The 56215-nt window shown below is 47.3% G+C and carries 57 protein-coding genes, 1 rRNA gene and 1 riboswitch (2 of these 59 cut by a window edge); of the genes, 34 read left to right on the top strand and 24 right to left on the bottom strand.

Features of this window, described 5'->3' with window-relative positions; all coding sequences use genetic code 11:
• The 4 genes in view from ACT6NU_RS00425 to ACT6NU_RS00410 are tightly spaced (at most 38 nt apart) and all read right to left on the bottom strand, a layout consistent with a single transcriptional unit that may run on beyond the window.
• Positions 1-184 carry the 5' portion of an ABC transporter ATP-binding protein gene (locus tag ACT6NU_RS00425; protein ID WP_445382483.1) on the bottom strand. It extends 1640 nt beyond the left edge of the window, so the window shows 184 of its 1824 coding nt (coding positions 1-184); the start codon lies at positions 182-184; its stop codon lies off the left edge, out of view.
• A complete protein-coding gene (locus ACT6NU_RS00420; protein ID WP_445382482.1) occupies positions 184-1893 on the bottom strand; it encodes a phospho-sugar mutase in 1710 nt (569 codons plus the stop codon). Before ACT6NU_RS00420 ends, ACT6NU_RS00425 begins: the two co-directional genes overlap by 1 nt.
• 33 nt (positions 1894-1926) lie before the next feature.
• On the bottom strand, positions 1927-2901 hold the full coding sequence (locus ACT6NU_RS00415; protein ID WP_445382481.1) for a glycosyltransferase family 2 protein: 975 nt from the start codon (positions 2899-2901) through the stop codon (positions 1927-1929).
• Positions 2902-2939: 38 nt separating this feature from the next.
• Positions 2940-3467 (bottom strand): DUF4199 domain-containing protein, encoded by a 528-nt coding sequence (locus ACT6NU_RS00410; protein ID WP_445382480.1) that lies wholly within the window; start codon positions 3465-3467, stop codon positions 2940-2942.
• Between the two features lie 161 nt (positions 3468-3628).
• Between ACT6NU_RS00410 and ACT6NU_RS00405 the strand changes: the two genes are divergently transcribed.
• From ACT6NU_RS00405 to mtaB, 3 genes are all read left to right on the top strand, one after another.
• Complete coding sequence (locus tag ACT6NU_RS00405; protein WP_445382479.1) at positions 3629-3886, top strand: type B 50S ribosomal protein L31; 258 nt, start codon at positions 3629-3631, stop codon at positions 3884-3886.
• A 120-nt stretch (positions 3887-4006) separates the two neighbouring features.
• Positions 4007-5182, top strand: coding sequence for a GlmU family protein (locus ACT6NU_RS00400; RefSeq protein WP_445382478.1), 1176 nt, complete (start codon positions 4007-4009; stop codon positions 5180-5182).
• Between the two features lie 88 nt (positions 5183-5270).
• Positions 5271-6599, top strand: a complete 1329-nt coding sequence (mtaB, locus tag ACT6NU_RS00395) for a tRNA (N(6)-L-threonylcarbamoyladenosine(37)-C(2))-methylthiotransferase MtaB (RefSeq protein ID WP_445382477.1) — start codon at positions 5271-5273, stop codon at positions 6597-6599.
• 51 nt (positions 6600-6650) lie between these two features.
• Here mtaB and ACT6NU_RS00390 read toward each other — a convergent pair whose 3' ends face one another.
• Positions 6651-6944, bottom strand: coding sequence for a GNAT family N-acetyltransferase (locus ACT6NU_RS00390; RefSeq protein ID WP_445382476.1), 294 nt, complete (start codon positions 6942-6944; stop codon positions 6651-6653).
• Between the two features lie 163 nt (positions 6945-7107).
• Here ACT6NU_RS00390 and ACT6NU_RS00385 point away from each other — a divergent pair, with 163 nt between their 5' ends.
• A complete protein-coding gene (locus tag ACT6NU_RS00385; RefSeq protein WP_445382475.1) occupies positions 7108-7788 on the top strand; it encodes an alpha/beta hydrolase in 681 nt (226 codons plus the stop codon).
• 32 nt (positions 7789-7820) lie between these two features.
• Positions 7821-8777, top strand: coding sequence for a lytic transglycosylase domain-containing protein (locus tag ACT6NU_RS00380; protein ID WP_445382474.1), 957 nt, complete (start codon positions 7821-7823; stop codon positions 8775-8777).
• Positions 8778-8804: 27 nt separating this feature from the next.
• Here the strand turns inward: ACT6NU_RS00380 and ACT6NU_RS00375 are convergent, their stop codons facing one another.
• Both ACT6NU_RS00375 and ACT6NU_RS00370 read right to left on the bottom strand, forming a co-directional pair.
• Positions 8805-9320, bottom strand: a complete 516-nt coding sequence (locus ACT6NU_RS00375) for a DUF2892 domain-containing protein (protein WP_445382473.1) — start codon at positions 9318-9320, stop codon at positions 8805-8807.
• Positions 9310-10209, bottom strand: a complete 900-nt coding sequence (locus ACT6NU_RS00370; RefSeq protein ID WP_445382472.1) for a DUF6263 family protein — start codon at positions 10207-10209, stop codon at positions 9310-9312. The genes ACT6NU_RS00375 and ACT6NU_RS00370 overlap by 11 nt, the downstream gene beginning before the upstream one ends.
• A 155-nt stretch (positions 10210-10364) precedes the next feature.
• Between ACT6NU_RS00370 and rpmH the strand changes: the two genes are divergently transcribed.
• Both rpmH and carB read left to right on the top strand, forming a co-directional pair.
• Positions 10365-10523, top strand: a complete 159-nt coding sequence (gene rpmH / locus ACT6NU_RS00365; RefSeq protein ID WP_445382471.1) for a 50S ribosomal protein L34 — start codon at positions 10365-10367, stop codon at positions 10521-10523.
• A gap of 86 nt (positions 10524-10609) precedes the next feature.
• Positions 10610-13462, top strand: coding sequence for a carbamoyl-phosphate synthase large subunit (gene carB, locus ACT6NU_RS00360; RefSeq protein ID WP_445382470.1), 2853 nt, complete (start codon positions 10610-10612; stop codon positions 13460-13462).
• 91 nt (positions 13463-13553) lie between these two features.
• Here carB and gndA read toward each other — a convergent pair whose 3' ends face one another.
• On the bottom strand, positions 13554-14963 hold the full coding sequence (gene gndA / locus ACT6NU_RS00355) for an NADP-dependent phosphogluconate dehydrogenase (protein WP_445382469.1): 1410 nt from the start codon (positions 14961-14963) through the stop codon (positions 13554-13556).
• A gap of 161 nt (positions 14964-15124) precedes the next feature.
• On the opposite strand from gndA, the gene zwf reads away from it, so the two are divergent.
• On the top strand, positions 15125-16651 hold the full coding sequence (gene zwf, locus ACT6NU_RS00350) for a glucose-6-phosphate dehydrogenase (RefSeq protein ID WP_445382468.1): 1527 nt from the start codon (positions 15125-15127) through the stop codon (positions 16649-16651).
• Between the two features lie 8 nt (positions 16652-16659).
• Positions 16660-17370 (top strand): 6-phosphogluconolactonase, encoded by a 711-nt coding sequence (gene pgl, locus ACT6NU_RS00345; protein WP_445382467.1) that lies wholly within the window; start codon positions 16660-16662, stop codon positions 17368-17370.
• A gap of 11 nt (positions 17371-17381) precedes the next feature.
• Here the strand turns inward: pgl and rmuC are convergent, their stop codons facing one another.
• The 4 genes from rmuC to ACT6NU_RS00325 form a co-directional block, all read right to left on the bottom strand.
• A complete protein-coding gene (gene rmuC / locus ACT6NU_RS00340) occupies positions 17382-18722 on the bottom strand; it encodes a DNA recombination protein RmuC (RefSeq protein WP_445382466.1) in 1341 nt (446 codons plus the stop codon).
• A gap of 58 nt (positions 18723-18780) precedes the next feature.
• Positions 18781-19578, bottom strand: a complete 798-nt coding sequence (locus ACT6NU_RS00335; protein ID WP_445382465.1) for an ABC transporter ATP-binding protein — start codon at positions 19576-19578, stop codon at positions 18781-18783.
• A 71-nt stretch (positions 19579-19649) separates the two neighbouring features.
• The gene (locus ACT6NU_RS00330) at positions 19650-20684 is read right to left on the bottom strand and encodes an iron chelate uptake ABC transporter family permease subunit (RefSeq protein ID WP_445382464.1); all 1035 of its coding nucleotides are present in this window, start codon (positions 20682-20684) and stop codon (positions 19650-19652) included.
• Positions 20681-21724: an ABC transporter substrate-binding protein gene (locus ACT6NU_RS00325; RefSeq protein ID WP_445382463.1), complete on the bottom strand. Its 1044-nt coding sequence runs from the start codon at positions 21722-21724 to the stop codon at positions 20681-20683. Before ACT6NU_RS00325 ends, ACT6NU_RS00330 begins: the two co-directional genes overlap by 4 nt.
• A 173-nt stretch (positions 21725-21897) precedes the next feature.
• A riboswitch (cobalamin riboswitch) is annotated at positions 21898-22118 on the top strand.
• A 70-nt stretch (positions 22119-22188) separates the two neighbouring features.
• On the opposite strand from ACT6NU_RS00325, the gene ACT6NU_RS00320 reads away from it, so the two are divergent.
• Positions 22189-24054, top strand: a complete 1866-nt coding sequence (locus tag ACT6NU_RS00320) for a TonB-dependent receptor plug domain-containing protein (protein ID WP_445382462.1) — start codon at positions 22189-22191, stop codon at positions 24052-24054.
• Between the two features lie 30 nt (positions 24055-24084).
• Here the strand turns inward: ACT6NU_RS00320 and ACT6NU_RS00315 are convergent, their stop codons facing one another.
• Positions 24085-25599, bottom strand: a complete 1515-nt coding sequence (locus ACT6NU_RS00315; protein ID WP_445382461.1) for a S41 family peptidase — start codon at positions 25597-25599, stop codon at positions 24085-24087.
• 233 nt (positions 25600-25832) lie between these two features.
• Between ACT6NU_RS00315 and ACT6NU_RS00310 the strand changes: the two genes are divergently transcribed.
• From ACT6NU_RS00310 to ACT6NU_RS00290, 5 genes are all read left to right on the top strand, one after another.
• Entirely contained in the window at positions 25833-26342 is a 510-nt protein-coding gene (locus tag ACT6NU_RS00310; protein WP_445383816.1) for an RNA polymerase sigma factor, read from the top strand.
• Entirely contained in the window at positions 26329-26748 is a 420-nt protein-coding gene (locus ACT6NU_RS00305; RefSeq protein WP_445382460.1) for a hypothetical protein, read from the top strand. The genes ACT6NU_RS00310 and ACT6NU_RS00305 overlap by 14 nt, the downstream gene beginning before the upstream one ends.
• A 12-nt stretch (positions 26749-26760) precedes the next feature.
• Positions 26761-27312, top strand: a complete 552-nt coding sequence (locus ACT6NU_RS00300) for a DUF4252 domain-containing protein (protein WP_445382459.1) — start codon at positions 26761-26763, stop codon at positions 27310-27312.
• Between the two features lie 67 nt (positions 27313-27379).
• The gene (locus ACT6NU_RS00295; protein ID WP_445382458.1) at positions 27380-27931 is read left to right on the top strand and encodes a DUF4252 domain-containing protein; all 552 of its coding nucleotides are present in this window, start codon (positions 27380-27382) and stop codon (positions 27929-27931) included.
• Positions 27932-28053: 122 nt separating this feature from the next.
• Positions 28054-28863, top strand: a complete 810-nt coding sequence (locus tag ACT6NU_RS00290) for a mechanosensitive ion channel family protein (RefSeq protein WP_445382457.1) — start codon at positions 28054-28056, stop codon at positions 28861-28863.
• Between the two features lie 22 nt (positions 28864-28885).
• On the opposite strand, the gene purB is transcribed toward ACT6NU_RS00290, so the two are convergent.
• Both purB and ACT6NU_RS00280 read right to left on the bottom strand, forming a co-directional pair.
• Positions 28886-30229: an adenylosuccinate lyase gene (gene purB / locus ACT6NU_RS00285; RefSeq protein WP_445382456.1), complete on the bottom strand. Its 1344-nt coding sequence runs from the start codon at positions 30227-30229 to the stop codon at positions 28886-28888.
• 52 nt (positions 30230-30281) lie between these two features.
• Positions 30282-30896: an adenylosuccinate lyase gene (locus ACT6NU_RS00280; RefSeq protein ID WP_445382455.1), complete on the bottom strand. Its 615-nt coding sequence runs from the start codon at positions 30894-30896 to the stop codon at positions 30282-30284.
• Between the two features lie 9 nt (positions 30897-30905).
• On the opposite strand from ACT6NU_RS00280, the gene ACT6NU_RS00275 reads away from it, so the two are divergent.
• The gene (locus ACT6NU_RS00275) at positions 30906-31379 is read left to right on the top strand and encodes a heme-binding domain-containing protein (protein ID WP_445382454.1); all 474 of its coding nucleotides are present in this window, start codon (positions 30906-30908) and stop codon (positions 31377-31379) included.
• Here the strand turns inward: ACT6NU_RS00275 and ACT6NU_RS00270 are convergent.
• A complete protein-coding gene (locus ACT6NU_RS00270; protein WP_445382453.1) occupies positions 31339-32034 on the bottom strand; it encodes an SIR2 family NAD-dependent protein deacylase in 696 nt (231 codons plus the stop codon). The genes ACT6NU_RS00275 and ACT6NU_RS00270 overlap by 41 nt on opposite strands.
• An 81-nt stretch (positions 32035-32115) precedes the next feature.
• On the opposite strand from ACT6NU_RS00270, the gene ACT6NU_RS00265 reads away from it, so the two are divergent.
• The 3 genes from ACT6NU_RS00265 to ACT6NU_RS00255 are packed head-to-tail and all read left to right on the top strand — an operon-like array spanning position 32116 to position 33768.
• Positions 32116-32787: a TrmH family RNA methyltransferase gene (locus ACT6NU_RS00265; protein ID WP_445382452.1), complete on the top strand. Its 672-nt coding sequence runs from the start codon at positions 32116-32118 to the stop codon at positions 32785-32787.
• A gap of 43 nt (positions 32788-32830) precedes the next feature.
• Complete coding sequence (locus ACT6NU_RS00260; RefSeq protein ID WP_445382451.1) at positions 32831-33358, top strand: SRPBCC family protein; 528 nt, start codon at positions 32831-32833, stop codon at positions 33356-33358.
• A 29-nt stretch (positions 33359-33387) separates the two neighbouring features.
• Positions 33388-33768: a VOC family protein gene (locus ACT6NU_RS00255; protein WP_445382450.1), complete on the top strand. Its 381-nt coding sequence runs from the start codon at positions 33388-33390 to the stop codon at positions 33766-33768.
• A 5-nt stretch (positions 33769-33773) separates the two neighbouring features.
• Here the strand turns inward: ACT6NU_RS00255 and ACT6NU_RS00250 are convergent, their stop codons facing one another.
• The 4 genes from ACT6NU_RS00250 to ACT6NU_RS00235 all read right to left on the bottom strand — a co-directional run bounded on the left by ACT6NU_RS00250 (position 33774) and on the right by ACT6NU_RS00235 (position 38901).
• Positions 33774-35465 carry an alpha-amylase family glycosyl hydrolase gene (locus tag ACT6NU_RS00250; protein WP_445382449.1) on the bottom strand — a complete coding sequence of 564 codons (1692 nt, stop codon included), beginning with the start codon at positions 35463-35465 and terminating at the stop codon, positions 33774-33776.
• Between the two features lie 49 nt (positions 35466-35514).
• Positions 35515-36297, bottom strand: coding sequence for a carboxypeptidase-like regulatory domain-containing protein (locus ACT6NU_RS00245; protein WP_445382448.1), 783 nt, complete (start codon positions 36295-36297; stop codon positions 35515-35517).
• A 73-nt stretch (positions 36298-36370) separates the two neighbouring features.
• Entirely contained in the window at positions 36371-38116 is a 1746-nt protein-coding gene (locus ACT6NU_RS00240) for a DEAD/DEAH box helicase (RefSeq protein ID WP_445382447.1), read from the bottom strand.
• Positions 38117-38319: 203 nt separating this feature from the next.
• Positions 38320-38901 (bottom strand): non-canonical purine NTP diphosphatase, encoded by a 582-nt coding sequence (locus ACT6NU_RS00235; RefSeq protein ID WP_445382446.1) that lies wholly within the window; start codon positions 38899-38901, stop codon positions 38320-38322.
• Positions 38902-38974: 73 nt separating this feature from the next.
• On the opposite strand from ACT6NU_RS00235, the gene ACT6NU_RS00230 reads away from it, so the two are divergent.
• From ACT6NU_RS00230 to serA, 4 genes are all read left to right on the top strand, one after another.
• The gene (locus ACT6NU_RS00230) at positions 38975-39427 is read left to right on the top strand and encodes a methyltransferase family protein (protein WP_445383815.1); all 453 of its coding nucleotides are present in this window, start codon (positions 38975-38977) and stop codon (positions 39425-39427) included.
• A gap of 76 nt (positions 39428-39503) precedes the next feature.
• Positions 39504-40115 (top strand): hypothetical protein, encoded by a 612-nt coding sequence (locus tag ACT6NU_RS00225; RefSeq protein WP_445382445.1) that lies wholly within the window; start codon positions 39504-39506, stop codon positions 40113-40115.
• Positions 40112-40810, top strand: coding sequence for a DUF3307 domain-containing protein (locus tag ACT6NU_RS00220; protein ID WP_445382444.1), 699 nt, complete (start codon positions 40112-40114; stop codon positions 40808-40810). The genes ACT6NU_RS00225 and ACT6NU_RS00220 overlap by 4 nt, the downstream gene beginning before the upstream one ends.
• A gap of 164 nt (positions 40811-40974) precedes the next feature.
• Entirely contained in the window at positions 40975-42858 is a 1884-nt protein-coding gene (serA, locus tag ACT6NU_RS00215; RefSeq protein ID WP_445382443.1) for a phosphoglycerate dehydrogenase, read from the top strand.
• A gap of 67 nt (positions 42859-42925) precedes the next feature.
• On the opposite strand, the gene ACT6NU_RS00210 is transcribed toward serA, so the two are convergent.
• The gene (locus tag ACT6NU_RS00210; RefSeq protein ID WP_445382442.1) at positions 42926-43399 is read right to left on the bottom strand and encodes a 23S rRNA (pseudouridine(1915)-N(3))-methyltransferase RlmH; all 474 of its coding nucleotides are present in this window, start codon (positions 43397-43399) and stop codon (positions 42926-42928) included.
• 141 nt (positions 43400-43540) lie between these two features.
• Between ACT6NU_RS00210 and nadC the strand changes: the two genes are divergently transcribed.
• Genes nadC through priA form a run of 4 tightly spaced genes read left to right on the top strand, consistent with a single transcriptional unit; the run spans position 43541 to position 48259 of the window.
• Positions 43541-44398, top strand: coding sequence for a carboxylating nicotinate-nucleotide diphosphorylase (gene nadC / locus ACT6NU_RS00205; protein WP_445382441.1), 858 nt, complete (start codon positions 43541-43543; stop codon positions 44396-44398).
• Complete coding sequence (locus ACT6NU_RS00200) at positions 44399-45370, top strand: YihY/virulence factor BrkB family protein (RefSeq protein ID WP_445382440.1); 972 nt, start codon at positions 44399-44401, stop codon at positions 45368-45370. It abuts the gene before it with no gap.
• Positions 45363-45800, top strand: coding sequence for a DUF2147 domain-containing protein (locus ACT6NU_RS00195; RefSeq protein WP_445382439.1), 438 nt, complete (start codon positions 45363-45365; stop codon positions 45798-45800). The genes ACT6NU_RS00200 and ACT6NU_RS00195 overlap by 8 nt, the downstream gene beginning before the upstream one ends.
• Before the next feature lie 2 nt (positions 45801-45802).
• Entirely contained in the window at positions 45803-48259 is a 2457-nt protein-coding gene (gene priA, locus ACT6NU_RS00190; protein WP_445382438.1) for a replication restart helicase PriA, read from the top strand.
• Here priA and ACT6NU_RS00185 read toward each other — a convergent pair whose 3' ends face one another.
• Positions 48260-48952 (bottom strand): LytR/AlgR family response regulator transcription factor, encoded by a 693-nt coding sequence (locus ACT6NU_RS00185; RefSeq protein WP_445382437.1) that lies wholly within the window; start codon positions 48950-48952, stop codon positions 48260-48262.
• A gap of 242 nt (positions 48953-49194) precedes the next feature.
• Here ACT6NU_RS00185 and rpsF point away from each other — a divergent pair, with 242 nt between their 5' ends.
• The 5 genes from rpsF to hisS all read left to right on the top strand — a co-directional run bounded on the left by rpsF (position 49195) and on the right by hisS (position 52283).
• Positions 49195-49533: a 30S ribosomal protein S6 gene (gene rpsF, locus ACT6NU_RS00180; protein WP_445382436.1), complete on the top strand. Its 339-nt coding sequence runs from the start codon at positions 49195-49197 to the stop codon at positions 49531-49533.
• A 4-nt stretch (positions 49534-49537) separates the two neighbouring features.
• The gene (gene rpsR, locus ACT6NU_RS00175; protein ID WP_445382435.1) at positions 49538-49834 is read left to right on the top strand and encodes a 30S ribosomal protein S18; all 297 of its coding nucleotides are present in this window, start codon (positions 49538-49540) and stop codon (positions 49832-49834) included.
• A 13-nt stretch (positions 49835-49847) separates the two neighbouring features.
• The gene (gene rplI / locus ACT6NU_RS00170; RefSeq protein ID WP_445382434.1) at positions 49848-50300 is read left to right on the top strand and encodes a 50S ribosomal protein L9; all 453 of its coding nucleotides are present in this window, start codon (positions 49848-49850) and stop codon (positions 50298-50300) included.
• 69 nt (positions 50301-50369) lie between these two features.
• Positions 50370-50843 (top strand): DUF6495 family protein, encoded by a 474-nt coding sequence (locus ACT6NU_RS00165; protein ID WP_445382433.1) that lies wholly within the window; start codon positions 50370-50372, stop codon positions 50841-50843.
• 60 nt (positions 50844-50903) lie between these two features.
• Entirely contained in the window at positions 50904-52283 is a 1380-nt protein-coding gene (gene hisS, locus ACT6NU_RS00160; protein WP_445382432.1) for a histidine--tRNA ligase, read from the top strand.
• Here the strand turns inward: hisS and ACT6NU_RS00155 are convergent.
• Both ACT6NU_RS00155 and ACT6NU_RS00150 read right to left on the bottom strand, forming a co-directional pair.
• Entirely contained in the window at positions 52272-52820 is a 549-nt protein-coding gene (locus tag ACT6NU_RS00155) for an NUDIX hydrolase (RefSeq protein WP_445382431.1), read from the bottom strand. The two genes, hisS and ACT6NU_RS00155, sit on opposite strands and share 12 nt — an antisense overlap.
• 18 nt (positions 52821-52838) lie before the next feature.
• Positions 52839-53927, bottom strand: a complete 1089-nt coding sequence (locus ACT6NU_RS00150) for a M42 family metallopeptidase (protein WP_445382430.1) — start codon at positions 53925-53927, stop codon at positions 52839-52841.
• Between the two features lie 85 nt (positions 53928-54012).
• On the opposite strand from ACT6NU_RS00150, the gene ACT6NU_RS00145 reads away from it, so the two are divergent.
• Both ACT6NU_RS00145 and ACT6NU_RS00140 read left to right on the top strand, forming a co-directional pair.
• Entirely contained in the window at positions 54013-54714 is a 702-nt protein-coding gene (locus ACT6NU_RS00145) for a DUF4294 domain-containing protein (RefSeq protein ID WP_445382429.1), read from the top strand.
• Between the two features lie 426 nt (positions 54715-55140).
• A 16S ribosomal RNA gene (locus ACT6NU_RS00140) occupies positions 55141-56215 on the top strand; it runs 452 nt beyond the window's last position.

The following is a 56215-nucleotide window of genomic DNA, read 5'->3' as shown; positions in this document are numbered from 1 at the left end:
TCCCTTCATATACCGGAGGACTGGTAACGGGTTCATTCTGCTGGAACAAAACGTCCAGCATGGGGATCAGGGCTGCAAAGGAAAGTGCACTGAACAGTGCGTAAAGGATATTGAAAAATATATTCAGGAATCCGTATCGCCGGTACGGGAGGGCAAAACGGAGTATCTTTTTAAAGTATCTCATTAGCTGAGTTTGAGTTCATCCAGTATGCGGTCTATTTTGGCCTCCAAACTGGCGTTCACCTTGGTATAGGCGTCGGGGTCCTTCAGTTGCGTATTCACGCTGATATAGAACTTTATTTTGGGTTCGGTCCCGCTGGGGCGCGCAGCCAGGCGGGTCCCGTCTGCAGTGGTATATATCAGCACATTGGATTTGGGCAGCTGTATAGGGGAGTGGCTGTTATTTTCCAGGTCCCTACTGAGCGACTCATTATAGTCGTCCAGGCGAATAACTTTAGACCCGTCCAGGGAGGCCGGAGGGTTTTCCCGGAATTCACGCATCATATTTTTGATTTCCTGTGCCCCGTCCATCCCTTTTTTGGTCAATGAAACCAGGCGTTCGCGGTAACAGCCAAAATCTTTGTAACAATGAATTAATTGTTCATAAAAACTACTGCCTTCGGCTTTTGCCTGAGCAGCAATTTCACAGGCGAGCAGGGTAGCGGTAACGGCATCCTTGTCCCGGACAAAATCCCCTACCATATAGCCATAGCTTTCTTCCCCACCACCTACAAAATGTTGCTTTGGAAAATCCTTGATCATCTTGGCAATCCACTTAAAGCCTGTAAGCGAAGTCTTGCATTCAACCCCATAGGTATCCGCCATGGATTGCATCATAGGGGTGGAAACAATAGTGCTCGCGATAAATTCATTGCCCTTAAAGCCTTTTTTGCGCTGCTGGTCCAGGAGGAAGCGCGTCATCAGTATCATAGTCTGGTTCCCGTTCAGGAGTTGCAGTTTGCCCTCACGGTTCCGGACTGCTATCCCCAGGCGATCGCTATCCGGATCGGTTCCCACTACCATATCTGCACCAATGGCCTCCCCTTTTTCCAGGGCCATTTCAAGGGCCTCTGGTTCTTCAGGATTTGGAGATTCCACGGTTGGAAAATCTCCGTCGGGTGTTGCCTGTTCCTCAATGATGGTCACCCGGGGGTAACCGGCACGTTTCAGTACTTCGGGAATTGCGGTTATAGAGGTACCATGCAGGCTGGTGAAAACTATCGAAAAATTTTCCTTCCCATCTGCCCCAAAACTACCGTTGGCTACAGAGGCATTGATAAAGGCTTCATCTACTGCTGTATCTATGGTTTGTATCAATTCCGGTTTTGGATTCAAGCGGATATCTTCAAACTGAAGGCTATTAATCTCAGCTATTATTTCTTTGTCCTCTGGCGGAACAATTTGTCCCCCATCGGTCCAGTATACTTTATAACCATTGTATTCGGGAGGGTTATGGGAGGCCGTCAGAACCACCCCGGCATGACAGGACAAATGCCTGACGGCAAAAGAAAGTTCGGGGGTAGTCCGGAGTTCGGAAAAAAGGTACACCTGAATATCGTTTGATGAGAAAACCTCTGCCACAACCTGTGCCAGAGATTGGCTGTTGTGGCGGCAGTCATAGGCGATTACCACTTTTATCTTTTCCCCAGGGTATTGTTTTTGGAGGTACTGACTCAATCCCTGTGTGCTTTTCCCGAGGGTATATTTATTGATCCTGTTGGTGCCAGCCCCCATGATTCCGCGCATTCCCCCGGTGCCGAATTCCAGATTTTTATAAAAGCGGTCTTTCAGCTCTTCGGGGTTATTATCGATTAACTCCTGAATTTCAGCTTTAACCTTAGGATCGAAAAAATCAGATAACCAGCTTTTTGCTTTGGCCAGAATTGGGTCCATAGATGGGTTGGCGTTAAGTTTAGTGAGTTAAAATTACGAAGAATATTCCTTCTTGGGTTTGTGCAGGTTTATTTCCCCGGATATGCTGTAGCGTCCTTCCTGCCTGCGCGAGCGGACCAGGATTTCGCCAAGGAAACCGGCCAGAAAGAATTGTGTTCCGATTATTGTGGAGGTCAGGGCTACAAAGAACTGCGGACGTTCTGTTAGCAGCCGCCCAAAAGGGTTTAAAAAGAGTTTGTCAATCCCCAAATAGAGTGTAAAGCCTGACCCAATGATGAACATAAGCACCCCCAGGGCCCCGAAAAGGTGCATAGGTCTTTTCCCGAACTTGGAAACAAACCAAATAGTGATCAGATCCAGAAAGCCATTGATAAAACGTTCGGCACCAAATTTGGTTTTACCATATTTTCGTGCCTGGTGCTGTACGATTTGTTCGCCGATTTTTGAAAAGCCTGCATTTTTGGCCAAAACCGGGATGTAGCGGTGCATTTCCCCGGAAACCTCGATGTTTTTAATCACCTCTTTTCGGAAAGCTTTCAGCCCGCAATTAAAATCATGCAGGCGTACGCCGGAAGTTTTCCTGGCCGCCCAGTTGAATAATTTCGAGGGCAGATTCTTCATCAAAATTGAATCGTAGCGTTTTTTCTTCCATCCGGAGACCATATCATAGCCTTCTTCCCGGATACGATTGACCATTGCAGGTATCTCTTCAGGATTGTCCTGAAGATCGGCGTCCATGGTTATCACCACATCGCCGCCTGCTGCCTTGAAGCCAGCGTGCAGCGCCTGTGACTTCCCGAAATTTTTAAGGAAACGAATACCTTTAACAGCAGGGTCTGTGGCGGCAAGGGATTCAATGACCTTCCAGCTGTTGTCCGTACTGCCGTCGTCTATAAAGATGAGCTCGTAAACAAAATCATTGGATTGCATCACCGATGCAATCCAATGATAAAGTTCCTCCAGGGATTCTTCTTCGTTCAGTAAGGGAATTACAATGGAGAGTTTCATTCAATACGCTTAATTCCCCCCAAAAATAGTATTTTAATTTAGGATTTGGCTTCGGAACGCTTCAGAATCAATCCGCCGATCAGGGAGAAAATAAATCCAAAGAACAGACTTCCGATCAGCGAGAACGCCACAACGATACCCGGTCCTGAAAATTTCTGCATCATTTCAGAGGCTGCATCTATCTGTTCCTGTGTCATGTTCGGGTTTTCAGCGATCATCTCCCCTTTGCGGATCTCCATCATATTGGCCATAAAATCCGGTTCGATGACGTTCATTAGAACCATTTGGTAAATAATTCCAAGGATTCCTGCGATCAGTGCGGTCCCAACCCCAACTTTTAGAGCCTGTCCCAGGGACAGCAGGCCACCGTTGTCTTTCCGGAAAGCTATGATTGCCATAATAATTACAGCTATCATGATAACAATGTTAACCAGGCCTATTTGCCAACCCTGATCGTAATGCATGTCCAGGGAATACAGCATGATCCCGAATACAATGCTGATCCCTCCCAGGATTATGCCATACCTCAGGGCGTACTTGGAAGTTTTTGGTTCTTGGTTTTCCATAATCTGTTTGATTTTTAAATTAGTCAATGGTTTAGTCACAAATCTAGGGGATTTGTTACAGTTAAAAGTTACAAAGAATAATTTCAAAAATATAAAAAGGGCTCTTGTAGTTTTTACAAAATTCATTACATTTGCAGCCTGAAAAAATAGTAGTACAGAAGATGAGAAAAGATATTCATCCCGATAATTACAGATTGGTAGCCTTCAAAGACATGTCTAACGAGGACGTGTTCATTACCAAGTCTACAGCAGAGACCAAGGAAACACTTGAGGTGGATGGCGTGGAATACCCCCTGGTAAAACTTGAGATTTCCAGAACTTCTCATCCCTATTATACCGGAAAAGCCAAATTGGTGGATACCGCCGGTAGAATTGATAAATTCAAGAATAAGTACGACAAATTCAAGAAGAAGAAATAATCCTTTTTCTTTCTACAATATAAAGGCAGTCAACCCCGGTTGACTGCCTTTTTTGTTTCTTGACGATTTCTTTCGACCGCACAAAGGGGAGTATTTGTATTTTTACTGAAAATCGCTGATATGCATCTGATCTTGTTCGATGGTGACCGGAGGAATGCCCTGTTGCCACTAACCTATACCAGGCCTGTGGCCGATATCCGTATAGGAATTCTGACTATAAGAGAAAAATGGGAGCATCATCTGAAGCTGAAAGCAAGCTTCCGTACCGAAGGGTATCTGGAGGAAAAATTTCCACTGAAAACAGGAGCAGATAATCTCTGGATTCAGGCATCGGTCCTGCCATCTGCGGAATTGCTGGAGCAAATACAAGCCCTGCAGACGGGTGAGGCTTTATGGAAGGAAGAAATACTGATCGCCTGCAGGACATCAGACACAAGCAGTTTTGAGCAGCCCGCTTCCCTGCAGCCCAAAGTATTTTCCGGTGAACTGCTGCAGGTTTGCAACACCTGGGATATCTTTAGTTTGAATGATACGGTTATAAAGGCAGACTTTGAATTGTTGTGCGAGGGAAGGAAATCAGCCCCGATTTCAGCGACCAACCGGGTCTTGCATCCCGAGCGTATTTTTATAGAGCCCGGGGCCTCGGTGGAATTCAGTATGTTAAATGCCAGTGAAGGGCCGATCTATATTGGACGGGAAGCCCTGGTGATGGAGGGTTGTATGATTCGTGGGAGTTTTGCCCTCTGCGATCACGGGGTGGTAAAAATGGGCGCAAAAATATATGGTGGCACCACCATTGGTCCCTATGGCAAAGCCGGAGGCGAGATCAATAATTCTGTAATCTTTGGATATTCCAGCAAGGGCCATGATGGCTTCCTGGGCAACTCCGTTCTGGGAGAATGGTGCAACCTGGGCGCAGACACCAACAATTCCAACCTGAAAAACAACTATGCCAAAGTGCGATTGTGGAATTATGAAAGCGGGAGGTTTGACCCAACCGGACTTCAATTTTGTGGCCTGATAATGGGAGACCACAGTAAAACAGCAATCAACACCATGTTCAACACCGGTACGGTTATCGGTGTTAACAGCAATATTTACGCGACTGGCTTTCCCCGCAATTTTGTTCCAAGTTTTAGCTGGGGTAAGGGAAATAGCTTTGCGACTTATCCGCTTCAGAAAGCATTTGAAGCAGCGCAGGTGGTCATGTCCCGCCGGGGTATTTCCTTTACTGAAGCAGATGCCCGACTGCTGGAATCGATTTACAAACAATCCGAAAAGTACCGCAGCAGCTGATTTATAGCTGGCCTTCAGGCAATTAGCATGCTTCAGGAATATTTAATTATTAGTATCTTTGCGGCCTTAAAAGTTTGCGCCGGCATCCATGTCCAAAAAAGTATCTTTTTACACCCTGGGTTGTAAACTCAATTTTTCGGAGACTTCCACAATCGCCAGGAGCCTTCAGGAAGAGGGCTATCAAAAAGTCCCCTTTGAGGAGGCAGCCGATATTTGCGTTATAAATACCTGTTCGGTTACCGATAATGCCGATAAGCGATGCCGTACCATTGTCAGGCAGGTACAGCAACGGAATCCGGAGGCCTTTGTGGTTGTGGTGGGTTGCTATGCCCAATTAAAGCCAGATGAAATAGCCGCGATCCCCGGAGTGGACCTTGTTTTGGGGGCCACCGAAAAGTTTAAAGTAAGCCAGTACCTGCAAGACCTGAAAAAACGGGATATGGGTACAGTCCATTCCTGCGAAATTCAGGATGTGGATTTCTATGAAGGGAGCTACGCCATTGGAGACCGGACACGGGCATTTCTAAAAGTGCAGGATGGCTGCGATTACAAATGTACCTATTGCACGATTCCTCTGGCCCGGGGAATATCCCGCAGCGACCGACTTGAAAATGTAATCCAGAACGCCAGGGAAATTGCCAACCAGGGTATACGCGAAATTGTGCTTACCGGCGTGAATATAGGGGATTACGGAAAAGGGGAATTTGGGAACAAAAAGCACGAACACACTTTTCTGGACCTTATTCAGCAGCTGGATAAGGTGGAGGGCATTTCCAGGTTGCGGATATCTTCCATAGAACCCAATCTGCTGCGAAATGAAACGATTGATTTTGTTGCCTCCAGCCGGAACTTTGTACCTCATTTTCATATTCCGCTGCAGAGCGGGAGCAACACCATACTGAAGGCAATGCGCAGAAGGTATCTGCGGGAATTGTATACGGAAAGGATCGAACGGATCAGAAAGGTACTGCCCGATGCCTGTATTGGGGTAGATGTAATTGTGGGATTCCCGGGTGAAACAGAGGAATTGTTTATGGAGACCTATAATTACCTTCATGGCCTTGATATTTCCTATCTGCACGTGTTTACCTATTCGGAACGCCCAAATACCCCGGCAGCTGAGATGGGAGCCGTGGTAGCGCAGCCCGAGCGTAAAAGGAGGAGCAAAATGCTGCGGAGCCTGTCACAGAAAAAGCGAAGGGCTTTTTACAACAGGCAGTTAGGAACGGAACGAAAAGTGCTTTTTGAGGGGGAAAATAAAAAAGGGTATATCCACGGATTTACTGAAAACTACGTAAAAGTAAAAGCTCCCTGGGACCCTGCCCTGGTAAACCAACTGCTGCCGGTTCGTTTAAAGGAAATCGACTCGGATGGCCTGGTGCGATTCGATTTTGTGGCAGAAGGGGTGGAAGCATAAAAAAATCCGGATCAACTGACCCGGATTTTTCCTATCTGTAATTTTTATGGCTCAAATGCGGATTCCAACCGGAAGCATCTCCTTGTATTGCCTGTTTTTTCTGAGAAAGCCTGCAATTTGCGGACTGGTTGGTACCACCCTGAGGTTTTGATCCTGGATGTGGTTTAAAACGGCCTTGATAAATTCTTCTTTAAAGCCCTTCTGACCTATTTCTTCCGGGATAACGAGTTTGGTTAAAAAAACCTTACGCTCCTGGGAAGAATACTCAATCTTGGCCAAATGCCCGTCAACACGGGTTTCAAATTGGCGCAAAAAACTGTTGTCTTTAATAACCACTTCGCTCATATAGTTTGATTTAGTTTTGGTTTCAGATAAATATTCACGAACTATGTCGCGATTAAAGGTCCCTTAAGCGGAACATAAACCCTGAAGTTTAAAAAGATCTACAGGCGGAGGGCAAAAGTACGTAAAAAATTGCTATAATCCTAGGTATTATGACTATATGAGCATGGGTAAAGCATCAAAAATCGCTGTCTATTTCATGCCCGGCCTCGCTGCCAGCCCCGGTATATTTGAACACCTGCAGCTCCCTGAATCGGATTTTGAGCCCGTCTTCCTCGAGTGGCATATTCCAGAGGCCAGTACAAGCCTGCAGCAGTACGCCATGGAAATGGCTCAAAAAGTGACCCATCCTGCGCCCGTGCTTATCGGGGTTTCCTTTGGTGGGATGCTCGTTCAGGAGATGGCCGCCTTTTTAAAGCCCCGGAAGGTTATTATTATATCCAGTATCAAGACCAGGAAGGAAATGCCCCGCAGGTTGCTGGTTGCTCGCTACACTAAGCTTCACAAGCTGTTACCGACATCCTTGCTCAACAATGTAGAGGTACTTTCCCGCTATGCCTTTGGAGACCCGGTTAATCAACGCCTGAAATTATATGAAAAATATCTGGCAGTCCGGGACACGCGCTATCTGGACTGGGCGATAGATAAAATTGTAAACTGGGAAAGGGATGAGGCCATAGCGGGCCTTGTTCATATTCACGGAGATAAGGATGCTATTTTCCCAATACAGTATATTGAAGGGTGTATTCGCGTCGGGGGAGGTACCCATACTATGATTATTCACCGCTATAAATGGTTTAATGAGCGATTGCCTGCAATTATTTTACAGGAACAGAGTTCTATTTAATACCTTTGAGTGATAACTTAAATTACATTTCCATGCGATTGTTAAAAAACGGGCTGATGGTCCTGGGGTTGGTGTGCGTGCTGAGTACTCTGGTATTCGCAGTACAACAGGAATTAAAGAGTGATGAAGAGGATAAATCGGGCCCTGCCCCGGCAGCCGATACCAATGTGAGTCCTGCCTATCGCATTTCGGCAATCGATATTCCTGCAGATTTGAATTTTGCAGGTGAAAAGGTCCCCCAGGAGGACCCTGAAATCATGGAACGCATAGACCGGGAGTTTTTGGTGAATACCTACTGGCAATCCAACGCGCTTCTTTTAATGAAGCGGGCCCACAAATACTTTCCGGTAATCGAACCCATCCTGGCCAAAAATGGCATACCGGACGACTTCAAATACCTGGCCGTTGCGGAGAGCGGGCTTCAGAATGTAGTGTCCCCGGCAGGGGCAACCGGATTCTGGCAAATCATGAAAGCAACAGGAAAAGAATACGGGTTGGAAATCAACGATAATGTAGATGAGCGCTACCACTTGGAAAAAGCCACTGAGGTAGCAGCCAGGTATCTCAATCGGTATAAGGATAAATACGGAAGCTGGACTTTGGCCGCTGCGGTCTACAATGCAGGCACCGGTTCTATCGATAAATATATGGATATTCAGAAGGCCGAGGGCTATTATGACCTCTTACTGGGTCAGGAGACCGGCCGCTATGTTTTCCGAATTCTGGCTATTAAGGAAATCCTCAGTAATCCTGAAAAATATGGTTTCCAGATTGAAAAGAAAGACCTCTATGAAAATGTGCCTACTTTCCAGGTATCGGTAGATACGGCTGTAAGCAACTTCGCAGATTTTGCCGCTCAGTACGAGATTAATTACAAAATTCTGAAAAGGCATAATCCCTGGCTAAGGGAACCCCATCTGAACAATGCCTCCGGGAAGATGTATCAGATTTCCATTCCCCTCAAAGGATACTATAAGGTAGGGATGTAATGCTCGCCGGTCAGAAAGCCGCAGTATTTAAATCTTTTTTAACTGCTGCTGCATCATTTTGATCTGTTCGCCCAGCATATTGTTTTTGTCCAATTTCTTGGCTTCCTGCAACAGGGTAGTAGCCTCCCTCTTTCTGCGCTTTTGCATGGAAATACCCGCCAGGCTCAGTTTTGCCATGGCAACATCGTAATCCATATTCAGACCAAGTTTCAGGGCTTTTCTAAAATATTTCTCGGCCTGGCTTAAATTTTTCTGGGAGTAAATGATCCCGTGCAGGTAATTGTAATAGCCCTGCTGTTTTGTAGTGAGCGCGGCCTCTGGTTTTTTAATGCGCCCAAGCCATTTTTCGGTGCCTTCCAAATCCTGTTTCCGCATCCTCAGGAATGCCATCAGGATCATTTCATTCCTGAAATACAGGAAAACAAAAATGAGCGAGAATAAAATCAGGAAAATACCATTTCCGATTTCCCCTTCTGTAAACTGGTAGCCGGCGAAGGCGATAATCAAAAAGGCCAGAACGAGTTTTAGGTTTTTATTGAACATGCTTGTGATCTATTAAAGTGTAGCTAATTTTAGATTCTATGGTGGTTGGTATTTTGGATGTTCCGGATTCGGTTTGCGTGGAATACCCTGTTGCATTACCCTTTGCCAGCATTTCCCGCATAAAACCCGTAGCGGCATCGCAAACAATGGACGTAGTCTGAATCCCCTCGAGATGCGTGCTCCCCAGTTGGTTTTTAGTTTGCATCTGCGTTTTGGAAACACCGCTGATAAAGATTTTAACCGGGCCCAGGCTATCCAGGGTCCAGCAATTCTCAGTTGGTTGGTTTCCCCTGAATTGATTTTCCCAGCTTTCCCCTACGCGAACAGCCGCGGTCGGGTAGAAATGGGTTAGTGGTTCATAGCTGGCCGCCAGTGCTTCTGAACTGTAGTCCTGCATGAGTCCGTTTTCCATTTGAAGTCTGAGGGATTCATCCGATATACCTGCTACTTTTATTAATTTTTGTACCAGTTTGTTTCCGCCATCAACGGAGAGGATGGCCCCTGACGGATGCAACCTCATCTGTATCGGATGATTTAAAAGGCTTCTGTAAATCTTAGATTGTATATCCTGATTTTCCGGCTGGGAAGTGTTGACAACTAACAAGTCGCCCTCGGTGTTGCTCTGAATGTGCAGGGATAATTTTTTGAAGGAGAATTCGAGCAAATACCCTTCCTTATTTTTTTCTACTACCCTGAACTGGAGAATTCCGTTGAGTCGGTTGGTTATTTCCTGCTGACCCCATTCGAAATCCTGAACTACTTTTTGTTCGGCTTGCTGCTGTACGATAAAAACGTCTCCTGTGTCTAAACGATAGCGCAGGCTTTCCTGTCCATTCAGGACGGGTGTAACAAGGGCCAGCAGCCATAAAATAAGACACGATTTATACATTGAATTGCAGTTCCAAAAGCAGTTGGCGCAAAAGTACTAAAAACAATCCTAAAAAAAATTTATTTGCATTTGGGATTGCCAAAACTCTTTGTATATTTGCGCCCAGATTTTGCAGAGGTTTTGACCCGCTGCAGAGACCGGTAAAAAATTCCAGAATGAAAAGAACATTTCAGCCTTCTAAGAGAAAAAGAAGAAACAAGCACGGCTTCCGCGAGCGCATGGCCTCTGCTAATGGTAGAAAGGTACTCTCCCGAAGGAGAGCCAAGGGTAGAAAAAAACTGAGTGTTTCTTCTGAGCCGCGTCACAAAAAATAATGATATACTTTGTAATCAAATAGTGAGGTGTTACTTTCCATAAGTAACACCTTTTTTTTATGCAATAATCCAGTAAAGCTTCCAAAATGCCCAAAAGAAAAGACATCAAATCTATCCTGATTATCGGTTCCGGTCCTATAGTTATCGGGCAGGCCTGTGAATTTGACTACTCCGGATCCCAGGCACTGCGATCCCTGCGTGAAGACGGGATAGAAACTATCCTGATCAACAGCAATCCGGCAACCATTATGACGGACCCTTCTATGGCAGATCATGTCTACCTCCTGCCATTGAACACCAAATCGATAATCAAGGTGTTGAAAAAGCACCCCAACGTTGATGCAGTTTTACCCACTATGGGAGGGCAAACCGCCCTGAACCTTTGTATAGAAGCTGGGGAAAAAGGAATCTGGGAAGATTTTGGGATAAAGATAATTGGAGTAGATATAGATGCAATCAATATCACTGAAGACCGTGAGAAATTTCGGGAATTAATGGGCCAGATTGGGGTTCCCATGGCGCCACAGGCGACCGCTACCTCCTTTTTAAAAGGTAAAGAAATCGCTCAGGAATTTGGTTTTCCACTGGTGATCCGCGCCAGCTATACGCTGGGGGGTGCCGGGGCTTCTATTGTCTATGATCCGGATGACTTTGACGAAATGCTGGAACGCGGCCTGGAGATCTCGCCCATCCATGAAGTCATGATCGACAAGGCCATGATGGGGTGGAAGGAATACGAACTGGAGCTGCTCAGGGACAAAAATGACAACGTAGTCATTATCTGTACCATCGAAAATATGGATCCCATGGGGATACATACGGGAGATTCCATCACCGTGGCACCCGCTATGACCCTGTCAGACAAGACCTTTCAGCGGATGCGGGATATGGCCATCCACATGATGCGCAGTATTGGGGATTTTGCCGGAGGATGTAACGTTCAGTTCGCCGTAAGCCCCGACGAAAAAGAAGACATTATCGCCATAGAGATCAACCCGAGGGTCTCGCGATCTTCAGCTCTGGCCTCCAAGGCCACAGGATATCCCATTGCCAAAGTAGCGGCCAAGCTGGCGATAGGCTATCACCTGGACGAACTCGAAAATCAGATCACGAAATCGACCTCGGCCCTCTTTGAGCCTACCCTTGACTATGTAATCGTCAAGATCCCCCGTTGGAATTTCGACAAGTTCGAGGGAGCGGACAGGACACTGGGCCTTGCAATGAAGGCAGTGGGAGAAGTGATGGGGATCGGCAGGTCCTTTCAGGAAGCCCTTCACAAGGCCACACAGTCTCTGGAGATCAAGCGAAACGGACTGGGGGCAGATGGCAAGGGTTACACGGATTATGAAACGATCATCCAAAAACTGACAAACCCTTCCTGGGACCGCGTCTTTGTAATCTATGATGCCATCCAGCTGGGGATTCCCCTGAGTCGTATCCACGAAATAACCAAGATAGATATGTGGTTCCTCAAGCAATACGAGGAGCTCTATCAACTCGAAAAGGAAATAAGCAAGTTTGAGGTGGAGACGCTTCCAAAAGAACTGATGCTGGAGGCCAAACAAAAAGGCTTTGCAGACCGGCAAATAGCCCATATGCTGGATTGCCTGGAGAGTGAAGTCCACAAAAAACGGACGGAGATGCAGATCAACCGGGTCTACAAACTGGTGGATACCTGCGCTGCCGAATTCAAGGCGGTCACACCTTATTATTACTCCACCTTTGAGGAGGAAATAGAAACTCCCTTAGGAGAGCGTTATGTGGCTAATGACAGTGCCGTAACAGATCGCAAAAAAATTGTGGTTCTGGGCTCGGGCCCCAACCGAATAGGGCAGGGGATTGAATTTGACTATTGTTGTGTCCATGGGGTGCTGGCCGCTGCTGAGTGTGGGTATGAGACCATAATGATCAATTGTAATCCCGAGACGGTCTCTACCGATTTTGACACGGCTGACAAGCTTTATTTCGAGCCTGTGTTCTGGGAGCATATCTACGATATCATCCTTCATGAAAAACCGGAAGGGGTCATCGTACAATTGGGTGGCCAAACTGCCCTGAAGCTGGCGGAAAAGCTTGATAAGTACGGCATCAGGATCATTGGTACCCCCTTTCAGTCACTGGACCTGGCTGAGGACCGGGGCAGTTTCTCCACGCTGCTGAAAAAGAACGACATTCCATACCCGCAATTCGGGGTGGCTGAGAGCGCCGATGAGGCCCTGGCCCTGGCAGAGGAATTGAATTTCCCCTTATTGGTCCGGCCTTCATATGTACTTGGAGGTCAGGGGATGAAAATTGTGATCAACAAACAGGAACTGGAAGCTCATGTGGTAGACCTTTTAAGGAAAATTCCGAATAATAAACTCTTGCTGGATCATTATCTGGACGGGGCTATAGAAGCCGAGGCCGACGCCATCTGTGACGGGAAGGATGTATATATCATCGGGATCATGGAACACATTGAACCCTGTGGGATTCATTCCGGGGATTCCAATGCAACCCTGCCTCCTTTTAATCTGGGGGAATTCGTGATGCAACAGATAAAGGACCATACACGAAAAATTGCCCTGGCACTGAATACTGTGGGGCTGATCAACATTCAGTTCGCAATCAAGGACGATAAAGTTTTTGTGATAGAGGCCAACCCAAGGGCCTCCCGAACGGTCCCCTTTATAGCCAAAGCCTACGGCGAACCCTATGTAAATTATGCGACCAAGATCATGCTGGAGCATAACACCCTGAAGGATTTTACCTTCAACCCACAATTGGAAGGGTATGCGATCAAGCAGCCGGTATTTAGTTTCAACAAGTTCCCCAAGGTGAATAAAAATCTGGGGCCGGAAATGAAAAGTACTGGGGAAAGCATTTTATTTATCGACAGCCTGAAGGACGATCAGTTCTATGAATTATATGCCCGTCGGAGCATGTACCTGAGTAAGTAAACTCGGCTAACGAGCTTTCGGGCACTATGGGGACATAACAGTAAAGCCTTTCCAATTGGGGAAAGGCTTTCTTTAATTCGTCAATTTTGGGTTACCATTCCGTATGGAAGGTGCCTTCCCGGTCCAGGCGTTCGTAGGTATGTGAGCCAAAATAATCGCGTTGCGCCTGTACCAGGTTCATGGGTAAACGACCATCTGTATAGGAATCAAAATAAGCAAGCGTACTGCTCAGTGCCGGCATGGGTACTCCGGAAGTTGCAGCCAGAGCCACCAGTTGCCTAACAGAGGGTACAGTTTCCTGCATTTTTTTTACAAAAAGCTCCGAGAGGATCAGGTTTGGAACCTCCGGTTCTTTTTCAAAAGCATCAGCAATATCTTCCAGCATCCCGGCGCGGATAATGCATCCGGCCCTCCAAATCCTCGATACGGTAGCCAGCCCCAGCTGGTATCCGTATTCCCTTGAAGCTTCTGCCAATTGATGCAAGCCCTGGGCATAGGTGATGACAAAGGCGAAGTACATAGCCGCCTCAGACATATCCACCAATTCCGCCGCGTCTGTTTTTTGAATTTGCGGACGGGAATAAAGCGAATCTGCTTTCAGTCGCTCCTGTTTAAGGGCTGAAATGGCCCGCATACTTACGGCAATATCAATAGTAGGAACCGGGATCCCGAGGTCCATGGCATTCTGGGAGGTCCATTTACCCGTTCCTTTTTGTTTTCCCTTGTCCAGGATCTGGTCAAGGAGCCTTCCGCTGCCCAGTTCGTCATCCTTTTGAAAGATTTCAGAACTGATTTCCACCAGGAAAGACTGCAGCCGGCCCTGGTTCCAACGAGTATAAGTCTCGGCCAGCTGATCATTGGAAAAGCCTCCTATCCTTTGCAGCAGGTCATAGAATTCGGCTGTTAGCTGCATGAGGCCGTATTCGATGCCATTGTGCACCATTTTTACATAATTACCGGCCGATTTGGGACCCAGGTAAGCCACACAGGGAGCCCCTTTGTATTTGGCTGCTACGGCTTCAAATACCGGTTGTATTTCCTGGTAGGCCTCTTTGGAACCACCCGGCATAATGCTCGGGCCTTTGCGCGCTCCTTCGGCACCTCCGGAAACCCCGGCCCCGAAGAAATTTATTTTCTTTTCACCCAGGTAGGCCTCACGGCGATCAGTATCCTCAAAGAATGAATTCCCGCCGTCTACGATAATATCCCCTTCAGAGATATGTTCCAGCAGTTGCTCAATGACCTTGTCTACAATGGGACCGGCCGGCACCAGTAACATGATTTTTCTGGGGAGCGAAAGACTATCCACAAATTCTTTCAGGTCAGTGGTGGCATTTACCTGCTCCGGGTTGCCGCCCTCTTCCCTGAGGGCATTAACCTGGTCCTCGCTGAGGTCGTATCCGATGGCCTTAAAGCCCTTATCCGCCACATTTAGTATAAAGTTTCGGCCCATAACTCCCAGGCCAATCAGTCCAAAGTCAAAAGTGGTTTTACTGTGCATATAAATGAATTTTTAATCTCCGGATGATAGCATCCGCTGATTTTTACACTCCCCAAATTAGCAGTATATTCGTCAGTGCCTGTCAAAAATAGGGTAAATTATTTATTTGATATCCGCTTTGGGTACAGCTGCTGTTTAACGCACTTACAAACCACCGCATTATGAGTAAAACACCCAATCAATTGCTGATTATTTTCGGGGCTTCCGGAGATTTAACGGAACGCAAACTCATCCCGGCCCTTTTCAGCCTTTTTAAAGGCAGGCATTTGCCACAACACTTTGCCGTTTTAGGTGTGAGCCGCAGCGATAGTACAGACGAGGCCTTTCGCAAGCGCCTGGCCCTGGAAAACCCGCATATTGAATCTTCAGAAGAGCAGCAGCAACTCAGAAAGGAATTTTCTGGGAAACTATTTTACCACGACCTGGGCAATTCTTACGACGGGGATTATTCAGCCCTTAAAGACAGGATCCGGGATCTAAATGTTTCTGAAAAGACGGACGGGAACTATATTTTTTACCTCTCTACACCCCCCAAACTGTATGAAACCATTTCCAAAAACCTGCACTCGGTTGGGCTGACCTCTGAAAAGGACGGCTGGAAAAGACTGATTGTTGAGAAACCCTTCGGTTATGATCTCAAAAGCGCAAAAGGACTGAATGAGAGCCTTCAGAAATATTTTCAGGAAAAGCAGATTTACCGTATAGACCATTATCTCGGGAAGGAAACCGTCCAAAACCTGCTGGTTACCCGCTTTGCCAATAGCATATTTGAACCCCTGTGGAATCGCAATTACATCCGGCATATTGAAATAACCAACGCGGAAAGCGTAGGAGTCGGTAAAAGGGGAGGTTACTATGACAGTTCCGGAGCTCTGCGGGATATGTTTCAGAACCATCTGTTGCAGATAATATCTTTGGTGGTTATGGAGCCACCGATCGGGCCGGAGCCTGAAGAGATACGAAATGAGAAGGTCAAGGCGCTGAAATCACTGAGGATCATGAAGGATGATCATGAGTTGTTCAACAATACAATACGAGGGCAATACCTGGCAGGAACTTACAATGGGGAGGCCGTAAAAGGGTATCGCGAAGAGGATGGAGTAGATCCGAATTCCACTACGGAGACCTATGCAGCCATTAAATTTTATGTAGACAACTGGCGCTGGGCCGATGTGCCGTTTTACGTTCGCACCGCCAAAAGGATGCCCACCAAGGTAACGGAAGTGGTAATTCACTTTAAAACCCCCCACCATCAGATCTTCAAGGATGCCGGGATGGATAACAAAGACAATAAATTGATTATCAGGATACAACCCAATGAAGGGATTTTGGTAAAGTTCGGGGTAAAGGTCCCTGGTCAGGGTTTTCAGGTAGAGCGGGCAAACCTGGATTTTTACTACTCAGACCTGAATGACGTAAAGGTAATGCAGGCTTATGAACGCCTCTTGCTCGATGCCATGCAGGGAGATGCTACCCTTTATGCACGGGCCGATGAAGTAGAAGCAGCCTGGGAGTTTGTAGATCCTATTCTGAATTACTGGCAAAATGGAAAGGATGTAGTCACTTACGGGTATTCTGCAGGTATGTGGGGACCAAAGAATGCGGATGACCTCATTGAAGGCGCTTTCGGATGGAGAAATCCGGGGGAACACCTGGCAGACGATCCGGGCTTTTGTGTAATCTCATAAAACATAGCATGCAAAAACAGGTATATAAAGATAAAATGGCTGTAGCAGAGGCCCTGGCAGAAAAACTGCTCAACCTGAGTAAGGACAGGCGTTTCCGTACAATTGCCTTATCAGGGGGCAGCACCCCTAAAATCCTTTTTGATTTACTGGCAAAAGCATACCGGCAAGAAATACCCTGGCAGCAACTGGAATGGTATTGGGGGGATGAGCGATGCGTCCCGCCTGAAGATTCCGAAAGCAATTACGGGATGACCCGTTCCCTGCTGTTGGAGAAGGTCCCCGTTCCGGAAGGGAATATCCATAGGGTCAGGGGAGAGGACCCTCCCGAAAAAGAGGCCATTCGCTATGCAGCTGAGATTCGGAGCTGTCTGGATGCAAAAGAAGGCTTGCCTCGTTTTGATTTGGTCATTCTGGGAATGGGTGATGATGGCCATACCGCCTCCATATTTCCCCACCAGATGGAGCTCTGGGATTCACCAGCCCTGTGTGAGGTGGCCACACATCCTGAAAGCGGGCAAAAGCGCATTAGCCTGACGGGAAAAGTAATCAACAATGCAGCCCTGGTTATTTTTCTGGTTACCGGGAAATCCAAGGCCGGGCCGGTTGCCGAGATTTTGAAACAGCAAGGAAGATATAAGACGTATCCGGCTTCACGGGTAAAACCCACAGCCGGGGAGCTTATCTGGATGCTGGATGAAGAGGCCGCTTCCGGGCTCTAGGCGGAAGGGGTTTATAACTCCAGTTCTGCGTTGCTTTCGGTCTCTCCGGCCCTTTTAAGCAGGGAATCCGGGATGGACTTCTTGGCCTTGGCTCCCATTTTTTTAAGCTTTTCGATACTGGTAATAATATTGCCCCGGCCTTCCACCAGCTTATTCATGGCGCCCCGGTACTCCGTTTTGGCTTCGTCCATTTTCTTGCCTACTTTGGTAAGATCCCCTACAAAGCCTTCAAATTTATCATAGAGTGCCCCGGCCTGCCTCGCGATTTCTATCGCATTGCGCCTCTGTTTTTCATTGCTCCACATACTGTCGATGGTTCTGAGAGTGGCCAGCAGGGTGGAGGGTGTCACTATAACAATATTGCGTTCAAAGGCCTTGTTATATAGTGCATTGTCATAATTAATCGCGATGGAAAAGGCAGTTTCTATGGGGACAAACATCAAAACAAAGTCCGGGCTTTCCATTTCGTATAAATCTTCATATTTCTTAGCTGAAAGCTGTTCAACGTGCCGTTTTAGCGAATTCACGTGTTCCTTCAGGAAGCCTTCGCGCGCCTCCTCCTCTGCGTTTACATAGCGTTCGTAATCGGTAAGGGATACCTTGGAATCCACAACCATTTTATTGCCATTGGGCAGGTGGATGATCACATCCGGCAGTACGCGGCTTCCATCCTCCCTTTGAAAACTCTGCTGTACCGAATACTCCCGGTCTTTTTCCAGGCCCGATTTTTCCAGGACCCTTTCCAAAACCAATTCCCCCCAGTTCCCCTGCATTTTGCTGTCTCCTTTTAAGGCCCGCGTCAGGTTTTCGGCTTCCTGGGTTATTTTCAGGTTCTGGTTCTGCAAATTGGAAAGCTGTTCTTTGAGCGCCTGGTGGATGCCGTAATTTTCCTTTCTGGTTTCTTCTACCTTTTTCTCAAAAAGCTGGATTTTCTCCTGCAGGGGCTGCAGGATATTGCGGATATTTTTCTGGTTTTGTTCCGTGAATTTGACACTTTTCTCATCCAGGATCTTATTGGCCAGATTTTCGAATTCCTTTCCAAAAGTTTCCTGTAATTCCGCCACTTCCTTTTTCTGCTCGGCCAGTTTCTCCCGGAGCTGTTCCACTTCCGAATCACGGCGAACCAGGTCCTGTCCAAGCTGCTCTTTATGTTGTTGCAGCTCCTCTAATTTTTCACGACTGCGGTTTAGATCCTCTTCCAGGATTCGCATATTTTTTTCCGACTGGGCTTCCCTTTCCAGCAGTGCACTTTGTAGGGATTGTTGTTTCAGCCGCATGATATAGGTTCCGATAAGGGCTCCTATTCCTAAAAAAATCAGGCCAAATAACAGATACGTCCAAAGTTCATTCATGTTGTGGAAAGCTTTTGGTAAAGATAGCAAGATGCCTGAAAAATAAATACAGGGGCGGCTATTTCTTATTAACCCTGAATGAACCGGATGCCCGGTCGAACCGAATGGTTTGCTCCGGAAATAATTGTTCAAACCGGCCGGTTTCGATCAGCTGGCAGGGCTGCCCAAAAAAAGCCTGGCCCTGATGCAGGATAAGCATATAGTCGCAGAGCTGTATGGCCAGATCGATTTCATGGGTCGAAAACAGTATCGTTTTATCCCTATTATGTGCTATCTCGCCGAGGAGTTTGAGGATTTTCACTTTGTGGTAGAGGTCCAGGTGGGTGGTGGGTTCGTCCAGCACCATCAGGGGCGTATCCTGAGCCAGTGCGCGGGCAATGAGTACCCGTTGTAACTGGCCATCACTTAAAGTATGGCAGGGCTGTTTGGCTATATGATCCAGTTCCATTTGTTCGAGGGCCCCCTCAATATGCTTGTGATCTTCCCTCCTTAGTGTACCCAACCAGTTGGTATACGGATACCGCCCCAGGCGTACCAGTTCGGAGACTGTCAGGTTTCCTGAAGCCGGGGGGTCCGTCAATACCACGCTCAGTAATTGTGCCCTTTTTTCAGGTTTTAATTGATCCATACCGATTCCCCGAAGGAGAATATTTCCCTTTAAAGGCGGCTGCATCCCGCAAAGGCAGCGCAACAGGGTAGATTTGCCAATGCCATTGGCCCCTACCACTGCGGTAAGGCTTCCCGACGGAAGGCTGAAATGAATCCCGGATGCAAGGACAAGAGGGTCCAAACGAGATTTATATCCAATGGACAGCTCGCTTACTTCAAGCTCGTTTTCGGACTGTGAAACAGACATCTTCTGGCTTTGAGGCTAGGGTATTCATGCGAAAGTAACCGCTGGAAAAGGAATTTCCTAATAAGGGGGAATTAAAAAATCATACGGTTTTTACGAAGCAAAAGCCAGATCACTACAGGTGCGCCCACTATGGAGGTAATTGCATTGATGGGTAGAACATAGGAGGAAAAAGGCAATTGGGCCACCGTATCGCAGACCAGCATCAGGATGGCCCCGTAAAGCAGAACACCCGGGATCAGCAGCCGGTGATCCGAAGTTCCCAGCAATTGCCGGGTAAGATGGGGTACGGCAAGGCCGATAAAGGCGATGGGTCCTGCAAAGGCCGTTATACCACCAGCCAGAATTCCGGTTGCAAGGATAATCCAGCGTCGGACCCTACTGACGGAAATCCCCAGGCTGTGGGCATATTTTTCACCCAGTAAAAAAGCATTGAGAGCCTTGGACAGGGCCAGGCTTAGCAGTATGCCAGATAAACACATCAAACCGAGGATGCTGAGTTGTGTCCAGCTCAGGTTCCCCATGCTCCCAAAAGACCAGAATATAAATTGCTGTAACTGCTCCGCACTTGAGAAATACGAAAGAACTGTGACCAGGGCAGCGGTAATACTACCAAACATCAGCCCCACGATCAACAGCGCCATGGAATCCTTCAGGCGTACCGATACCAAAAGCACCACTAGTAAAACCAGGAAACTGCCCAGGCTGCTTGCCACTGCAATGGACGCATCCGAAAGCGCCAGGGCAGCTCCCACAGGTCCGAGCAGGGCTGCGCCCAGAATCAACAGGGCTGCGCCCAGGCTTGCCCCGGAACTGATCCCCAGCACAAAGGGCCCGGCCAGGGGGTTGCGGAAAAGGGTTTGCATCAAAAGTCCGCTGAGGGAAAGCCCCGCCCCAACAAGAATAGCCGTCAGGGATTTCGGGAGCCTGTAGTTTCTTATGATATACCCCCAGTTTTCGTTTTGCAGTTCCGAACCGATCAGGCTTTTAAAGGTTTCTCCGAAAGGGATGGCCACAGAGCCCAGGCCGATGTTCAGGAAAAATACTGCCGCCAAAAGCAGTAGCAGTAAGGAAAATTTCACGCCATATGTTCCTGAAAGCGACTTCATTTAAGGGGTTTGTAAAAAACGGGTTCGTATTCAGGTATCAGGCCCGGATGCAGGAAAAAAATCAAATCCTTTAAGATCAGGTCCGGGCGGTTGGGCCCCAATTCAAAATACAAAAGCCCGGAGCCTGCCCCACGGGTTGCTGCATAGGTGTAAATCTGCTTTTCTTTAAAGGCCTTAAACCGCTCGTAGTGCACATCTGCCTCCCGCATGGCCTGGTAGGTGGTGAATTCAGATGGCGATATCCAGTAATCGGCAGAGCTTCCTTTTTCCAGAACACTCTCCAGGCTGAGGGACAAACTTCCTGTTTCAGTGTTATCTCCCCATATATAGGCAGCGTTGGCATCCTCGAGGAATTTGGCTGCCCAGCTGCTGCCCCCCGGAAGGTACCAGATATCCCGGTACAGGGCACCGCTGATCACGGAAGGTTGGTTTTTGGCAGTGGCCGCCAGCTCCCTGGCCGCTATGTAATCGGTTTCAATTTGTGTGAAAATTTCTTCTGCCTCTTCCCATTGGTTGAAGAGCAATCCGAAGAACTTAATCCATTCTGCCTTCCCCAGCGGGTTTTGCTCCATCCAGTCCCCGTTCAATAACACAGGGATACCTGCATTTTCGAGCGTCAGATAGGCCTCCGTAATACCTGTAACCCCAAAACCCACTACCAGTTCCGGCTGCAGATTCAACACCATTTCCGTATTGAGGCGGTCGTTTGCCCCCAGTTCTTTTACCTTCCCGGCGGCAATCCGGCTTCTCGTTTGTTCAGAGGAGATATAGTCCAAACCGGGGAAACCGACCAGGCTTGCGGTTCGCTTCAAGGATTCCAGGGCAGGGATATGAGTGGTAGAGGTCAGGACAATACGGTTTACAGGGGTCCCGATAATGGCATCATAGGCATCTTTGTCATAGCTCGAATAGGAGAGCTGTTCTTTGGGAACCAGTAAGTAGGTGTAATTTTTTTCGGCCTGAGGCCAGGGGCTTATTACAGTCAGGGTTATCCTGCCGGACTCATCTTTTTTGGCATGGAAACCGCTGGCATGTCTCACAGACAAAGGATTTTGCTCAGCTTCTGTAGTTGTTGAAGAATGAGCCGGTTGATCCCTGCAACCCAGGCAACACAAGACCATTATTAGAAAACCCGAAAATACTTTCATCCCTGTATCTTAAGCCTTCAAAAATACTTTTTAAATATCAGCGGGCAAAGCGTGCAGATTTTGAATATCTTTGGCTCGAATAATGGTTGCACTGTACTTAATCGAGTATGGGGCATTAAAAGGGAATCTGGTGTGAATCCGGAACTGTTCCCGCAACTGTAAGCTTTGTTTCCCTAAAGGGGAATGCCTGTTGCCCGCTACTAAACCACTGTCCTCAGAATCTGCAGGATGGGAAGGTTGGCCACAGGACGCAAGTCAGGAGACCTGCCGTATTCAAACGTAAGAAGTTAAACTTTCGGGAAAAAAGTTTATACGCTGTCATACGCCAGGCGTACTCCCGTGTTACAAACACATTTATGAAAAAAAAGCAGTCATTAGCTGCCGTGGTATTCCTTATGGGGATGTTGGTTCGTGCGCAGCAAACCCAGGACTCTGTTCCGGTCCAGCAATTGGAAGGGGTCGTAGTGAGCGACAGTCGTTTCCCCCTTGCGCGCGAGCAAAGCGGAAAGACGGTTATCAGTCTCCAAAGGGATTATCTGGATCAATTTCCCGGGGTTAGTGTAGCCCGTATTTTAAACAATCAAAGCGGATTTGAGATTTCGGGAAGTAGAGGACGCCCGGGTGAGGTTTTAGGGGTATTTGCACGTGGGGGACGGGGTCGTCAGGTACTGGTTCTGATAGACGGGATCCGCGTTTCCGACCCTTCCTCTTTTTCACAGGAATACGACTTACGGCTTTTAAATGCCGATGCGGTGGAGTCCATAGAAATTGTAAAGGGGGCTTCTTCTGTTTTATACGGTACCAATGCTGCAACAGCAGTGATTAATATTAAAACCAGAAAGGCAGGGAAGAAGTCGTTCGAAGTCCTTGCGGGAACTACCTTTGGAACTCAGAATACCACCGATGAGTCGGATTTGGATTTGGGCAATTTCACTCAAAACGCACAGCTGCGGGGAAGCCTGCAGGGATTTGATTACCGATTGAGTTTTTCCAATAGTTTTTCCAATGGCTTATCGTCCCTGACAAACACCTCCGGGGAACCGGACCCGAATACGAACTCCAGTGCAGACCTGAACCTGGGCTTTAAAATATCCGAACAAAATGAAATTCGTTTTTTTGCCAATCAGACGCGATTGCGGTCTGCCTATGACGATGCCTTTCTGCAACAGGATGCGCCCTATTTATTCGTAACAGATCAGGAGCGATTGGGGCTGTCTTACACCCACAAGGGGACCTTTGGAAGATTAGAGGCCAAAACGGCTTATACCGTTTTCGATTCAGAGAACCGCTCCAATTTCCCCTCCCTTTTTAAAGGAAGCAACTGGTTTGCAGATATTGCCTTGAAAAGGAAGTTCGGAGCGAATTTCCAGGCTTTGGCCGGATTGATGTATGTGGAAGACCGGGCCGAACTGGAGCAGGATAAACGATTCAGTTTGATAGACCCGTATCTCAACATGGTCTGGACAAGCCCTGTCGGGTTTAACCTGAATACAGGGGCCCGGCTGAACCTGCATTCGGAATACGGCTCTCAGGCAGTCTACACGATCAACCCGTCATATAGCCAAAAGGTTGGGTACGGGTCACTCAAGTTACTGGCCTCCTGGGCCACAGCCTATATTACGCCCAGCCTTACCCAACTCTTTGGTGCCTTTGGGGCCAACCCGGATCTACAACCAGAGACCAACAGGACCTTTGAAATCGGATTGGAGAGCCAATGGGTCAAAGGCCCCAGGCTGAGCCTGTTGTTCTTTGACCGGGAGGAAGACCAGACTGTGCTTTTTGACAACAATGCCTTCCTGTATTTCAATGCGGCTAACCCCATTTCCGTACAGGGGCTGGAGACAGAACTTGAGTGGGGGCTGAACGCGCATCTGCAGTTGAATGCAAATTATACCTTTACCGAAAGAAAGGGGGATAATGCCATACGCATTCCGAAACATAAGGCGAATTTAGTACTGTCTGCGGAAGTGGCTCAGGGTTCCATCCTCACTATGGAATACAGCTATACGGGGAAGCGCCCGGATACTGATTTTGCAACAGCTTCCAATGTGGAATTACAGGCTTTTTCACTGCTGGGCCTGCGCTTTTCACAGCAGTTTATTAAAGGGCGTTTCCGCGCGAACCTCGCCCTTACCAACATTTTGAACGAATCCTATACCGAGGTTTTAGGGTTTACGACCCCCGGGCGAAACCTGGCCTTAGGGTTACAATTCGAGCTTTAATAAAAAAGCCTCCCGACTGGGAGGCTTTTTTTATTGTTTTGGAATTTCCGGCAACCGGATCTCACGATCCAGCAGCATAATGTCCCGCATGGGTTTGGCGATTCTCGAAGAATAAACCGGATTAGCTGGTCGCATCACATCAAAAGATTGTTTACCTGAAACGCCAGTAATTTCTGAAAGGGCACGGGCCAGTAAGGGTTCATTAACATCTCCCAGGACCCCCATATTCTCCAGGTCTTCGGACTGTGATATATCCGGGGGCAGCCCGGCAGTATAATCGGAGAAACCGGCCGCATTCTCATTACGCCCCAGTATAAGTTGCATGGCCCATGGGTTGTCAGGGTTGATATTCCCTTCCCTGCTGGGGGTATATACGAAAGGGGCTCCGTTTCTGTCCTCATCATCTACCATGGTCAGTGAGAATTCATTTTTTCCGCGGGTGGTTCTTCCAATCGTAATAACTTCCATATACGGGTCCAGGCAGTTGATCAGCAATTCACTGGCGGAGGCGCTGAAACCGGTTGTGATTATATAAACCCTGTTTAGGTTCAGGGTATTCAGACTGGTCCCGTCTCCGGTTTGGTTAGCAAAGTACTGTTCGAGGGCATTGGGATTGCCAGAAGTAAAGGCCTCTTCTATTTTAGGATTCCAGCGTTCCCTCAGGTACAGATCATTTGTATTGGTACCGTAGATCATACTGGCCAGCAGGCGGGAAGTGTTTACGGAACCTCCAGGGTTATAGCGCAGGTCTACAACCAGGTCCGTTATCCCATCTGACAGAAAATTGCCGAAAGCGGCATTGAGCTGTTCGTCGTATTCATTCAGGAAACGGTTGTACATCAGATATCCGATTTTCTGACCGTTCACATCCAGGGTTGTAACTACATGAAGTGGGTCTTCCTGGAAATTCTCCTCCTTGGTCAGGGTAATTTCCGTACCATTGGGAGTAAGGGTTCCATCTACAAGATCAGCCATGGTAAGCGTGTAAGTGGCATTCTCGCCAAAAAGCAGGTCGCGGTAATTGGCTCCGGTAATATTCTGCCCGTCCACAGCGGTGAAGAGATCCCCGCGCTGAATACTGGTGGTAGCGGCATTGGAACCCGGCAGCACATAAATTACGTAACCAAAGCCAGGGTCAGATCCGTCAAAAGTGTTATTGCCATTAGCGTCGTTGTAGCTAATCTTAAATTCCATCCCATTGTTCTGCTCAATCCCGCCAAGGCTATTGGTGAGTTCTTTATAATCTGCACTGTAATAGGTAAAGCGGTCTTCAACAAAACGAAGCTGATTGTCGAAAAAGGCGCCGGGGCTGGCTTCGGAGTCCAGGAATTCCAAATATTCCTGAAAATCGTTGGTTAAGCGTTCATCCGCCAGGTTGGGGACATCTGCCTGCCAGAAATACCAGAGGTTGGAAGCACGCCACATAAAGTTTTGCGTCACAACATCTTCAAGGACAACAGAAGGGCCATTTGGGTCCAGGCCGTCGTCATTTTTGCTGCATCCTGCAACTATCAGGACAGCAAAGAGGATAATAAACTTTTTCATTGCATTTTTATAAAACTTTCACCAAAGATCGTTCCAAGCCTTTGCTCAGGGGGAACTATTTTGGCAAAAGTGGTGAAAATCAGCCCTTTTAAGGCTTTAATTCTTAGTTTTATATGCCCTAAAATAGGGACAAACCGAGGAATAAAAAATTTTTTGTAACAAAATTCGATTAGTGTCGTCTTGCTTGTGTAACCCAATAAGAGAAGGTGACTACAACAACCCAACCTATTGTAATGACGCAGTCTGAGTTCTTGGAAACCGTGATGCCCTTTAAAGATAAGTTATACCGTCTGGCAAAACGGCTGTTGATTTCCTCTGAGGAGGCTGAAGATGCTACTCAGGAAATCCTGATGAAACTCTGGGCAGGAAAGAAACGCATGAAGACGTATAAGAATGTAGAGGCATTCGCCATGACAATGACAAAAAATTTCTGCCTGGACCGATTGAAATCAAAACAATCGGGAAACCTGAAACTGGTCCACAGTAATTATGCAGATGGCCAGGCCTCCCTGCAGAAACAACTGGAAGTGCGGGACAGCGTAAACTGGGTAGAGAGAATAATGGATGAGTTGCCGGAGCAGCAGCGAATGATTTTACAGCTCCGTGACGTGGAGTCCTATGAATACGAAGAGATTGAAAAATTACTGGATATGAAACCGACCGCAGTGCGTGTAAACTTATCCAGGGCCCGAAAAGCCGTTAGAGAAAAACTTTTAGAAAAACATCGCCATGGAATTGGATAGAATAGAAAAATTAATGGAGAAGTACTTTGAGGCCACCACTACGGTAGCTGAGGAGGAAAAACTCAGGGAGTATTTTGCCAAAGAGGGGGTAGCCCCGCACCTGGAACAATACAAACCGATGTTTGCTTTCTTCTCCGAAGCCAAGAATGAACAGTTCAGCAGGCAGGTTCCATTAAAAACCAGAAGGAATTATTACCAGTGGATTTCCGTTGCAGCGGTAGCCGTTCTGATGCTTGGCTTGTATTTTGGTAAGCGGGTTCACGACCAGCAGGAAGCGGAGTACGCTTATCAGGAAACGCGCAGGGCCCTTGGCCTTATTGCACAAAATTTAGACCGGGGGACCCAGAAGGTCGCCTATCTGAATGAATTTGAGGAAACAAAACAAAAAATTTACAAAAACAATTAAAAAACGAAAACGATGAAAAAACTTGTAGCTATTGCATTATTGCTGATGACTCCCCTGTTGGGAAGCGCTCAGTCCATTTTTGACAAATACGAAGATATGGATGAGGTGAGTTCAGTGATTGTCAATAAAAATATGTTCGATCTGCTGATCAAGATGGATGTAGATGTGGACGACCCTGAGGCCAAAGAGTTTATGGAAATAGCCAAGAGCCTTAGCGGAGTAAAGGTCTTCATTACTGAAGATAAAGGTGTGTCGGCAGATATGAAGTCTACCGTGGACCGCTACCTGAAATCTGCCTCTCTGGAGGAATTGATGCGGGTTAAGGACAAAGATGCCAATGTGAAATTCTATGTGCGAAACGGTAAGGATGCTGACCACGTTAGTGAATTGCTGATGTTCGTAACCGGAATCAAGAACATGGATATGGAAGTGAACGACCGTAAGATCGAAACGGTTTTATTGACCCTGACCGGGGATATCGACCTGACCAAAATCGGATCGCTTACCAAGAAAATGAACCTGCCATCAGAGTTGAATAAGGCAGAGAAGAAAAAATCAAATTAAAAAAATCAGTTCTGTCAATAATGGGGTAGGAGGTCCTGCCCCATTTTTTGGCATTAAACCAACAAAGATGAAAAGTAAATACCGTTTGTCTGCTCTTCTGGGAAGCTTTACCATTTTATTGCTGGCACTGGGATGCTCCAGTACTCAAAGCCTTCAGGAATACTATGTGGATAATGCTGAAAATCCAAATTTCCGGTCTCTGGACGTACCGGCCAATATCCTGAAACTGGACCAGATGAACTTAAGCGAGCAGGAACAAAAGGCCCTGGGCTCTTTTCGCAAACTCAATATCCTGGCATTTATGAAGACGACCGAAAATGAAGCGGCCTTCCAGGAAGAAAGTGCAAAGGTAAAGGCGATTTTAAAGCAGCCCGCTTACAAGGAGCTGATGAAATTAAATTCCAAATACGGCAAGGGAGTGATCAAGTACCTGGGCGAGGGGGATGCCATTGATGAGGTGATTATTTACGGGAACAGCAGTGAAAATGGCTTTGCACTGATCCGTGTGCTGGGAAGGGATATGAACCCGGCTTACATTGTACAACTCATGCAGAGTATCGAAAGTTCGGACTTAAAGGGGGAAGGCTTCTCGGAGCTTACCGGCCTGCTTAAAGGTTAATCAAATATTCAATGCAAATCAGATCCCGGAAGCCTGTTGGTTTCCGGGATTTCTTTTTTTTATCCGATTGCTTTATCTTGACAGCAACTGATAAATGGATCACTCTCTAAATCTGAAAGAATATGGAAGACGCACAGGTCTGGATCGAAAAAGGAATTGACTTCATTGTAACCTTTGGCCCACGGGTGATCGGGGCTATTATTATTTATATCATCGGTTCCTGGGTTATTAAAAAATTAATCGGGGCCCTTCGCAGGGTCATGGAAAAAAGCAACTACGAGGAATCCCTGAAACGCTTCCTGATGCGATTGCTCACCTGGGCCCTGCGAATCCTGCTTATCCTGGTGGTTGTAGACCAGTTGGGGGTTGATGTCACTACCTTTGCGGCTGTGATAGCCGCTGCCGGCCTGGCTGTTGGCCTGGCACTGCAAGGGTCTCTTTCAAACTTTGCCGGAGGAGTGCTTATTCTGGTTTTTAAACCCTATAAGATTGGAGACCTTATTGAGGCACAGGGAACCATAGGAACGGTGCGGCTGATCGATATTTTTACCACCAAACTGGCCACTCCTCAGAACAAACTGGCTATTGTCCCCAATGGGGCAATGGCCAATGGCAATATCATCAATTACACAGCCCTGGGGCAAATTCGTGTGGATACCGTCATTGGGGTAGATTACGCCTCGGATATCGCCCAGACCAAAAAAGTCCTGATGGAGGTACTCACTTCAAACCCCAGGGTCCTTAAGGAGCCAGCCCCTACCGTAAATGTGATGGAACTGGCGGATAGCTCGGTGAATTTTGCAGTAAGGCCGTATTGCAAACCTGAAGATTACTGGCAGGTGTATTTTGACACCTATGAAGGCAGTAAACTGGCCCTGGATGCAGCTGGCATTGAAATCCCGTACCCGCATCGCGTACAGGTACAGAAATAGGTAATTTGCTGCGGTATACCTATTAAATTCCGGTATAATTAGAGGGGCTGATATTTTTGAGTTCCTTTTTAATGTCCTGGCTCACGCTGAGGGTATCAATAAACCGCCCGATAGTCTCTCGCGTTATCGCTTCGTTGGTTCGGGTCAGTCCTTTTAAGGCTTCATATGGATTGGGGTAGCCCTCCCGTCTGAGGATGGTTTGTATAGCCTCTGCAACCACCGCCCAGTTCTGCTCCAGGTCAGCAGCAATCTTTTCTGCATTTAACAACAATTTACCGAGGCCTTTTAAGGTAGCCTGAAAGGCAATCAGGGTATGGGCAAAGGGAACCCCTACATTCCTCAGAACCGTACTGTCGGTAAGATCTCGCTGCAGCCTGGAAACCGGTAATTTGGCGGCCAGGTGTTCAAACAGGGCATTGGCAATACCCAGGTTACCTTCTGAATTTTCAAAGTCAATGGGGTTTACCTTATGAGGCATGGCCGACGAACCCACTTCCCCGGCTTTGATCTGCTGTTTGAAGTAATCCATGGAGATATAAGTCCAGAAATCGCGGTCCAGATCAATCAGGATGGTATTAATACGTTTGAGGGCATCAAAAAGGGCTGCCATGTGGTCATAATGCTCAATCTGGGTGGTGGGAAAGGAATAATGCAGCCCCAGTTGTTTTTCTACAAAACGGCGGCCAAAAGCTTTCCAGTCTATTTCCGGATAAGCAACCTTGTGTGCATTGAAATTTCCTGTTGCCCCTCCAAATTTAGCCCCCATAGGGATTTTTTTGAGGACGTTCAGCTGTTGGTCAAGCCTTTCACAGTATACCTGTATTTCTTTTCCGAGTCGTGTGGGGGAGGCCGGCTGACCGTGAGTACGGGCCAGCATGGGGATATGCTGCCACTCCTTGGATAAATTCTCGATTTTTTCGGCCAGGGAAGTAAATCCCGGCAGGTATTCTTCCTGCAGTACTTCTTTCAGGGAAAGCGGGATGGCTGTATTGTTGATGTCTTGCGAAGTGAGCCCGAAATGAATAAATTCCTTAAAGTCTTGCAGGCCCAGCGCATCAAATTGCTGCTTAATAAAATATTCCACAGCCTTTACATCGTGGTTGGTTGTTTTCTCGATGCTTTTAACGGCCTCTGCGTCTGCAGGTTTAAAGTCTGTATAGAGTTCCCTGAGGGCTTTAAAATGAATCGGATCAAAGCCTTTTAATTGCGGCAGCGGCAATTCACAGAGGGCGATAAAATACTCCACCTCCACTCGGATTCTATAGCGGATCAGGGCGGCTTCAGAGAAGAAGTTACTCAGGCCTTCCACCTTGCTGAAATAGCGTCCGTCTATAGGTGAAATTGCCTGTAAATGGGAAGATGCCATAGCATGCTCGTTTTTAGGAAAACGCAAAGATACTCATATTTGGGCTCTTACCCTATATCCCTTTCAGGCTTCCCGACTTTCTGAATTTTTTGATACGCCCCATAACCTGACGGGTTCGCGCCTGATAAGCGGGGCTTTCCTGATTGTAATAGCGGGTTGTAATGGCTGCCATTTCGTCATGAATCCAGTGGATTTCTGTTCCGAGCAGAAAAAGACACTGCATGCTGTAGGCTTTTGGGGCAACCTTGCAGGGACCGAGTAGCCATCTAAAACAGGCCTCGGCAATACGTTCCTTATGGAGAGCAGTCAGGGGTGGGGTATAAGCCGAAGCAGGAGCTTTGTAATAGGCCTCTGTCAGTAATTCACAGATCTTGGCCAGCGGTCTGATTGAGGATTGGGGGTTAACGCCAATAAGTCCGGAGGTAAAGCGGTCCAGATGCGGATACAGCTCCCAAAGCTGTTTTTTACATACAAATTCGAGAACCCAGCAGGCGCGACTCCCGTTGCGGTTATTTTCAACCAGGCCAATTTCCAGTAGTGGTTTGAACCATTCCGGTCGCTCAATTACCTCAAAAGCCATTTGCTGACGGCTTTTCCTCAGAGCGCTTACTTTTTCCAGTCGTTTTTTTAACTGGGAGCCCAAATTATCTCTTAAATTTAAACGCAAATATCAAGTATGAAAGTACCAAAAAAAATCGCCATCCTCCTGCTGCTTTTTCTGCTTGGGATTCAGTTTGTGAGACCGGAAAAAAATATTGATCACTCGGATCATCTGATCCCTTTTTTTACAGAAACCAATCCTCCGGAAAATGTGAAGCTTATAATGAAAAGCAATTGCTTTGATTGCCATAGCAACCATAGCGAATATCCCTGGTATAATAACATTGCCCCGGTATCCTATTGGTTGGCAGAACATATAAACAACGGGAAGCAGCATCTTAACTTTTCCGCCTGGAATTCCTATGACGCCAAAAAGAAGGACCATAAGCTGGAGGAGGTAGCAGAAACGATAGAGTCAGGGGAGATGCCCTTAAATGAATATACCTGGACGCATGCGGGTGCCCGGCTTACGGAGGCCCAAAGAAAGGCTGTAATCGAGTGGGCAGAAGCTACCCGCGTACTGTATCGATTAAACGCTTTGCCAGAATAGGGACCCCTTCCGCAGCACGGGCCTTAATTATCTCCAGGGAATCCATTGCGTTTTCCTGCAGGGCCGGTCTCGGATCAATTAAATACAGCGGTACTCCTGAGGCTTTGTAGTGCAATAGCCCGGCTGCCGGGTAAACCTGCAGGGATGTCCCCACAACCATCAGAATATCGGCTTCTGCCGTTAAATGGGCCGCAAGCTCCAATTCGGGCACGGCTTCCCCAAACCAAACTATATGTGGCCTGAGCTGATACCCGGCAGGGCATAGGTCACCCCATACCAGGTCGCCTCCCCAGTTCAGAATTTCCATTTCAGGCCCGGTACTGCGCGCTTTCAGCAATTCCCCGTGCAGATGGACCACCTTTCTGCTACCAGCTCTTTCATGCAGGTCGTCAATGTTTTGTGTAATCACCTGTACATCGAAATATTCCTGCAGGCTGGCAATGGCCATATGCCCGGAGTTGGGCTGTACTTCTTTAAGCTGTCTTCTGCGCTGATTGTAAAACTCAAGCACCAGCTCTGGATTGGCAGCAAAGCCTTCAGGGGAGGCAACCTGCATCACATCATGGCCTTCCCAAAGACCATCGGCATCCCTGAAGGTTTTAATTCCGGAATCGGCGCTCATGCCTGCCCCGCTCAATACTACCAGTTTTTCCATCTGCAGAAGATTGCGTTATTTTAAAAGCCTGAACTCAGCATCAAATTAGTAATTTTAAATCAGCTACACCTGATCGGCCTCATGTATTCACCTTCAGACCCTAAAATACAATTACTGGAATATCTTGAGGGATTTATTAGTCCTGAACGCAGCAAGCGTTTTGAGGAGATTCTCAAAAAGCGCACACGTTATCTTACAGTGGCCCTGGAAGATGTATTCCAAATGCACAATGCCAGTGCAGTAGTCCGCTCCTGTGATGTATTTGGCCTGCAGGAGGCGCATCTGATCGAAAAGCGCTTTGGACAGCGCCTAGATAAAAATATTGCACTGGGTGCTCAGAAATGGGTAGATATAAGTCGATACACAGGCCCGGAGGCCTGTTTGGAGGCTTTGAAGAACAGGGGTTTCAGCATTGTAGCCACCACCCCTCATGGTGAATGTTTTAGCCCTGAAAACATCCCCCTGGGCAGACCATTGGCTTTGTTCTTTGGCACTGAAAAAGAGGGCCTCAGCCAGGAAATACTGAGTTGTGCAGATATGCGGTTAAAGATCCCGATGTACGGATTTAGCGAGAGCCTTAATATCTCTGTGGCTGCCGCCATTATCATTCAGCAGCTCAGCAGCCGGTTGCGGGCTTCTGATATCGCCTGGGGATTGTCTGAAGACGACATATTGGAAAAGCGCTTAGACTGGACATGTAAATCCATAAATGGGGTGGACCAAATAATTGAACGGTATAGCAAGAGGGCCTAATTTTTTGTATTTTGTATAGCCTAACCAATCCATCTTAGTACAAATGACAGCTCTGTATATTGTAATCGGAGTACTTGTAATTCTAACGATACTCTATTTAATAGCTCCTTCAAAATACGACATTTCAAGATCTGTAGAAATCTCAAGGCCTGCTGCTGAGGTATTTGAATACCTCAAATTCCTTAAAAACCAGGATGACTGGTCTCCTTGGGCCCGAAAAGACCCCAACATGAAAAAAGAATTCAGAGGTGAAGACGGATCGGTAGGAGCCGTTAGCTTCTGGGAAGGGAACCGGGAAGTTGGCTCCGGCGAACAGGAGATTACTGCGGTATACCCAGGCAAAAGAATTGAATCGGAACTGCGCTTTCTCAAACCGTTCAAATCGGTTTCAGATGCCTATATAGAGGTCGAAGCGCTGGACGAGGATCGCAGCCGGGTGCGTTGGGGGTTTTCAGGGACCAACGGTTTCCCTATGCGATTTATGATGCTCTTTATGAGTATGGATAAAATGGTGGGCAAGGATTTTGAGGAAGGCTTATCCAATCTAAAAGGAAAATTGGAAGCAAAATAACCTTAGGAATAAATATAATGTCATCAGCCATGAAACAAAATATGGTAACCTGGTTCGAAATCCCGGTAACGGATATGCAGCGGGCAATAAAATTTTACGAAGCGGTCTTTGGGGTGGCCATTGATTTACACCAGATGGGTGAACTCGAAATGGGATGGTTCCCTTCAGCAGAAGGGAAAAGCGGGGCATCCGGGACCCTGATCCGGCATCCGGACTGGTATTTTCCCAGCGAATCCAAGGGGCCGCTACTCTATTTTTCTTCGGAAGATGTAAATCACGAATTAGGCCGGGTAGAGCAGGCTGGCGGGAAAATTGTTGTGGAGAAAAGGCAAATAAGCCCGGAGTATGGCTTTATGGGTGTATTTATCGATTCTGAAGGGAACCGCATTGCCCTGCATTCCTCCAAATAAATAATCTAATCTGCAAGTTCCAGTAAGGCTATCTCATAGTCGTTATCCAGGGTGACCTTGCCTTTGGAAACGGTTACCGAAGTACCCGAGTACGTGTCGTACAGGAGTGTTCCGTCGCCGAAAAACCCCTTAACCCAGAGCGATTTCTTCCCTTTTGGCAGGTCCAGGCCAATTACTACCTTATCCCTGAAATCCCCGTCTGTCAGCGAACGGCTGAATACATAGGGCTTTCGTGACAACCTTTTATGTTTTCCGGCGCCCACTGCCGGGTGATTTTTCCGGAATTGACCCAATTTTTGCCAATGCTCCAGAATTTCCCGAGTCCGGGGCAGGCTGTCTATCTCCTCCCAGTTCATAAAGGAGCGCAGGGTTGCATCCCCCTGGGTACCCTCAATTGTAAGGGACCGGGCCGATTCATCCCCGTAATAGACCTGAGAGGTTCCCGGGCTCAGCAGCAGCACATTGGCCGTCCGAAAAGGTTTTGCCCGCTCCTTGTCAAAAGGACTCCCGTCATCATGTGAAGTCAGGTAATTCAGGACACCTTTGCCCTTTAGCTTGGAATGCAGCAAATTGCTGTACTTGGAAAAGATACTTTCGTAGTCCTTATTGGCATCTGTCTTTAGTTCGAAATTAATCAGGCTGTGAAACCCATGGTCAAAATAGTCAACCTTCTTGTCCCCAAAGTCGTAAAGGCGCCCGCCTGAGGCCCCGTAGTTATAAACTTCCCCAACCATATAAAAAGGATTTTCATCCAGGACCTTATCCGGGTTACGCTTTTTCCAGGCCTCAAAGGCAAAAGCAGCCTCCTTATACAATTCGGCCCAGGCCTTTTCATCTGCGTGTTTGACGGTATCTACCCGGAAACCGTCAATTCCCAGGTCATTTACATAATCCGTAAGCCACTTGATGATGTAGAATCTTGGCGCCCTGGGGTAGCCGGTCCGGTCAAAAAAGCTCTGTAATTCGTCCAACTCAATGCTGAGGCGGCCTTCAGATTTCCATTTGGCCAGCAGTGCATCCGGTAGTTCTACTGCAGCATCCGATTCGGTATAGATATCGGGTAAGTTATCTACCAGTGTGCAGGCTGTGGTGGTTTCGTAATCGGAAAAGGTACAGGTAGGATTCAGCCTAACCCAGTCTTCAGGCCATGCCGGATCTACTTCGGTAACCGGGCCGGTATGGTTAAGGACCACATCCATCAGTATACGTATGCCCTTTTGGTGGGCTGTATGAACCAGGGTTTCAAGCTCCTTGCGGGTTCCGAAATTCGGGTCCAGGGCCGTCCAGTCCTTGGCCCAGTAACCGTGGTACGCATAGGTGTTGCCAGTGCCCTCGTCTGTGTCTCCGTGGACCTGTTCCACCACAGGGGTAAACCATATGGCATTAATCCCCAGATCCGTAAAATACCCCGCTTCGATCTTAGCCGTTATTCCGGCCAGGTCACCGCCCATAAAACCCCTTAAAATACCGGAGTCGTTAGACCGCTCGTAATTCAGGTCATTTTCGGAGTTGGCGTTGTAAAACCGATCTGTAAGCAGAAAATAAACGTTTGCGCCTTCCCAGTAAAAAGGCGTGGCTGAAGCCAGGTCTCCTTTGGATGCTGTTTCCGTTTGTATTGTTTTTTCCTGGGTTTCGGCCTTGGGTTTACAGGCCAGAAAAAGGAAGCTGAGCAGCAGGAGGGGCCACAGTTTGTTCATCAGATGGGTTTTGGCCTAAAACTAAAAAATGCAGGGGTAAATAGAAAATTTATTTTTGGCGGTTCAGCACTTTGTACTCCTCATAACAACTGCTTAACGCATCCAGTATCTGCAGGTCGTTCGCCGTTCGGATAAAGGAACTCGAATAATTGCAGTTGGTCAGGATATCTTCTATATCCACTTTTTCCAGTTGCAGCAATTCCATCAGTGTCTCCCGGTCGAATTTCGAAGCCAGCAGGTCCCGAATCTGGTCGTCTTCTTTCATCTGCCTGAGTTTCCGCATTTGCCGGGGCTGTTTGCCAAATAAATTGCGGAGGAGATCTGCCGGGTTCAGGATGGCCCCCAGAACCTTGGTAACCGCAGAGGGGCTTTTGCTGCCCGCTTCATAGCTTACCGGCAAGCCGGAGATACTGTACTGGTAAGCCGTATTGATAGGCAGGTTTTTTACGTCGATTTCCAGAAAGCCGGTTAGCTGGTAGGGCTGGATGATAACTTCTTCAAGGGCGTAGGCCAGTTCGGTCAGTGAAATTTTGGTATCGCTGAAGCGGAACATGTCATTTGTCACCCTTATTTTCTGGGATTTAAAGCCCAGGTAAGAGAAATACAGGGTGTCATTTACGGCAGCCCGGATGGAAAATTCCCCTTTGGCATTGGTGATGGTCCCTATTACCTGATTGAGGTTTACAACGTGTACACTCTCGAGCGGGGTCTGCGTCTGTGCATTCAGGACAACGGCGCTGAAAACCCCTTCCCGGGAATCATTGCCCGTCTCCTGCCCCCGCAGGACCAGGCTTGAAAATCCAACCAAAATGCTCAGTAAAACATACTTCATACTCCCAGCCTGAAAATGATTTACGAAGAAAACAAAAAAATAAGGGGATTACCAATTTTTAGGATAGGCTTAACTAATAATACCCTGCCTTGCGTGAAGCCGGCTTCCCACTTTTTTTACCTTTCTTTTTTCCGGATTTACCTTTATAGGAAAACTTGCCTTTCCCGGATTTCTTCCCGCCACGACCCTTGTTACCGCGCAATCCGCCTCCCTTTCCGTAGGGATTGCTTGAGATTTCAACGTGCACCCTTCGCCCCTGGAATTCAAGTTCCTTAAAGGTCTCCAGTACCAATGGCGCCAGGCTGGAATCGGTATTGAAAAAAGAAAAGGTGTCTTTGGTGTCCACCTTGTAGACATCCTCTTTCCCAAGGTTAAGAGTTGCTTTCAGAAGGTCCTTAAGGCTCATCCAGTCCAGGCCATCCTTTTCCCCTATGTTAATAAAAAAGCGGGTAGAGCCATCGGAGTCGTTTCTGGCTGTGTTCCCCTGGGGTTCTCCTGCCGCGCTCAGATCTCTGGTTTTGCTGTAGAAATCGTAAAACCTGCTGAATTCCACAGAAATCATTTTTTGAATGAGTGTTTCCCGGTCCAGGTCCTCAAATACATCCTTAATAGCCGGCAGGTAGATATTGATCTCCGGGTTTACATCTGTATTTCGGATTTTGTTGGCCAGGTGATACAGTTGGATTTCGCAAATCTCCATCCCCTCAGGAAGGGATTTTTTCTCGAAAGACTGGCCGATGATTTTTTCAATGCTGCGGATACGCCGCTCTTCCGAACGGGTCAGTATTACCATGGAAACACCAGATTTTCCGGCTCTTCCGGTACGACCACTCCGGTGCGTATAGGTTTCGGTCTCGTCTGGCAACTGGTAGTGGATCACATGGGTTACATCGTCCACATCAATACCCCGGGCAGCCACATCTGTGGCGACCAGGAGTTGCAACTGGTTTTTACGGAATGCCGACATCACCAGATCGCGCTGGTTCTGACTCAGGTCTCCGTGCAGGGCCCCTGCATTGTAACCGTCCTCTATTAATTTTTCGGCTACCTTTTGCGTATCCCTTTTGGTCCGGCAAAAGATAACGGAAAAGATATCGGGATTGGCGTCTGCCAGCCTTCTCAGGGCAGCATAACGATCCCGCCCTCCAACGACGTAGTACTCGTGGCGCACAGAATCAATGGCAGTATTCTTGGCCCCTACCGTAATTTCTACCGGCTGGTGCATAAATTTTTTGGCAATCTGCGCCACTTCCCGGGGCATGGTTGCTGAAAACAACCAGGTAGATTTATCCTTCGGGGTATTGGAAAGGATGTCTTTGATATCCTCAAAGAATCCCATATTCAGCATTTCATCTGCCTCATCCAGTACGCAATACTCGATCTTGGTGATGTCTATCATCCCCCTGCCGATCATATCCTTTATACGTCCGGGGGTGGCCACGATAATCTGCGAGCCCTTTTTGATCTGCCGGGCCTGGTCAGTTATGCTGGCTCCTCCGTAAACGGCCGTAACACTCAGGCCTTTTACATATTTGGAATACAATTTCAGTTCATTGGTAATCTGAAGGCAGAGTTCCCGGGTGGGGGAGAGGATCAACCCCTGGGTTGTTCGGCTGTCCGCATTAATTTTTTGGATTAGCGGGAAGCCAAAGGCCGCTGTTTTACCAGTACCGGTTTGTGCCAGGGCTACCAGGTCTGTTTCCCGCTCCAGTAAAACCGGGATGGTTTGTTCCTGGATCTGCGAGGGTTTTTCGAACCCCATATCCTGTACGGCGTCCAAAAGGGGCTTGTTAAGCCCTAAAGAATCAAATGTTGTCATAGTTTAATTTAAGTGAAATAATCGCGAAGTAGGATGTTGCGTTCGCGTTTATTCCCCCCTAAATTTTTGGGACACACGGCAACACTTGCTATACCAGCCGACTAATAAGGGCGCAAAGATACTTTTAATTCCCGAACAATCTGCTTTTTAAGGAATTATTGACAAAAGAACTTAAATTTTGGGGTGCCCCGGGATCGCCCCTTTCATACAATTGTTTTTAAAAAAGCGTACAGGCTTTCAAAAGCCCGGCCCCTGTGGCTGATGCGATTCTTCTCAGCCAGGGACAGCTCTGCAAAGGTTTCACGGTATCCTTCCGGCCGGAAGACCGGGTCATAGCCAAAGCCCCCGCTGCCTTCAGGCTTATCTGTTATGGATCCGGTAACCCGTCCTTCAAAGGTTCTGTAGGTTTCGCCCATTACGAGCGTTATAACGGTCCTGAACTGAGCGCTGCGATCAGTAACTCCCTGTAATTGCTCCAGGAGTTTCTGCATATTTTTTCCGGCATCTGCTGCTTCCCCGGCATAACGGGCCGAATACACCCCAGGAGCCCCGTTGAGCGCTTTAACTTCCAGGCCGGTATCGTCTGCAAAACAATCCAATCCGTAGGTTTGCTTTACGTAAGCCGCTTTTATCCGTGAATTGCCTTCCAGGGTATCAGCTGTTTCCGCTATGGGCTCGTGGCACCCGATATCGCTGAGCGAGCGCAGCAGGAAGTTTTCGGGAAGCATTTGTTGCACCTCCTCAAACTTATGTTTGTTGTGCGTGGCGAAAACCAGTTCTTTCATGGTGTTTTTTTATAGTCCGCTTTAGAGCCTTAAAAATACTACTTTTATAGCCCTAAACGGATTTATGAAGAAACTGGAACTCGCCCTGCCCCCGGTAGTGGTTTTTCTGATTTTTGGAGGGGCCATGTATTTGCTGGACCAGATATTGCCCTTTGGAGAATTCGATTTTTTTGGTCGCCAACCCCTTAAGCGGGTACTTGCCGGATTGGCATTGCTGATCGGATGTATGGCTATACTGGCCTTTATGCTCAAAAAGACTTCCTCCAACCCCATGCACCCGGATCGGGCCAGTACCCTGGTAGTTACCGGGATTTACAATTATAGCCGCAACCCGATGTATCTGGCTTTGCTGCTGGTATTGCTGGCCTGGGGAATTCACCTTGGCAATGCCTTTAATACGCTGCTGGCTGCAGCTTTCGTAGGATATATGAACCGTTTCCAGATCGTTCCGGAAGAAAGGGCGCTTCTCGCCAAATTCGGATCGGAGTACAAGCGGTATTGTAGCCTGGTACGCAGATGGTTTTGATTTACTTTTTCCTTAATAATTCAAAATATTAGGTTTTTTACTAATAAAGTAATATATTAGCTATTAAACTAATATTATGATAGCTGTACTCACCGGGGATGTCATTAATTCGGCTAACTATCCACCTGAAAGCTGGCTGGTTGATCTCAAATCCCTTTTAGAAAGTCTTGGAAGCAATCCGGAAGACTGGGAGATTTACAGGGGTGATGAGTTTCAGGTTCGCCTGAACGCGTCAGAGGCCCTGCAAACCGCCATCCGCATTAAGGCACAGCTCAAACGCCGGAAAGGGATGGATGTAAGAATTGGCATAGGATTGGGAGAAGAATCGTACCGGGCTGCAAAAGTAAGTGAGTCCAATGGCCCTGCGTACCAGGCTTCAGGCGGGGTTTTTGACCGCCTCCGGGATGAAAAACTTCACTTGCAACTTTCCAGCGGCAATGCTGCGGCAGACACCGGAATGAACCTGATGCTGAAATTGGCATCGGACTTTATGGATGACTGGAGCCCGGTTTCAGCGGAAGCCATCCTGAAAGTTTTGCAATCCCCCGGGGTCTCCCAGGAACAGATGGCCTGCGAACTCGGGATACAGCAATCGGCAGTTAGCCAGCGCTTAAGCAGGGCGCGCCTGGACCTTTTGGAAGAATTGTTATCCTATTACACCAAACAATACCTAAAATCCATAAGATGATATTTTTAAAACTCCTCCTGGCGCACCTTATCGGAGATTTTATCCTGCAAACCAATAAGGGAGTTGTGCATAAAGAAGCCAACAAGGCGGCGTCCTGGTTCTTATACCTGCACCTGCTTATCCACTTCTGCCTGCCACTACTCTTACTATGGGACCTGAACTACTGGAAACTGGCCCTGGCACTGGCCCTTTCCCATGGGGTTATAGATCTGATCACCCTCTATACCCGGCACTGGTACAAACTAAAAAGCATTCCTTTTTTCCTGGACCAGGCAGCCCATCTGATCGTATTGTTCATATTGGCTTCCTATCCGGATACCCGTAAGGCCTTCCTGGTTTTAGTGGAAAATCTGGACTGGCCCCTGATAACCGGCCTTGTTTTTGTAACCTACCCCGCGGCCATTGTAATGACCAAAATTTTGGAGGGATTTTCCGAAAGGATCCCAACGGACCATAAATCGCTGCCAAATGCCGGAAAATATATCGGGATGATCGAAAGGCTGCTCGTATTCCTCTTTATTTTATTGAACCGCTGGGAGGCTATTGGCCTGCTGATTGCCGCGAAGTCCGTCTTTCGTTTTAACGATCTGAAAGAAAGCAATAACCGAAAGTGGACCGAATACATACTTATTGGAACGCTGCTGAGTTTTGGTCTGGCTATTCTGGCCGGCCTGGCAGTGCGTTTTGTCTCCTGATAGTTGGATCACTTTTGCACAATTCTCAATAGATACCCCTTCACAGCTACAAAAATTCAAAGGAAGGCCGCCTCGTTTAACGGGAATCTTTTTTCTACCTGTAGCTCTGGAGGCCTTTCAAATTCTTTTTATCTTCACAGCCTGTTGTAGAAAATTTATCAGTTGTGGGCAGGAAATACGTTTTTGACTTTGACAGCACCCTAACCCAGGTGGAAGCCCTGGATATCCTGGCCGAAATCAGCCTGCGCGACCGGGCAGACAGGGACGAAATTATCCGAGAGATTCAGGAAATAACCAATCTTGGGATCGATGGGGATATCTCCTTTACGGAGTCCCTGGAGCGGCGGATCAAACTACTCAATGCCACCCGGGAAGACCTGCAGGAACTCATCGCTAGATTAAAAAACCGTATCTCCCGTTCCATCAGCAGTAACAAGGAGTTTTTCCAGAAGTACGCCTCCGATATCTACGTGATATCCTGTGGCTTTAAAGAATTTATAGATCCAATCGTACAGGCCTATGATATTCCGGAAGAACGGGTTTACGCCAACAATTTTGAGTTTGACGAAAATGGCAAGATAATCGGTTTTGACACCGCGAATGTACTGGCTACACACAATGGTAAAATTGCCTGTCTGAAGGCCCTGAACCTGCCCGGCGAAGTTCAGGTGATCGGGGATGGCTACAGCGATTATGTAATGCGCGAGGCGGGCATCGCCCACAAATTTTTTGCGTATACGGAAAATGTCCACCGACAGAAGGCAGCTGCACATGCCGATCATATTACACCGAACCTGGATGAATTTTTATATATAAACGATTTGCCAAGAAATCTTTCTTACCCCAAAAACCGAATCAAAATATTGTTGTTGGAGAATGTTCATCCGGCTGCCTTTGAGAACCTTTCCGAAGACGGGTTCTCAGTGGAATTGATCAAACACAGCCTTTCAGAACAGGAACTGATTGAAAAAATCAAAGGGGTGCATGTACTGGGGATCCGCTCCAAGACCCGCGTGACCAAAAAAGTACTGGATGCAGCCAATAAATTGCTGGTGGTAGGTGCTTTTTGCATAGGAACCACCCAGATTGAACTTGAATATGCCAAGCAAAAGGGGGTTGTGGTTTTTAATGCGCCCTACAGCAACACCCGTTCGGTTGTAGAACTGGCCATAGGGGAAATAATTATGCTGATGCGCAGTATTTTTCCAAGAAGTACTGAATTGCACAACGGCCAATGGAATAAAACGGCTGCCAATTCCAAAGAAATAAGGGGTAAGAACCTCGGAATAGTCGGTTACGGGAATATCGGAAAGCAACTCTCCGTTTTGGCGGAAGCCATGGGGATGCGTGTATACTACTACGATATTAACGACAGGCTGGCCCTGGGGAATGCCACTAAATGTGAAACTTTGGAAGATTTACTGAATGTATCCGATGTGGTTACCCTTCACGTAGATGACAACCCTGCCAATAAAAATTTCATCAGCACCAGGGAAATTAACCAAATGCGAAGGGGAGCCTATCTCATTAACTTGTCCAGGGGCTTTGTGGTAGATATTGCGGCCCTGGACGCTGCCCTGAAAGATGGTAAACTCTCCGGGGCTGCCATCGATGTTTATCCGGAAGAACCTGCTGCCAACGGTTCCTTTGAAACCCTGCTCAGCGGGCATCAAAATGTGATCTTAACTCCGCACATTGGAGGCAGTACTGAAGAGGCACAACGGGATATTGCGGATTTCGTCCCCAATAAGATCATGGAGTATATCAATGCAGGCAGCACAGTGGATGCCGTGAATTTTCCCAATATCCGACTGCCCAAACAACAGAATGCCCATCGTTTTCTGCATATCCATAAGAACGTTCCGGGAATTATGGCTCACATAAACCAGGTACTTGCTACTTATGATATGAATATCACAGGGCAGTATCTCTCCACGGACAGCGAGGTAGGCTATGTGATCTCTGACCTGGACAAGGACTATAACAAGGAGGTGATTAAAGCCCTTAAAGGGATTGAGCACACCATCAAGTTCCGGGTACTCTATTAATAGCTGGTATTTTCAGACGCTGTATTAATTTACATCCCTCCACGAGCTGGTTTGGTATACCAATGGCTTAATCATTGTGGTAGGGATCGCCTTTCAGAATGCTGAAGGCCCTGTAGAGTTGTTCTACTGCAATCATACGGACCTGCTGATGGTTAAAAGTCATTTTGGAAAGGCTGATAAGGTCATCTGCTTTTTCCCGTAATTCGTCTGTAAATCCATAGGCTCCGCCGATAACCAATAAGAGCCGCTTGGGGCCGGAGTTCATACTTTTCTGAATATGCCGGGAAAACCCCCTTGAGCTGAATTGTTTTCCTTTCTCATCCAAAAGCCACAACCGGTCTCCCGGAAGCAATTGCTTCTGCAGCTGAGCGCATTCTTTTTCTTTCAATTTAGCCTGATCCATACCCCCGGCACCTTTAATATCCGGGAGGTAAATTATTTCGAAGGGGATATAGCGTTTGAGCCGCTGCGCATATAATTCTATAAGTTGTTGCAGCGCCGGCGAATCAGTCTTTCCTGTTGCGAGTAGTACAATTTTCACAGGGTAAAAGTAAGATATCCGTGGAACTTCTGCCTGCCTCATGCAGGCTGCCCGGGAAATTGTTTGGACAAAGGGTCGGGATCTTGAAAAGACCGAACTTTCCGCAAACTATTTATTACTTTAGCGGCACAATAGAATTACATGATTTCAGCCGCTAAATTTCAGGAAGAATTGGACTTGATAATAGCCAATGCTCTTCGCGAAGATATAGGGGATGGCGACCACAGCTCCCTGGCCTGTATTCCGGCTTCTGCCCGTGGAAAAGCGCGTCTTCTGGTAAAGGATGAAGGACTTTTGGCCGGAGTTGATTTCGCACGCCGGGTTTTTGAAAAAGTGGATCCTTCCATGGAAATGGAAGTACTGCTCCAAGATGGCAGTCCGGTTACATACGGAGACACGGCCTTCTACATCAGTGGACCTTCCAGGAATATTCTGCAGGCAGAACGATTGGTCCTCAACGCCATGCAACGGATGAGTGCCATAGCCACCAAGACATCGAAATACGTAAAACTGCTGGAAGGAACCGGTACCAAAATCCTGGACACCCGGAAAACCACCCCTGGAATCAGGGCCCTTGAGAAATGGGCCGTAAAAATCGGAGGGGGCGAGAATCATCGATTTGCCCTTTATGATATGATAATGCTCAAAGACAACCATATCGATTTTGCCGGGGGAATTACCCAGGCCATTCAACAGTCAAAAGACTATCTCAAAAAGCATTCAAAAGACCTGAAAATTATTGTCGAAGCCCGGAATTTGGAGGAGGTTTCGGAAATCCTCAAGTCTGAAGGCATCCACCGAATCCTCCTGGATAATTTCAATTACGAGGATACACGGAAAGCGGTACAATTGATAGCCGGGCGCTGCCAAAGCGAATCTTCCGGAGGGATCAATGAAAAAACCCTGCGGAAATACGCAGATTGCAGGGTTGATTATATTTCCAGCGGGGCCCTGACCCATTCCGTATCCAATATGGACCTTAGTTTAAAGGCAGTTTAGATGGCGAATAACCGGGCTGATAAACTGGAAAGAATTCCACTGATACGCTGGTTGGTGTTTGTGCTTAAAAGGGTACGCCTCAAGGCCTTTGAAGGACTTTCCCTTTTTGACCTGGTGGTTATGTACAGTCGTGGAATCATACGCGGGGCCCTTTCCACCCGGGCCAGCGCCATTGCATTTAGCCTGTTTATGGCCCTGTTCCCGCTGGTATTGTTTTTGCTGACACTGGTCCCTTTTGTTATTCCGTATGTCAGTGTAGGGAACAGCGATTTTGACACCCAGTTTTTAAGTTTTCTGGAGTCTTTCCTGCCCTCAGCCACCGGCGATTATTTTACAGAAATCTATCAACAGCTAAAAGACCAGAAAAGGGGAGGCCTCTTGTCTTCCACCTTCCTGATTTCCACTTTTTTGATGGCCAATGGCGTAAATGCAATTTTCAGTGGCTTTGAGACCAGTTATCACATAGAACTCACCCGGAATTTTTTTAAGCAATACGCCTATGCATTAATGGTGGGCCTGATCCTGTCTCTGCTGCTTATCCTCGGGGCGGTGGTCTATGTGTATTTTGAATTCTACGTACTGGGTTATCTCTCTGATTTTACAGCCAAGACCAGCGGTGTGGCTCTGGGTGAAGGTGAAATTTTGGGGGCTCAGATCGGGAAAGTGCTGTTTTTTATATTACTCACTTATTTTACTACTGCTATCCTCTACTATTTCGGGACAAGACAGGGAAAAAGCGCTCGTTTTTTTTCCTACGGAGCCCTGATGACCACCCTGCTGATACTACTGACTTCTTACCTGTTTGGTATATATATTGACGAATTTGCCACCTACAATGAACTTTATGGAGCCCTGGGAGGTTTATTGATCCTTATGGTCTACATTTGGCTGAATAGCAATATTCTGCTGCTTGGCTTTGAGTTAAATGCCACTTTGAATTACCTCCGAAAAAACCTTGAAAAGAATGAATAAAAGGACTGTGCTCAGTATTTTAATCTGTATGTTGCCCTTGTTAGCCTGTGGACAGAGTGTTACTGGTTTCTGGAAGACAATTGACGACAGGACGGGGCGGGCCAAGGCCCTCGTGGAGGTTTATACCAAGGAAAATAAGCTTTATGGAAAAGTTCGTAAAATCCTGGAGGAAGGAAAAGCCGATGCCCGCTGCGAAAAATGTGATGGCAAACGCAAGGACAAGCCCATTGAAGGAATGACCATCATTACCGGATTGGATAAGTCCGGCACCCATGAGTGGAAGGGAAAGTATTTGTTCGATCCCGAACAGGGGATGACCTTTCGCGCCAAAATCTGGTGGGACCCGGAAAACCCCGAACAATTAAAGGTTCGCGGATACCTGGCCTTCCTATACCGGACTCAGACCTGGGTTAGGGCCGAAAAGCAATAGCTATGCGTTATTTTGTCGATGTCTTGCTTCCCATTCCGCTTGAAAGGAATTTTACGTATTCCATAAACGCTGAGGAAAAGCAATTGCTGGAGCCGGGCATGCGCATAGCGGTTCCCTTTGGAAAATCCAAATTGTATACCGGGATTGTCCTGGAAGTACACCAGCGGGCTCCCGAGGCCTATGAGGCAAAAGAAATTTACCGCATCCTGGATGAGAGCCCATTGGTCTCTGCCGCACAATTGGAGCACTGGAATTGGATTGCTCATTATTATATGTGTACCCTGGGAGAGGTGTTCCGCTCAGCAGTTCCTTCTGTTTTTTTACTGGAAAGTGAAACCAGGGTTCGGAAAGGAGAGGCGGCAGGGCAGCAGCAAGAGCCCCTGAATGATTCTGAGTATCTGATCCTTGAAGCCCTGGACCACCAGGAAGTTTTATCGGTTACTGAAATTAGCGAGATCATCGACCGCAAACAGGTACTACCCCTTTTAAATCGTATGCTGGGAAAGGGAGCCATTCTAATGGAAGAACGCCTGCAGAAAGGATACACCCCCAAAAAAGTACGGTATCTGCGCCTCCATCCGGACTACAGGGAAGAATCATCCCTGCAGGCACTGCTCGATTCCATGAGTCGTGCGCCGGCACAGAGCCGCCTTATTTTACAACTTTTCCAGTTGCAGCAGGGAAGGGAGAAACCTGTAAAAAGCAAAGAACTGGAAGAGCGGGCGCAAAGTTCAAGATCCGTTGTCCGAGCCTTGCTGGATAAAGAAATACTGCAGGAGTATTTCCTGGAAGAAGACCGGGTCATTTTTGATGGGACCGCCCCCGGAAAGCTTGAGGTCCAGCTAAATGAGGAACAGCTGCAGGCTTGTGCTGACATACGATCTGCATTTGCAACAGACCGTGTAACGCTTTTGCATGGGGTTACCGCTTCAGGGAAAACCGAGGTGTATATTGAATTGATCAGGGAATTTCTGCGCAAGGGGAAGCAGGTGTTGTACCTGGTACCTGAAATCGCCCTGACTGCCCAACTGACTTCCCGCCTACAACTGGTTTTCGGGCAGCGGGTAGTGGTTTTTCATTCCAGGCAAAACCAGCAGGAAAGAGCTGAGATATGGTACCATGTGCGGCAGGCCGGTGAAAAAGCCTCTGTTATTCTGGGTGCCCGTTCGTCGCTATTCCTGCCTTTTAGGGAACTCGGGTTGGTAATCGTAGATGAGGAACACGAAAACACTTATAAACAGTTTGATCCTGCCCCGCGTTACCATGCCAGGGATGCTGCAATTGTACTGGCCAGGAGGGCGGGGGCATCTGTTTTGCTGGGCTCTGCTACTCCAAGCGTAGAAAGCTTCTACAATGCACAAATTGGAAAATATGGTTATGCCCGCTTATCCCGGAGATACTCTGAGGTCCTTTTGCCGGAAATGGAGTTGGTGGACCTGGGCGTACAGTATCGTAAAAAACGGATGACAGGTCATTTTTCGGAACGCTTGCTGGAGGAGATTCGACTGGCCCTGCAGGCGCACCGGCAAATCATCTTGTTTCAGAACCGCAGGGGTTTTGCCCCGGTGGTGGAGTGCAAAACCTGCGGGCATGCCCCGCAATGCCCAAACTGCGATGTAAGCCTGACGTTTCATCAGCGACGCAACGAATTGCGTTGTCATTACTGTGGCTTTCACAAAGCCCTGGATCCTGCCTGTGAGGCTTGTGGCAACCCAACCCTTGACACCAAAGGCCTTGGGACTGAACAGGTTGAAACCGAGCTTTCGGAATTGTTTCCGGAAGCTAATTTGGCTCGTATGGACCTGGATACCACCCGGGGAAAATATGCTTATCAGCAGATCATTTCAGAGTTCGAGGCAGGCGAAATCGATATCCTTGTAGGGACACAAATGCTGAGCAAAGGATTGGATTTCAGAAATGTAGCCCTTGTTGGGGTTATGAATGCGGACTCCCTGTTGAATTTTCCGCATTTCCGGGCACACGAACGCTGTTTTCAACTGTTGACGCAGGTGGCGGGCCGCGCTGGAAGGACAGCCGAGCGGGGAAGGGTAATTATACAAACCTATAACCCCTACCACCAGATATTAAAGCAGGTAGCGGCAGACGATTTCGAGGGCATGTTCAGGGATCAGCTCTATGAGCGGGAACAATTCCATTACCCTCCAGCAGTTCGGATAATCAAAATTACCTTCAGGCACAAAGAGTACAACCGCGTAGGGGAGGGCGCGGCCTGGTTTGCACGTTTTATGCGGCAGCTGTTCGGGGAGCAGGTTTTAGGTCCTGAATTCCCGCCCATAGCCCGAATCCGCAATCAGTATCACAAAAACATATTATTGAAGATTCCATCCGGACAATCCCTGTCACAAACAAAAAATAGCATTAAAAGAATTGAACGTTCCTTTAATGCTATTTCACAATACAGAAGTATTCGTCTGATCTATAATGTGGACTATATTTGATTAAACATTGCTCAGGGCCTCGGCCAGCTCGGTCTTTTTGTTCCGGCTCAGCGGTATAGAGCGCCCGCTTACTTCAACGTTTTTACTATTGAATTTCTCAATCTTCTCCAGATTTACAATATAGGATTTGTGGATCCGCAAAAATTTGTCAGAAGGCAATTGTTTTTCAAAAGCTTTCATTGTAGAAAGGATCACGATATTGGCTTCATCGGTTACTAATTTTATATAGTCTCCGAGTGCTTCAATCCACTTGATGTCATTCAGGATTACCTTCCTTTTCTTCAGATTGCTCTTTACAAAGATATGCTCTTCATCTTCCGCAACCTTGTGCATTTGCTCGTACTTGGATACCGCCCGTTTTACGGAGGCATCAAAGCGGGCCATTGTTATGGGCTTGTGCAAATAATCGGTTACATCATAATCAAAAGCTTTGAGTGCATAATCCGGCTTTCCGGTGATTAGAATTACCTGTGGCGGGTTCTCAAGGGACTCCAAAAGGTCGAATCCGTTGATAATGGGCATTTCCACATCCAGGAAAATCAGATCAATTTCGTTGTTCTTGATGCCGTTTTTGGCCTCAATAGCGTTGCTGTACTCAGCAACAAGGGCTAAATTCGGATGATTGTTCACCAACTTTGCAACTGCCATACGCTGCATTGATGAGTCATCAACGACGATACTTCTTAATTTCATAAATGGTTGATTTGTGGGGTTAAATCATCGACAAATTACATAAAATACACGCTTAAGTGCAACAAAAGTTGTAAACATTGCACGGAAAACTGTACGATTGACAATGACCATAGTTTAAATTTTGGGTTTTAGGTTAAGCTTGAAATTTAAGATTCTTCTACCTATAACGAAGTTTTTTTCTATTTCTTGTAAATGCTTGGAAGAATTCTTACTTTTGCGCTCCTTTTAAATAATTTAATTATATGAACCATTACGAAACTGTTTTCATTTTAAATCCCGTTCTGTCTGAGACCCAGATAGAGGAAACAGTGAAGAAATTTGAAGATTTCTTGACAAAAAATGGCGCCAAAATGGTGTCTAAAGAAAATTGGGGCCTGAAAAAACTGGCATACCCGATTCAGCACAAAAAAAGTGGTTTTTACCATCTTTTTGAATTCACAGCTCCCGGGGAGGTTTTAACTCCTTATGAGCAGGAATTTAAACGCGATGAGCGCATTATGCGTTTTTTGACCGTAAAACTGGACAAGCACGCCATTGAGTGGGCGGAAAAAAGACGAACAAAATTAAAAGCTAAAGCGTAAGGATATGGCCACTTTACAACAACAGGCAAAAGGTAAGAAAGATGGGGAGATACGGTATCTGACCCCATTGAACATCGAAACCAGCAAGCAAAAGAAATATTGCCGGTTCAAGAAATCAGGCATCAAGTATATCGATTACAAGGATCCGGATTTTCTGATGAAACTGGTTAATGAACAAGGGAAAATTCTTCCCCGCCGGCTTACCGGAACTTCATTAAAATACCAGCGAAAAGTTGCTCAGGCAATCAAAAGGGCACGCCACCTGGCGCTAATGCCGTATGTAGGAGATCTATTAAAATAAAGTCAGAGGGATCATGGAATTAATACTTAAGCAAGACGTTGACAACCTTGGTTTCAAGGACGATTTGGTAACTGTAAAAAACGGTTACGGGCGCAATTATCTTATCCCTCAGGGAAAAGCAGTACTGGCTACACCTTCAGCAAAGAAGGTTTTGGCTGAGAACCTAAGACAAAAGGCGCATAAGGAAAAACAGGCAATTGAAGAGGCTGAAAAGCTTTCAGAAACCCTGAAGGGGCTGGAGATCAAAATCCCGGCGAAGGTTGGTGAAGCAGATAAATTATTTGGTTCGGTTACCAATATCGACCTGGCGGCTGCCCTTGAGAAGGAAGGCCACTCAATTGATAAGAAATACATCAGTATCAAAGGAGGCGCTATCAAAAGGGCCGGGCCCTATGAGGCTGAAATTCGTCTGCACCGCGAGGTACAGCTTGAATTCCCCTTTGAGGTGGTTGGAGAGAAGAAATAATTCTCAAAGCATTAACAATAAGTCCACTCTTCCAGCCGGGAGAGTGGACTTTTTATATCCGGAATTTTCATGAAATACACTAGGTTGAGCAAAGAGCAACTGCAGGAGCTGCACCCGGAATTCATCAATTTCCTGGCCACCCAATCCATTACAGGCAGTGAGTGGGAAGCCATTAAAAGGGATAAACCCGAAGTTGCGGAGGAGGAAATTGACATTTTTTCGGATCTCATTTGGGAAGGAGTGCTGGCCAAAGTAGCCTACCTCGAAAATATCAGTGCCCAGCACATGCATTTGTTTGAAACGGCGGAAAAGGAAATCAGGCTCATTTCAGTAAAAGTGATGAACCCGAATATTGACCTGCAGACTCAGGAAGGATTTTCCTGGTTCCGTAAAAACTGGCAGTCTGACTTTGTTGAATACTTGACGGCTTCCAAGGCGTACACCGCAGACCCCAGTAAAGACAAGTTTGAGCTGATACAGCAGGGGGCCGTGATCACCAAAGGGGAGTTGTTCCGCTGGTTTGATCAAATCATTGAAAACTAAGCCGGAGGTTTACCGTGCCTAAAACGGCTTTCTCTTATATTTGCATCACTGAAACGCATTATGGGACAGAAACCATCCATTCCGAAGGGCACGCGCGATTTTTCGCCCGCAGAAGTCAGCCGTCGCAATTATATTATCAGCATTATCCGGCAGCAATTTGAGCAGTTTGGCTTTCAGCCTATTGAAACCCCTTCCTTTGAAAACTACGATACCCTGATGGGTAAATACGGGGAGGAAGGAGACCGGTTAATTTTTAAGATTCTGAATTCCGGAGATTACCTGAAAAAGGTGAATCCTGAAGATTACGCCCAAAAGGATATTCAAAAACTGACTCCTCAGTTAAGCGAGAAAGCGCTTCGCTACGACCTTACGGTGCCCTTTGCGCGTTATGTGGTGATGCACCAGAACGAAATTGACTTCCCCTTTAAACGCTACCAGATCCAGCCTGTATGGCGTGCAGACCGGCCTCAGAAAGGCCGCTTCCGGGAATTTTACCAATGCGATGCCGATGTGGTGGGCAATGCAGGACTGTTACAGGAACTGGAATTCATACAGTTATACGACAGGGTTTTCAGGGATCTGGGGCTCTCAGGGGTTACCATAAAACTAAACCACCGCAAAGTATTGTCGGGGATTGCAGAACTTATCGGGGCTTCTGACAAACTGGTAGATTTTACGGTCGCCCTGGACAAACTGGACAAGATTGGACAGGAGAAGGTAAAAGCTGAAATGCTGGAAAAAGGTATTTCCAGAGAAGCCATTGAACAAGCCGCCCCTCTTTTTGATTTAAACGATGCAGCCGAACCCCTTTCTGCCCTGGAAGACCTGCTGAAAAACTCGGTAACCGGAAGTGAAGGCGTGGCAGAGCTCAAATACCTGCTGGCCCAGACCGCTTCCCTGGGGCTGCAAAGTTGCCGCCTGCAGCTGGATGTGACCCTGGCCCGTGGGCTGAATTATTACACCGGGACGATTTTTGAAGTTTCCGCGCCACAGGGGGTGGATATGGGTTCTATAGGAGGAGGCGGACGTTATGATGACCTCACCGGTATCTTTGGCCTGAATGACGTTAGCGGGGTTGGCATTTCATTTGGCCTGGATAGGATTTACCTGGTACTGGAACAGCTCGGTTTATTCCCGGAACAACTGGATCAGGCCCTGGATGTCTTCTTTGTGAATTTTGGCAAAAAGGAAGGTGAAGCTGCCTTAAAGCTCCTTATGCAAGTTCGAAGCAAAGGGGTTCGGGCCGATATGTATCCCACGGACACCAAGGTGGGCAAGCAATTCAAATATGCCGACAAGCGAAATATTCCCCTGGTTGTCCTTATAGGGGAAGAAGAATTGCAATCCGGTGAATTTACCGTGCGCAATATGCGCAATGGCAGTCAGACCAATTACCGGCTGGACCAATGGGAAGAATTTACGGCAACCCTAAAGCATTGACCTTATTTGCCTGATCACGCTGCCGTAATAGGATCGCTCATGGGGTACGTAGGCCTGTCGCATTGAAAGCCCCCATACCTTATCTGCAAAAGCGATAAGCGACTCCCAACGGACTTCCGCAACTTCTGATGCCTGTAGTTGAAAAGCTTCAACCGGGAGATCGAGACGGCTCAGATAGCAATGGTGAAATTCACAATCATGAATACCGCCTGGATGTTTTTGTTCAGATTTGAAGATCCGGTGAAAATACAGATCTGCAATGTGCAAATCCAGGCCCAGCTCTTCTCTGGCCTCCCTCAGTGCAGCTTCTTCTATCGCTTCCCCGGCGGCCACGTGGCCGGCAACGGAAACATCCCATAAACCCGGAAAGGTTTTTTTGGTCTCAGAACGTTTTTGAAGCAATACCTGCCCTCGGCCGTTATAGATCCATATGTGTACTGTAGGGTGAAAGAGTCCTTTTGAGTGCGCCTCGGATTTCAGGGTGCTTTTCCCTGTCGGAGTACCGTCCTCATTCCAGATGTCGATCCGTTCGTCCATAGGAAACCAGCTTTCCCATCAGTCAAAATAACTGAAGGTTTCCCCCTCTTTAATGGTCAGCAGTGTTTCGTAAATGAGGCGGATTACATTGGCCACGTCTTCCCGGTGTACGGTTTCCACAGTTGTGTGCATGTAGCGCAGCGGAAGGGAAATCAGTGCAGAGGCCACCCCCCCGTTGCTATAGGCGAAGGCATCGGTATCCGTCCCGGTACTTCTGGAGGCCGCCAGTCGCTGAAAAGGTATTTTCTTAGCTTCGGCGGTTTCCAGGATGCGTTCCCTTAGTTTATTCTGAACGGCAGGAGCGTAGGAGATCACAGGGCCGGCCCCTATCTCGGTTTTGCCCTCTTTCTTCTGGTCGATCATTGGGGTTGTGGTATCGTGGCAAACGTCTGTAATAATGGCTGCATTCGGACGGATACGCTGGGTGATCATTTCAGCTCCTCTCAGACCAATTTCCTCCTGCACGGAATTGGTAATGTACAATCCGAAAGGAAGTTTCTTTTTGTTTTCGTGCAACAGCCTGGCCACCTGTGCGATCATAAAGCCACCAGCCCTGTTGTCTATTGCCCGGCAGACAAATTTATCCTTGTTCAGGATGTGAAAAGTATCGGGGTAGGTGATAACACATCCCACATGTACCCCTAATTTTTCTACCTCCTCTTTATCCTTGGCCCCGATATCGATAAAAATATTTTCAATTTTCGGCGGCTCTTCTTTGGATTTGTCCCGGGTGTGGATGGCTGGCCACCCGAAGATACCCTTAACAATCCCTTTTTTAGTATGAATGTCTACCCATTTGGAAGGGGCGATCTGGTGGTCACTTCCCCCATTGCGAATCACATAGATAAGGCCGTTGTCTGTGATATAGTTCACATACCAGGAAATTTCATCCGAATGCCCTTCAATAACCACTTTATAAGGAGCATCCGGGTTAATCACCCCCACGGCCGTCCCATAGGTATCCGTAATAAAAGTATCTACATAGGGTTTCAGGTAATTCATCCAGATTTTCTGGCCTTCCCATTCGTAGCCGGTAGGGGAGGCATTATTCAGGTATTTTTCGAAAAATTTAAGCGATTCAGCATTCAGGATGGATTCGATTTTCATAGGAATGTGTTTGCTGCAAACTTACTAATATTCACGTTTATTTAATAGAAAGACATGCCCTTTATATGTACTTTTGACCCGGCTTATGAGAGAACTGAAAATTCCAAACCTGCTTTGGGGTATCACCCTGTTAGGACTCCCTTTGTCTGCCCTGGCACAAATTCCGGAGGAGCCCATTGATTCGCTTACCGAAAAGCTCATCATCATTGAAGGTGATTCCATCTTCAAAAGCTCCATCGAATTGGACGAGGTTTACATATTCGGGAAACTGCAATTTGACAGCTATAAGGATAAGCTACGCTATTATATACTCAGGAGGAAGACCATAAAAGTATATCCGTATGCAAAGCTCGCCTCCGAGAGGTTGGTTTCGCTGAACGAGCGCCTTTCCAAGATTAAATCCAATCGCAAGCGAAAACGGTATACCAAGGTGGTGCAGCGTTATATTGAAGAGGAGTTTTCAGCTGAGTTAAAAAAGCTTACCCGTACGGAGGGGCAGATCCTGGTAAAACTGATTTACCGGCAAACCGGGGTGACAGCATTTGATCTGGTTAAAGAATTGCGAAGCGGCTGGCGGGCCTTTTGGTATCAGACCACTGCAAAGATGTTTAAGATCAGCATCAAGGAAGAATACCATCCCGAGAGCATTCACGAAGACTATCTTATTGAAGACATACTACAAAGGGCTTTTGCTTCCGGACAGCTGCAGCGGCAGGCCTCTGTACTCGAATACGATTTTGCCGCACTCACCAATAAATGGAAGCAGGAAAAAAAGACTAAGGAATAGTTGCAGCGGTACATTTTTTTTCTTAAATTTTAGGTCCTTTTTTTGAGGTGATTTACAGCAATTTTCTAGTTATAAGCACATTAGAATTTTGCTTCAAAAAAAAGAAAAAAATAACCTCAGATATTAGTTGTTTTTCAAAAAAACCATTTTATATTTGCACCCGCTTTTGAGGCGAACTATGGATAGTTTTGTTGAGGGGGCGAGAGAGTAAGAGAAAAAGTTCATTGACATATTGACAGACAGCGTACGCTTTTTTTTTGGGTTTTGGTTTTGACAGACCGGGGCTTATATGAGAGAAGCATTTTGTACAAATAAACAACATCCGTCAAGGAATTATATAACAACCTGGACCGAGTTGGGAGGACTGTTTCTGGTGAGATATTTTGGTATTGCATTTATTTGATTAAGTACAATATTTAAGAAACTACGATGAAGAGTTTGATCCTGGCTCAGGATGAACGCTAGCGGCAGGCCTAACACATGCAAGTCGAACGGTAACAGGGAAAAGCTTGCTTTTCCGCTGACGAGTGGCGCACGGGTGCGTAACGCGTATGGAACCTACCCTTTACAGGGGGATAGCCCGGAGAAATCCGGATTAATACCCCATAGTACTACTTTAAGGCATCTTATTAGTAGTTAAAGTTTTAACGGTAGAGGATGGCCATGCGTCCTATTAGCTAGATGGTGAGGTAACGGCTCACCATTGCTACGATAGGTAGGGGCCCTGAGAGGGGGATCCCCCACACTGGTACTGAGACACGGACCAGACTCCTACGGGAGGCAGCAGTGAGGAATATTGGACAATGGTCGAGAGACTGATCCAGCCATGCCGCGTGCAGGAAGACGGCCCTACGGGTTGTAAACTGCTTTTATACGGGAAGAATAATACCCACGTGTGGGTAGATGACGGTACCGTAAGAATAAGGACCGGCTAACTCCGTGCCAGCAGCCGCGGTAATACGGAGGGTCCGAGCGTTATCCGGAATCATTGGGTTTAAAGGGTCCGCAGGCGGGCTAATAAGTCAGGGGTGAAAGTTTGCGGCTCAACCGTAAAATTGCCTTTGATACTGTTAGTCTTGAGTTGTGGTGAAGTGGCCGGAATATGTGGTGTAGCGGTGAAATGCATAGATATCACATAGAACACCGATTGCGAAGGCAGGTCACTAACCACACACTGACGCTGATGGACGAAAGCGTGGGGAGCGAACGGGATTAGATACCCCGGTAGTCCACGCCGTAAACGATGGATACTAGCTGTCGGGACTTCGGTCTCGGCGGCCAAGCGAAAGTGATAAGTATCCCACCTGGGGAGTACGTTCGCAAGAATGAAACTCAAAGGAATTGACGGGGGCCCGCACAAGCGGTGGAGCATGTGGTTTAATTCGATGATACGCGAGGAACCTTACCAGGGCTTAAATGTAGTGGGACAGGTCCAGAGATGGACCCTTCTTCGGACTCATTACAAGGTGCTGCATGGTTGTCGTCAGCTCGTGCCGTGAGG

It is taken from the genome of Robiginitalea rubriflava, assembly GCF_052540725.1.
The sequence above is the reverse complement of the archived record's forward strand: the minus strand, read 5'-3'. Positions and strand labels throughout refer to the sequence as shown.

Coding starts and splice junctions, on each gene's coding strand:
- ACT6NU_RS00420 (WP_445382482.1), bottom strand. CDS start 1,893: ATGGACCCAATTCTGGCCAAAGCAAAAAGCTGGTTATCTGATTTTTTC.
- ACT6NU_RS00415 (WP_445382481.1), bottom strand. CDS start 2,901: ATGAAACTCTCCATTGTAATTCCCTTACTGAACGAAGAAGAATCCCTG.
- ACT6NU_RS00410 (WP_445382480.1), bottom strand. CDS start 3,467: ATGGAAAACCAAGAACCAAAAACTTCCAAGTACGCCCTGAGGTATGGC.
- ACT6NU_RS00405 (WP_445382479.1), top strand. CDS start 3,629: ATGAGAAAAGATATTCATCCCGATAATTACAGATTGGTAGCCTTCAAA.
- ACT6NU_RS00400 (WP_445382478.1), top strand. CDS start 4,007: ATGCATCTGATCTTGTTCGATGGTGACCGGAGGAATGCCCTGTTGCCA.
- mtaB (WP_445382477.1), top strand. CDS start 5,271: ATGTCCAAAAAAGTATCTTTTTACACCCTGGGTTGTAAACTCAATTTT.
- ACT6NU_RS00390 (WP_445382476.1), bottom strand. CDS start 6,944: ATGAGCGAAGTGGTTATTAAAGACAACAGTTTTTTGCGCCAATTTGAA.
- ACT6NU_RS00385 (WP_445382475.1), top strand. CDS start 7,108: ATGGGTAAAGCATCAAAAATCGCTGTCTATTTCATGCCCGGCCTCGCT.
- ACT6NU_RS00380 (WP_445382474.1), top strand. CDS start 7,821: ATGCGATTGTTAAAAAACGGGCTGATGGTCCTGGGGTTGGTGTGCGTG.
- ACT6NU_RS00375 (WP_445382473.1), bottom strand. CDS start 9,320: ATGTTCAATAAAAACCTAAAACTCGTTCTGGCCTTTTTGATTATCGCC.
- ACT6NU_RS00370 (WP_445382472.1), bottom strand. CDS start 10,209: ATGTATAAATCGTGTCTTATTTTATGGCTGCTGGCCCTTGTTACACCC.
- rpmH (WP_445382471.1), top strand. CDS start 10,365: ATGAAAAGAACATTTCAGCCTTCTAAGAGAAAAAGAAGAAACAAGCAC.
- carB (WP_445382470.1), top strand. CDS start 10,610: ATGCCCAAAAGAAAAGACATCAAATCTATCCTGATTATCGGTTCCGGT.
- gndA (WP_445382469.1), bottom strand. CDS start 14,963: ATGCACAGTAAAACCACTTTTGACTTTGGACTGATTGGCCTGGGAGTT.
- zwf (WP_445382468.1), top strand. CDS start 15,125: ATGAGTAAAACACCCAATCAATTGCTGATTATTTTCGGGGCTTCCGGA.
- pgl (WP_445382467.1), top strand. CDS start 16,660: ATGCAAAAACAGGTATATAAAGATAAAATGGCTGTAGCAGAGGCCCTG.
- rmuC (WP_445382466.1), bottom strand. CDS start 18,722: ATGAATGAACTTTGGACGTATCTGTTATTTGGCCTGATTTTTTTAGGA.
- ACT6NU_RS00335 (WP_445382465.1), bottom strand. CDS start 19,578: ATGTCTGTTTCACAGTCCGAAAACGAGCTTGAAGTAAGCGAGCTGTCC.
- ACT6NU_RS00330 (WP_445382464.1), bottom strand. CDS start 20,684: ATGAAGTCGCTTTCAGGAACATATGGCGTGAAATTTTCCTTACTGCTA.
- ACT6NU_RS00320 (WP_445382462.1), top strand. CDS start 22,189: ATGAAAAAAAAGCAGTCATTAGCTGCCGTGGTATTCCTTATGGGGATG.
- ACT6NU_RS00315 (WP_445382461.1), bottom strand. CDS start 25,599: ATGAAAAAGTTTATTATCCTCTTTGCTGTCCTGATAGTTGCAGGATGC.
- ACT6NU_RS00310 (WP_445383816.1), top strand. CDS start 25,833: ATGACGCAGTCTGAGTTCTTGGAAACCGTGATGCCCTTTAAAGATAAG.
- ACT6NU_RS00305 (WP_445382460.1), top strand. CDS start 26,329: ATGGAATTGGATAGAATAGAAAAATTAATGGAGAAGTACTTTGAGGCC.
- ACT6NU_RS00300 (WP_445382459.1), top strand. CDS start 26,761: ATGAAAAAACTTGTAGCTATTGCATTATTGCTGATGACTCCCCTGTTG.
- ACT6NU_RS00295 (WP_445382458.1), top strand. CDS start 27,380: ATGAAAAGTAAATACCGTTTGTCTGCTCTTCTGGGAAGCTTTACCATT.
- ACT6NU_RS00290 (WP_445382457.1), top strand. CDS start 28,054: ATGGAAGACGCACAGGTCTGGATCGAAAAAGGAATTGACTTCATTGTA.
- purB (WP_445382456.1), bottom strand. CDS start 30,229: ATGGCATCTTCCCATTTACAGGCAATTTCACCTATAGACGGACGCTAT.
- ACT6NU_RS00275 (WP_445382454.1), top strand. CDS start 30,906: ATGAAAGTACCAAAAAAAATCGCCATCCTCCTGCTGCTTTTTCTGCTT.
- ACT6NU_RS00270 (WP_445382453.1), bottom strand. CDS start 32,034: ATGGAAAAACTGGTAGTATTGAGCGGGGCAGGCATGAGCGCCGATTCC.
- ACT6NU_RS00265 (WP_445382452.1), top strand. CDS start 32,116: ATGTATTCACCTTCAGACCCTAAAATACAATTACTGGAATATCTTGAG.
- ACT6NU_RS00260 (WP_445382451.1), top strand. CDS start 32,831: ATGACAGCTCTGTATATTGTAATCGGAGTACTTGTAATTCTAACGATA.
- ACT6NU_RS00255 (WP_445382450.1), top strand. CDS start 33,388: ATGAAACAAAATATGGTAACCTGGTTCGAAATCCCGGTAACGGATATG.
- ACT6NU_RS00250 (WP_445382449.1), bottom strand. CDS start 35,465: ATGAACAAACTGTGGCCCCTCCTGCTGCTCAGCTTCCTTTTTCTGGCC.
- ACT6NU_RS00245 (WP_445382448.1), bottom strand. CDS start 36,297: ATGAAGTATGTTTTACTGAGCATTTTGGTTGGATTTTCAAGCCTGGTC.
- ACT6NU_RS00240 (WP_445382447.1), bottom strand. CDS start 38,116: ATGACAACATTTGATTCTTTAGGGCTTAACAAGCCCCTTTTGGACGCC.
- ACT6NU_RS00235 (WP_445382446.1), bottom strand. CDS start 38,901: ATGAAAGAACTGGTTTTCGCCACGCACAACAAACATAAGTTTGAGGAG.
- ACT6NU_RS00225 (WP_445382445.1), top strand. CDS start 39,504: ATGATAGCTGTACTCACCGGGGATGTCATTAATTCGGCTAACTATCCA.
- ACT6NU_RS00220 (WP_445382444.1), top strand. CDS start 40,112: ATGATATTTTTAAAACTCCTCCTGGCGCACCTTATCGGAGATTTTATC.
- nadC (WP_445382441.1), top strand. CDS start 43,541: ATGATTTCAGCCGCTAAATTTCAGGAAGAATTGGACTTGATAATAGCC.
- ACT6NU_RS00200 (WP_445382440.1), top strand. CDS start 44,399: ATGGCGAATAACCGGGCTGATAAACTGGAAAGAATTCCACTGATACGC.
- ACT6NU_RS00195 (WP_445382439.1), top strand. CDS start 45,363: ATGAATAAAAGGACTGTGCTCAGTATTTTAATCTGTATGTTGCCCTTG.
- priA (WP_445382438.1), top strand. CDS start 45,803: ATGCGTTATTTTGTCGATGTCTTGCTTCCCATTCCGCTTGAAAGGAAT.
- ACT6NU_RS00185 (WP_445382437.1), bottom strand. CDS start 48,952: ATGAAATTAAGAAGTATCGTCGTTGATGACTCATCAATGCAGCGTATG.
- rpsF (WP_445382436.1), top strand. CDS start 49,195: ATGAACCATTACGAAACTGTTTTCATTTTAAATCCCGTTCTGTCTGAG.
- rpsR (WP_445382435.1), top strand. CDS start 49,538: ATGGCCACTTTACAACAACAGGCAAAAGGTAAGAAAGATGGGGAGATA.
- rplI (WP_445382434.1), top strand. CDS start 49,848: ATGGAATTAATACTTAAGCAAGACGTTGACAACCTTGGTTTCAAGGAC.
- ACT6NU_RS00165 (WP_445382433.1), top strand. CDS start 50,370: ATGAAATACACTAGGTTGAGCAAAGAGCAACTGCAGGAGCTGCACCCG.
- hisS (WP_445382432.1), top strand. CDS start 50,904: ATGGGACAGAAACCATCCATTCCGAAGGGCACGCGCGATTTTTCGCCC.
- ACT6NU_RS00155 (WP_445382431.1), bottom strand. CDS start 52,820: ATGGACGAACGGATCGACATCTGGAATGAGGACGGTACTCCGACAGGG.
- ACT6NU_RS00150 (WP_445382430.1), bottom strand. CDS start 53,927: ATGAAAATCGAATCCATCCTGAATGCTGAATCGCTTAAATTTTTCGAA.
- ACT6NU_RS00145 (WP_445382429.1), top strand. CDS start 54,013: ATGAGAGAACTGAAAATTCCAAACCTGCTTTGGGGTATCACCCTGTTA.